The organism is Acrocarpospora macrocephala (assembly GCF_009687865.1).
Lineage (GTDB): Bacteria > Actinomycetota > Actinomycetes > Streptosporangiales > Streptosporangiaceae > Acrocarpospora > Acrocarpospora macrocephala.
In genome coordinates, this window is record NZ_BLAE01000009.1 from 72,002 (window position 1) to 115,594 (window position 43,593).

General features: G+C 66.8%; 46 protein-coding genes (1 of these 46 running past the window's edge). 12 read left to right on the forward strand and 34 right to left on the reverse strand.

Annotated features, from left to right (window positions below):
- Positions 1-39, reverse strand: the start of a protein-coding gene (locus Amac_RS08545; RefSeq protein ID WP_218040944.1) for a right-handed parallel beta-helix repeat-containing protein. It extends 1,077 nt beyond the left edge of the window; only the first 39 of its 1,116 coding nucleotides appear in the window; its start codon is at positions 37-39; the stop codon falls past the left edge of the window.
- Positions 40-661: 622 nt separating this feature from the next.
- Here Amac_RS08545 and Amac_RS08550 point away from each other — a divergent pair.
- A complete protein-coding gene (locus tag Amac_RS08550; RefSeq protein WP_155353782.1) occupies positions 662-1,426 on the forward strand; it encodes a hypothetical protein in 765 nt (254 codons plus the stop codon).
- Between the two features lie 30 nt (positions 1,427-1,456).
- Here Amac_RS08550 and Amac_RS08555 read toward each other — a convergent pair whose 3' ends face one another.
- The 4 genes from Amac_RS08555 to Amac_RS08570 form a co-directional block, all read right to left on the reverse strand.
- On the reverse strand, positions 1,457-2,248 hold the full coding sequence (locus Amac_RS08555; RefSeq protein WP_155353783.1) for a maleylpyruvate isomerase family mycothiol-dependent enzyme: 792 nt from the start codon (positions 2,246-2,248) through the stop codon (positions 1,457-1,459).
- Between the two features lie 276 nt (positions 2,249-2,524).
- The gene (locus tag Amac_RS08560; RefSeq protein ID WP_155353784.1) at positions 2,525-3,061 is read right to left on the reverse strand and encodes a PIN domain-containing protein; all 537 of its coding nucleotides are present in this window, start codon (positions 3,059-3,061) and stop codon (positions 2,525-2,527) included.
- Positions 3,058-4,167: a helix-turn-helix domain-containing protein gene (locus Amac_RS08565; RefSeq protein WP_170322386.1), complete on the reverse strand. Its 1,110-nt coding sequence runs from the start codon at positions 4,165-4,167 to the stop codon at positions 3,058-3,060. The genes Amac_RS08560 and Amac_RS08565 overlap by 4 nt, the downstream gene beginning before the upstream one ends.
- 62 nt (positions 4,168-4,229) lie before the next feature.
- Positions 4,230-5,333, reverse strand: coding sequence for an epoxide hydrolase family protein (locus tag Amac_RS08570; protein ID WP_155353786.1), 1,104 nt, complete (start codon positions 5,331-5,333; stop codon positions 4,230-4,232).
- An 86-nt stretch (positions 5,334-5,419) separates the two neighbouring features.
- Here Amac_RS08570 and Amac_RS08575 point away from each other — a divergent pair, with 86 nt between their 5' ends.
- Positions 5,420-6,364: a helix-turn-helix transcriptional regulator gene (locus Amac_RS08575; protein WP_155353787.1), complete on the forward strand. Its 945-nt coding sequence runs from the start codon at positions 5,420-5,422 to the stop codon at positions 6,362-6,364.
- Between the two features lie 2 nt (positions 6,365-6,366).
- On the opposite strand, the gene Amac_RS08580 is transcribed toward Amac_RS08575, so the two are convergent.
- The gene (locus Amac_RS08580; RefSeq protein ID WP_155353788.1) at positions 6,367-7,323 is read right to left on the reverse strand and encodes a DUF1152 domain-containing protein; all 957 of its coding nucleotides are present in this window, start codon (positions 7,321-7,323) and stop codon (positions 6,367-6,369) included.
- A gap of 43 nt (positions 7,324-7,366) precedes the next feature.
- On the opposite strand from Amac_RS08580, the gene Amac_RS08585 reads away from it, so the two are divergent.
- The 3 genes from Amac_RS08585 (at position 7,367) to Amac_RS08595 (ending at position 10,184) form a co-directional block, all read left to right on the forward strand.
- The gene (locus tag Amac_RS08585; protein ID WP_218040946.1) at positions 7,367-7,945 is read left to right on the forward strand and encodes a TetR/AcrR family transcriptional regulator; all 579 of its coding nucleotides are present in this window, start codon (positions 7,367-7,369) and stop codon (positions 7,943-7,945) included.
- 73 nt (positions 7,946-8,018) lie between these two features.
- Positions 8,019-8,897 carry an SDR family NAD(P)-dependent oxidoreductase gene (locus tag Amac_RS08590; protein ID WP_155353789.1) on the forward strand — a complete coding sequence of 293 codons (879 nt, stop codon included), beginning with the start codon at positions 8,019-8,021 and terminating at the stop codon, positions 8,895-8,897.
- A 204-nt stretch (positions 8,898-9,101) separates the two neighbouring features.
- Positions 9,102-10,184: a hypothetical protein gene (locus Amac_RS08595; RefSeq protein WP_155353790.1), complete on the forward strand. Its 1,083-nt coding sequence runs from the start codon at positions 9,102-9,104 to the stop codon at positions 10,182-10,184.
- A gap of 187 nt (positions 10,185-10,371) precedes the next feature.
- On the opposite strand, the gene Amac_RS08600 is transcribed toward Amac_RS08595, so the two are convergent.
- Positions 10,372-10,671, reverse strand: coding sequence for a helix-turn-helix domain-containing protein (locus Amac_RS08600; protein WP_155353791.1), 300 nt, complete (start codon positions 10,669-10,671; stop codon positions 10,372-10,374).
- 199 nt (positions 10,672-10,870) lie between these two features.
- Positions 10,871-11,536 carry a peptide-methionine (S)-S-oxide reductase MsrA gene (gene msrA / locus Amac_RS08605; RefSeq protein ID WP_155353792.1) on the reverse strand — a complete coding sequence of 222 codons (666 nt, stop codon included), beginning with the start codon at positions 11,534-11,536 and terminating at the stop codon, positions 10,871-10,873.
- Between the two features lie 131 nt (positions 11,537-11,667).
- Between msrA and rarD the strand changes: the two genes are divergently transcribed.
- Positions 11,668-12,603: an EamA family transporter RarD gene (gene rarD, locus Amac_RS08610; protein WP_155353793.1), complete on the forward strand. Its 936-nt coding sequence runs from the start codon at positions 11,668-11,670 to the stop codon at positions 12,601-12,603.
- Positions 12,604-12,611: 8 nt separating this feature from the next.
- On the opposite strand, the gene Amac_RS08615 is transcribed toward rarD, so the two are convergent.
- From Amac_RS08615 to Amac_RS08710, 20 genes are all read right to left on the reverse strand, one after another.
- A complete protein-coding gene (locus Amac_RS08615; RefSeq protein WP_155353794.1) occupies positions 12,612-13,607 on the reverse strand; it encodes a polyprenyl synthetase family protein in 996 nt (331 codons plus the stop codon).
- 12 nt (positions 13,608-13,619) lie between these two features.
- On the reverse strand, positions 13,620-15,161 hold the full coding sequence (nuoN, locus tag Amac_RS08620) for an NADH-quinone oxidoreductase subunit NuoN (protein WP_155353795.1): 1,542 nt from the start codon (positions 15,159-15,161) through the stop codon (positions 13,620-13,622).
- Positions 15,158-16,657, reverse strand: coding sequence for an NADH-quinone oxidoreductase subunit M (locus tag Amac_RS08625; protein ID WP_155353796.1), 1,500 nt, complete (start codon positions 16,655-16,657; stop codon positions 15,158-15,160). Before Amac_RS08625 ends, nuoN begins: the two co-directional genes overlap by 4 nt.
- A complete protein-coding gene (gene nuoL, locus Amac_RS08630; RefSeq protein ID WP_174900150.1) occupies positions 16,657-18,501 on the reverse strand; it encodes an NADH-quinone oxidoreductase subunit L in 1,845 nt (614 codons plus the stop codon). Before nuoL ends, Amac_RS08625 begins: the two co-directional genes overlap by 1 nt.
- A gap of 66 nt (positions 18,502-18,567) precedes the next feature.
- Positions 18,568-18,864, reverse strand: coding sequence for an NADH-quinone oxidoreductase subunit NuoK (gene nuoK, locus Amac_RS08635; protein ID WP_155350660.1), 297 nt, complete (start codon positions 18,862-18,864; stop codon positions 18,568-18,570).
- Positions 18,861-19,607: an NADH-quinone oxidoreductase subunit J gene (locus tag Amac_RS08640; RefSeq protein ID WP_155353797.1), complete on the reverse strand. Its 747-nt coding sequence runs from the start codon at positions 19,605-19,607 to the stop codon at positions 18,861-18,863. Before Amac_RS08640 ends, nuoK begins: the two co-directional genes overlap by 4 nt.
- The gene (gene nuoI / locus Amac_RS08645; RefSeq protein WP_155353798.1) at positions 19,600-20,118 is read right to left on the reverse strand and encodes an NADH-quinone oxidoreductase subunit NuoI; all 519 of its coding nucleotides are present in this window, start codon (positions 20,116-20,118) and stop codon (positions 19,600-19,602) included. Before nuoI ends, Amac_RS08640 begins: the two co-directional genes overlap by 8 nt.
- Positions 20,111-21,457: an NADH-quinone oxidoreductase subunit NuoH gene (gene nuoH, locus Amac_RS08650; RefSeq protein ID WP_155353799.1), complete on the reverse strand. Its 1,347-nt coding sequence runs from the start codon at positions 21,455-21,457 to the stop codon at positions 20,111-20,113. The genes nuoI and nuoH overlap by 8 nt, the downstream gene beginning before the upstream one ends.
- Positions 21,454-23,805 (reverse strand): NADH-quinone oxidoreductase subunit G, encoded by a 2,352-nt coding sequence (locus Amac_RS08655; RefSeq protein WP_246268194.1) that lies wholly within the window; start codon positions 23,803-23,805, stop codon positions 21,454-21,456. The genes nuoH and Amac_RS08655 overlap by 4 nt, the downstream gene beginning before the upstream one ends.
- A gap of 38 nt (positions 23,806-23,843) precedes the next feature.
- Positions 23,844-25,130: an NADH-quinone oxidoreductase subunit NuoF gene (gene nuoF / locus Amac_RS08660; protein ID WP_155353801.1), complete on the reverse strand. Its 1,287-nt coding sequence runs from the start codon at positions 25,128-25,130 to the stop codon at positions 23,844-23,846.
- Complete coding sequence (gene nuoE / locus Amac_RS08665; RefSeq protein WP_155353802.1) at positions 25,127-25,780, reverse strand: NADH-quinone oxidoreductase subunit NuoE; 654 nt, start codon at positions 25,778-25,780, stop codon at positions 25,127-25,129. Before nuoE ends, nuoF begins: the two co-directional genes overlap by 4 nt.
- Positions 25,777-27,102: an NADH-quinone oxidoreductase subunit D gene (locus tag Amac_RS08670; protein ID WP_155353803.1), complete on the reverse strand. Its 1,326-nt coding sequence runs from the start codon at positions 27,100-27,102 to the stop codon at positions 25,777-25,779. The genes nuoE and Amac_RS08670 overlap by 4 nt, the downstream gene beginning before the upstream one ends.
- On the reverse strand, positions 27,099-27,752 hold the full coding sequence (locus tag Amac_RS08675; protein ID WP_155353804.1) for an NADH-quinone oxidoreductase subunit C: 654 nt from the start codon (positions 27,750-27,752) through the stop codon (positions 27,099-27,101). The genes Amac_RS08670 and Amac_RS08675 overlap by 4 nt, the downstream gene beginning before the upstream one ends.
- Position 27,753: 1 nt before the next feature.
- Entirely contained in the window at positions 27,754-28,299 is a 546-nt protein-coding gene (locus Amac_RS08680) for a NuoB/complex I 20 kDa subunit family protein (protein ID WP_155353805.1), read from the reverse strand.
- Positions 28,300-28,305: 6 nt separating this feature from the next.
- Positions 28,306-28,665 carry an NADH-quinone oxidoreductase subunit A gene (locus tag Amac_RS08685; RefSeq protein ID WP_155350670.1) on the reverse strand — a complete coding sequence of 120 codons (360 nt, stop codon included), beginning with the start codon at positions 28,663-28,665 and terminating at the stop codon, positions 28,306-28,308.
- A gap of 52 nt (positions 28,666-28,717) precedes the next feature.
- Complete coding sequence (locus Amac_RS08690; protein WP_155350671.1) at positions 28,718-29,986, reverse strand: geranylgeranyl reductase family protein; 1,269 nt, start codon at positions 29,984-29,986, stop codon at positions 28,718-28,720.
- Between the two features lie 132 nt (positions 29,987-30,118).
- Positions 30,119-30,307 (reverse strand): DUF397 domain-containing protein, encoded by a 189-nt coding sequence (locus tag Amac_RS08695; protein WP_155353806.1) that lies wholly within the window; start codon positions 30,305-30,307, stop codon positions 30,119-30,121.
- Between the two features lie 101 nt (positions 30,308-30,408).
- Positions 30,409-30,648: a DUF397 domain-containing protein gene (locus Amac_RS08700; RefSeq protein WP_155353807.1), complete on the reverse strand. Its 240-nt coding sequence runs from the start codon at positions 30,646-30,648 to the stop codon at positions 30,409-30,411.
- A 109-nt stretch (positions 30,649-30,757) separates the two neighbouring features.
- A complete protein-coding gene (locus Amac_RS08705; protein ID WP_170322387.1) occupies positions 30,758-31,621 on the reverse strand; it encodes a helix-turn-helix domain-containing protein in 864 nt (287 codons plus the stop codon).
- A gap of 314 nt (positions 31,622-31,935) precedes the next feature.
- Positions 31,936-32,652 carry a demethylmenaquinone methyltransferase gene (locus Amac_RS08710; RefSeq protein ID WP_155353809.1) on the reverse strand — a complete coding sequence of 239 codons (717 nt, stop codon included), beginning with the start codon at positions 32,650-32,652 and terminating at the stop codon, positions 31,936-31,938.
- Positions 32,653-32,727: 75 nt separating this feature from the next.
- Here Amac_RS08710 and Amac_RS08715 point away from each other — a divergent pair, with 75 nt between their 5' ends.
- Positions 32,728-33,948, forward strand: coding sequence for a delta-60 repeat domain-containing protein (locus Amac_RS08715; protein ID WP_155353810.1), 1,221 nt, complete (start codon positions 32,728-32,730; stop codon positions 33,946-33,948).
- Here the strand turns inward: Amac_RS08715 and Amac_RS08720 are convergent.
- Entirely contained in the window at positions 33,945-34,151 is a 207-nt protein-coding gene (locus Amac_RS08720) for a DUF4229 domain-containing protein (RefSeq protein ID WP_155353811.1), read from the reverse strand. The genes Amac_RS08715 and Amac_RS08720 overlap by 4 nt on opposite strands.
- A gap of 240 nt (positions 34,152-34,391) precedes the next feature.
- Between Amac_RS08720 and Amac_RS08725 the strand changes: the two genes are divergently transcribed.
- A complete protein-coding gene (locus Amac_RS08725) occupies positions 34,392-34,631 on the forward strand; it encodes a BldC family transcriptional regulator (RefSeq protein WP_155338405.1) in 240 nt (79 codons plus the stop codon).
- A gap of 503 nt (positions 34,632-35,134) precedes the next feature.
- Here Amac_RS08725 and Amac_RS08730 read toward each other — a convergent pair.
- Positions 35,135-35,620 carry a hypothetical protein gene (locus Amac_RS08730; protein WP_155353812.1) on the reverse strand — a complete coding sequence of 162 codons (486 nt, stop codon included), beginning with the start codon at positions 35,618-35,620 and terminating at the stop codon, positions 35,135-35,137.
- A gap of 153 nt (positions 35,621-35,773) precedes the next feature.
- Between Amac_RS08730 and Amac_RS08735 the strand changes: the two genes are divergently transcribed.
- Together Amac_RS08735 and Amac_RS57880 are read left to right on the forward strand one after the other, a co-directional pair.
- On the forward strand, positions 35,774-36,094 hold the full coding sequence (locus Amac_RS08735) for a hypothetical protein (protein ID WP_155353813.1): 321 nt from the start codon (positions 35,774-35,776) through the stop codon (positions 36,092-36,094).
- A 54-nt stretch (positions 36,095-36,148) separates the two neighbouring features.
- Entirely contained in the window at positions 36,149-36,559 is a 411-nt protein-coding gene (locus Amac_RS57880) for an HAD family hydrolase (protein ID WP_155353814.1), read from the forward strand.
- On the opposite strand, the gene Amac_RS08745 is transcribed toward Amac_RS57880, so the two are convergent.
- The gene (locus Amac_RS08745; RefSeq protein ID WP_170322388.1) at positions 36,532-38,904 is read right to left on the reverse strand and encodes a M48 family metalloprotease; all 2,373 of its coding nucleotides are present in this window, start codon (positions 38,902-38,904) and stop codon (positions 36,532-36,534) included. The genes Amac_RS57880 and Amac_RS08745 overlap by 28 nt on opposite strands.
- A gap of 50 nt (positions 38,905-38,954) precedes the next feature.
- Positions 38,955-39,419: a hypothetical protein gene (locus tag Amac_RS53555; RefSeq protein WP_170322389.1), complete on the reverse strand. Its 465-nt coding sequence runs from the start codon at positions 39,417-39,419 to the stop codon at positions 38,955-38,957.
- Between the two features lie 213 nt (positions 39,420-39,632).
- On the opposite strand from Amac_RS53555, the gene Amac_RS57210 reads away from it, so the two are divergent.
- A complete protein-coding gene (locus Amac_RS57210) occupies positions 39,633-42,173 on the forward strand; it encodes an AAA family ATPase (RefSeq protein WP_155353816.1) in 2,541 nt (846 codons plus the stop codon).
- 9 nt (positions 42,174-42,182) lie between these two features.
- On the opposite strand, the gene Amac_RS08755 is transcribed toward Amac_RS57210, so the two are convergent.
- Together Amac_RS08755 and Amac_RS08760 are read right to left on the reverse strand one after the other, a co-directional pair.
- Positions 42,183-42,419, reverse strand: coding sequence for a hypothetical protein (locus Amac_RS08755; RefSeq protein ID WP_155353817.1), 237 nt, complete (start codon positions 42,417-42,419; stop codon positions 42,183-42,185).
- A gap of 11 nt (positions 42,420-42,430) precedes the next feature.
- Positions 42,431-43,141 carry a hypothetical protein gene (locus Amac_RS08760; protein WP_246268168.1) on the reverse strand — a complete coding sequence of 237 codons (711 nt, stop codon included), beginning with the start codon at positions 43,139-43,141 and terminating at the stop codon, positions 42,431-42,433.
- Positions 43,142-43,429: 288 nt separating this feature from the next.
- On the opposite strand from Amac_RS08760, the gene Amac_RS58470 reads away from it, so the two are divergent.
- On the forward strand, positions 43,430-43,593 hold a 164-nt coding region (locus Amac_RS58470; protein ID WP_507762642.1), incomplete at its 3' end, for a PLDc N-terminal domain-containing protein.

Here is a 43,593-nt window from a genome sequence, read left to right on the forward strand (position 1 = left end):
CTTAGTCGTTGGTCTCCCTGTCGGGTGTTCGAGGCGCAAGAGAACTCCTGAATAACATTTGAAGTCATGACAACGGGCGTTTCAGACGATCACCCTAGCAACGGGAGCAACGCCTTCCTTCACCAGGCTCAATCCTCACAGCCGCTCGTTGTCCGATTCAGGGCCGTTGCGACTCTGTTGTGAAAATGCCGCAAAACACCAAGCGGCACAAGATCACCTAGTGGCAGCCCTGTCGGGTGAGAACGCACATCAGGATTTGTCCGTAGTGACACCCACCGGGCACGACGCACCGTCACACCAGCGTTCCACATCGGGCGACGCCTGCGGGAAGTCTCGATCAAGGCCAGACGTGATCACCCAAGCCGGATCGAACCGGGATCCGAGCATCGCTGACACATTGACACTTTTTCACCGGCTCTTTTCCGGTACGGGAATTTCACATCGGCGTTGCGTTGTGAGGTGGCTCGCGGCAACTGTAAGCATCATACCGGTCTCGTCGGCTTGCTCACTGGACAAGTAGGTCGCATTCGGGCCTACGCGTCAGCCGCGACCAAGAATCACATTCCGAAAGGAACGGTATATGCCAACGCCTATTCCCCGGACAAAAGCCCCAGCCGCTACCGCCCGGCCGAAGGCACGTCACGCGGCGAGGAGAACGGCGATGGCGACCATGCGCGGCTTCCTTTCGATAACTCTGGTCATCACCTCGGCCCCGGCGACCGCCAGCGCCGAGAACGACCAACACGAGCACTGCAAGTCAGCCGGCTTCTGTCTCAATGGCAAGCGCAAACAGTGCGGACCGCGCCACTTCTACAAGTTCGGCCGGCTCACACCGAGAAACTTCTTCATACCCCGCACCCGCTACGTCGACGGCCCTGGCGGCTCGATGAAGGTGTCGGTCCTACGGGAACACGAAGTGATGAGTTACCTCGAGTTCGAGGATGAAGGCCAAGAGTCCATCACCGCCAAAGACGTGATCCGCCACCTTCGGAGGTTGGAACGCCCCCGCGTCGAAGTCCGACACAGGATCCTCACCGGCCACGAATACACGCGAAAGATCAGCAAAGGCATGTACGGCAACACCTGGTACCGCGTCTTCGGCTACCGCATCGGCTGGTCAGCCTGGTCGGTACTCGGCACATGCCGCCACGTCAAAATCGCCAGCGGAATAGCCAACGTCCCCGCCAGAATGGAAGGCTGGCGCTACTGGGAGACCAAGCACCCGTTCTACAAGAAACCCGAGCCCACCAACAAGGAAACAGAACAGCCCAACGCTGACCCCTCAGGGGAGGCCCAAGCCACAGAACCTCCCCAGAAGGCGGTCACGAAGACCAGTCACCCTCCTGTGGCAGCGATTCCCACAGGACAGCCGAGCCCGGTGCCCACAGCACAAAGGCCCCCCGCATCACAGGTGCCTTTCGAGTGACGGGGAGTGGGCATTATCGTTCCCATAGGCTCAGTACCCGGGGAAGACCCGGCGCAAGTCGTCCAGGGTTACCGCGCCAGTGACCTCCACCGCGGCCGGAGTGTGCTCCGGAGCGTGACGCCCAACGACCAGACGCAGCCACCACTCCGCCGGGGCGGTGAGAACCGCGTCCGGCGCATCCGGAACATCGACGAGGGCCACCGCCTCACGAATATCGAGACCGAAAGACCGTTCTGGCGAGGTGATGTGCACCGCTACGGTCGCCTGGCCGCCGCCCAGCCCCGCAGGCTTGCCGGCAAAGCCGAGGACGGACCCAACACGATCCACCAGCAGCTCGACGGTCTCCGGATTCAGCGTCGCCCCCGAGTCCAACGCGACCTTGACATCCCAGGTGTGGTGAGCGACCTCACTAAGCCGCATGGCGCCAAAAGAAGCCACGTCCACCGGCTCAGTCGGAAACCAGAGATGAACGCGAACGTCCCCCCTCGTCTGCGGATCCAGCTCCTCGAAGCGCCGCACCAGCGCCTCATTCGCCGTGACGAAACCCTCGGCCCGCTGCACGCGCGACATCGCGTCCCACCGCCCCCACACCCCCTGAATGAACTCCATGCCGGGAGCACCGGCCCCCTGCACCGCCCCCTCAAGCGCCGCGAGATTGATCTCCGCACCACTCCCCAGGTGACTCAGCACCTGCGACACATCCCACTCCGCCGCCCCCGACTGCCGAGCGAGATCCTCCTCGCCAAACCCACGCACCAACGCCGCGAGCTCATCGAACTCCGAACGCAGCGCCTTAATCGTCCGATCCGTCAGGTCGGTCATCCTGCTCTCCTGTCCAGCGATTTGAACTCATCAACGCCGAACACCAACAACGCCGTGGATCATCCCAAATGCACCGGGCCGATGAGGGCAAGATCCGCGATCCCGAGCATTCGGCGATGGACCAGCAGGTCACGCTTCACCGCTGGCCACGATGTCCCTCTGATCGTGACGGCTCAGCGTCCCGACAGTATCCGAGAAGACCCTTGCTCAGATAGATCACCTGGGACCGGCACCCAACCCACCAGGCAGCTGGACAGCACGAGGGGGGCTACCCCATCAGTCAAGGAGCCCTTCCGCTTGGGCCCAGGCGAAGAAGGTAGTCCCATCGCACGGCAAGAAGGCTTCGTGATCACTCAAAAGATCGACTACGGTCGCCGCTTCCGCCACGTCGATTATTCCGCCCCGAATTCCTTCGCACAGGATTTCAAGACTCTCCGTAATCTTAACGCCACGCTCCAGGCCGTGGCGGCGACCGGCACGGTCATCCACGACCGCGGTAATGCCGTGGAATTCGGCATATGCCAGGGTAGTGGCCTCACCGATATTCTTTGAACCTCTGCCAAGCCGCTCATGATACGCAGAGAACAAGACGAGATAGTCCAGCGCCGACTCTTCCACGACCGCGATCCAGGGCTGAATGGAAACTTGATACAGCTGCGCGTACTTGGTTCCGCCCTTGAGGATCTCCTGCTCAACAGCTCCCGTAATAGAGCACGCACGATCGCCCAGCAACTTGCCCAGGACCGGCAATTGATTGGAGCGTGCGAAATAGTTTAGCGGTGAGCTGTCGATAACATATCGCTCACCATTCAACGCAATTCACCCCGCATGGCCTCCAGCGGGATCTCGTCACGCAGCGGCAATTCATCGATTTCGATCTGGCCCCGCAGCAGCTCAGTCACCCTCTCTGCCGAGAGTCGATGGCTCCGATATGCGCGTATCGCAGCGGCAGAGAACCCAGTAGCGATATAGGGTGACTGCAGCTCCTCCGTGATGCGAAGGTTGCATTCGAGATAGTCAGCCCGGGTGGGGGATCTCGAATCAAGTAGTTTGTAGTCGTCCTTCGAGAGCAACCCGAAGCTCTTCAGTTGCTTCAAGGCGGCAGTCCAGCTGATCCTATACTCAGCGCTGACAATAATCGCGGCTTGACGCAGACTGTGGTCCTGCCGTAGCTCCGACCACCGTTTAACTACCCCAACCCGAGGGAACAGCAAACTAATGGCAAAGCTATCGATTGCCCTCTCAGTTTCACTGGTGTTCGCTCCCCAATCCAGCGAGTAGGCGTCGCCGAACAGATGGTGCCCAAGTTCATGAGCGAGCGTTGAACGCCTTCTACCTGGGTCGAGATCCCCGTTTATAAGTGCGACCCCCGCGCTCTCTACCTCGACATAAGCGCCGTCCGCATCCGCTTCGCCCAAGCTCAATGAGAAGGAGAATAGACCGACCTTCTCCGCATGTTCAGCCAAGTCATGAATCGGTTCACCGGCATCGAGGCACATGGCCTCGCGAGCCTGAGCCGCAGCCGTCTCGGAAGCCCAGCCCTGGTCACCTGGCTTGATCGCGCCCACATGGCCGCCAGGAACAAGCGCACGTATATCGACCAGAAGCCTTACGTCGCGCGCGAGATCCTCAATGGCCTGGTCACTCTTCTGATCGCCAAGCGGATCAGCTATAGCAGCGCGCCGACTCACGATGGCACTAGGCGGAGCCGACACAAACCACTGCAAAGGCCGATCGAGGATCTCCGCAAGACGCACAAGCTCCAGAGATTTGATCTGCCTCCGGCCCGCTTCGATCTTGGTGATCGCAGTCCGATCCAACCCCATGGCGTCAGCAAGATGGTCTTGACTCAGGCCACGGGCCCTACGAGCCTCAGACACGCGCCTACCGACTTCAAGCAATCCTTGATCTTTCGCCATAGTGCCATTATCGCACATACCCTGGCCACCAGCACTTGACGGAGCGCCAGGATCGGTCGCCGTTACCTCAGCTCGCCGAAGAAGGTGCGCAGGTCCGCGGCCAGGACCTCCGGTGCTTCCATGGCTGGGAAGTGCTTTCCCCGCTCGTACTCCGCCCAGTACGCGCCTGCGGGCGGGTCGACCAGCTTGCGGACCGTGGCGTCGGCGCCGAACACCGCGAACCCCTGCGGTACGGCCGGTGGCGCGCCCCAGTCGAAGGAGTGGGCCTGCTCGTACAGGAAGCGGGCGGCGGAGATGCCGGAACCGGTGAACCAGTAGAGGCTCACGATGGTGAGCAGTTGGTCGCGGTCGTAGGGCAGGTCGGTCCACTCCTCGAACTTTTCCGCGATCCAGCCGAGTTGCCCGGCCGGTGAGTCGTTGAGCAGATATCCGATGGTCTGAGGGCGGCTGTTCTGGATCGCCAGGTAGCCGCTGCCTTGGCGTTGGAACTCTGCCATCCGGTCCAGGGCCAGTTTGTCCACCGGGTCCGCCGGGTCCAGCCTGTCGGCCATGCCAGGCAGGAAGGTAGCCGTGGCCGCTGCCGTGAGCGGGTCGGTCACCACGTGGACTCCCACGACATGCTCGCCGTCCATGCCCGCCACGGCGCCCGAGACACCGGCGCCGACGTCGCCGCCGTGCACGCCGTACCGGTGATAGCCAAGGCGGCGCATCAGCTCGACCCAGGCCCGGGCGGTACGGCTCATCGCCCAGCCGCTCTCGCGTACCGGAGTGGAGAAGCCGAAGCCGGGCAGCGACGGCGCCACCACGTGGAAGTCCTGCCGCAAGTGCCCGATCAGCGTGGTGAATTCGGCGAACGAGCTGGGATATCCGTGCGTGATCAGCAGCGGGAGCGCGTCGGGATTGTCGGAGCGGACGTGCAGGAAGTGAATCCGCTGCCCGTCTATTTCGGTGGTGAACTGCGGAAACTCGTTCAGCTGCGCTTCCGCGGCGCGCCAGTCGTAGTGCACCGCCCAGTGGGTGGCCAGCTTTTTCAAGGATTCCAGCGGCACGCCGCGGCTCCACCCGGCGCCGGGCAGTTCATCGGGCCAGCGGGTCCTTACCAGCCGGTCGGCCAGATCGTCGACGTCGGCCTGCGGGATGGCGATGGTGAACGGGCGAATGTCCATCAGGACGCTCCTTCTCCTTGGGATGCCACCACGTTACGAGGGAATGCGGAAAGGTTCTTTCCGCGATTGGATGGCAGACTCGGAGCATGTTGGATACCTCGGCCAGATTGCTGAAGCTGCTGTCGCTCCTGCAGGCAAGGCAGAACTGGACCGGCCCCGAGCTGGCCGACCGCCTGGAGGTCACCACGCGCACCATCCGCAACGACGTGGAACGGCTGCGCGAACTCGGCTACCCCGTGCAGGCCACGCCTGGTGTGACCGGCGGCTACCGGCTCGGCGCGGGCGCCAACCTGCCGCCGCTCCTGCTCGACGACGAGGAAGCCGTCGCCGTCGTGGTCAGCTTGCGTACGGCCGTCGGCGGCACCGTCGCGGGGATCGAGGAGATCTCCGCCCGGGCCTTGGTCAAGCTGCAGCAGGTGTTGCCGTCACGGCTGCGCCGGCGGGTCGACGCGCTCCAGGCGTACACGGTGTCGACGCCCTGGGCAGGGCCGACTGTCGACGCGGGCGTGCTGACGACGATTGCGACCGCGTGCCGGGACCATGAACGGCTCCGCTTCGACTACCGCAGCCACGACGGCGATCACGCGGTGCGTACCACCGAGCCTTATCGTCTGGTCCACACCAGGCGCCGCTGGTATCTGTTCGCTTGGGACGTGGAGCGTGACGACTGGCGTACCTTCCGCGTGGACCGCATCCAGCCCCGAACGCCAACGGGGCCGCGGTTCACCCCGCGGCCGTTGCCTGGCGATGTCGCGTCGCGCGTCTCCCGCGGCGTCGCCACGGCGCCCTGGCGCTACCGGGCGCGGGTAATCGTCCACGCGCCAGCCGAGCGGGTGGCCCAGAAACTGCCCGTACCGGCCGAGATCCAGCCGCTGGGTGAGGATCGGTGCGTGTTCGAGCCAGGGTCGGACAATCCCCTGATGCTCGCCGGCTACCTGGCAATGCTCGGCGAGGATTTCACGGTCGAGGGTTCGCCCGAACTGGTCGCGGCGCTGCGTACCCTCGCGGAAAGGCTCTTGCGAGCGATCTGAGTTCAGTGGGGAAATGCCCTGGGTGAACGTGGGGTGATCTCCGCGCGGAAGCTCTGGATGATCGATCTGATCTGGCGCATCAGGGTGGTGCCTTCGAGGCGGTCCAGGTAGAGCGAGCGGCGAGCCAGCCCGTCAGCGTCTACGGCGAAATAGATGGTCATAAGAGGATTGATGAACAGCTCGCTGCCGGTGGTACGAGCAGTGAAATGCGCATCGCCGATCTGGCCGTCTAAAGCAGCCGCGATCGACCCGTTGACGATGCTCGGACGAGCCGGTGTCTCGGCCTGGGCGTACGCGACGGCGTCAAGATAGAGCTCGGATGCCCGGCTCGCGCGCGGGATGGAAAACGCACCCAGATACGCTCCATCGCGGTCTAAAGCCGCCAGATTCTCCAGCACCTGGACATGATTAACTCCATGGTAGGCATCCACGCCGAACCCAATGCAGGCGACGATCTTCTCGCTCACCTCAAGGCCCTGTACGGCGGCCAGGCTGGCCATATCCTCCTCCGGAGTGCCCAACCCCGCCTCGTCGCCGCGCAGCAAGATGTCGGTTCCACCATCGACCAGAACGACGGCGTCGATGTCCAGCCGCTCCACTAACACCTCGTAGGCGGCGCGAAGCGGACTTACGCCAACCTTGGGGAATGCGTACACGGTGGAAGGCAGGTCGTGGGCTTCGAGCCAGCGAGCAAGCGATCGTTCTGGGAAATACCAGTCCCGGGTGGCCGTTTCCGGACCGATCGCGGCCACATCCTGATCCACCCAGACCTCGAGATCCAGCCCGTGCAGCCGGCTGAACGACAAATTCGCCAGATGCACGTCCTTGCCAAGCTCCCAAAGCGCCACAGCGAGCGGAAGCCCGGCATACACATCGAAGCCTCCCCCAGCTCCGGCCACCAGGACGCGCTGAGCCTGCTTGAGCCGAGTGAACAGCGGAGGCTCGTGCAACGAGAACATCCCGGGAACCTACCAGGGACATGGGCGTCGTTAGGCTGAGCCTGTGACACCGAAAGCCGGACGGGTGACTGCGCTGCGCGCCGATGCCGCGCGTAATCGCGCCCGGGTGTTGCAGGTCGCTCGCGAGCAGCTGGCCGCAGGCGACGACTCGCTCCAGCTGAACACCATCGCCCGGCTCGCGGGAGTGGGCGTCGGGACGGTCTACCGGCATTTCCCTAACCGGCACGCGCTGCTGGAAGCGCTGTCGGCGGAGCGCTTCCAGCAACTCGTCAGCGAGGCACAGGTCGCGGCGGCCGACGAGAACGCCCTCACAGGCCTGCACCGCTTGCTGCGTTTCGCCCTCGCACGCGCGCTGGACGATGCCGGTTTCGCCGCAGTGCTGGAATCCGCCAGCGACGCCGACGCGCGCACCTCGGCGATGAAGGCCGAACTTGACCGCGCCGTCGCTGACCTGCTTGATCGCGCCCGCCACGCTGGCGCCATCCGCCATGGCATCGAAGCCGACGACGTCCGCCGCCTGCTCTGCGGCGTCGAGCACGCGGTCCGCTCCGGCGACGGAAACCCCAAATACGCCGAGCTCTACCTCGACGTCCTCCTCGAGGGCCTGCGCCCCCCACGCTAATCGGATAACTATCCGATTGTGGTACGGTACGAGCAGAGAACCGGATAGTTATCCACTTAAGGAGGGCGAAGCCATGAGCCAACGGGCGGTGGTCACGGGAGGAACCGGGGGAATCGGCCTGGAAACCGCGATAGGCCTGGCAGCGGCCGGTTACGCCGTTACCGTGGTCGGCCGGAACGCCGAGCGCGGCGCCCATGCGGTCGAGCGGATCGGCGCTACGGGAGCGGAGGCGAGATTCGTGACGGCCGACCTCGCATCGCTCGATGCCGTACGAGCCGTGGCGGCCCAACTGGCGGCGGACGGACCACTGAACGTTCTCATCAACAACGTCGGAGCAATGTTCGCGGACCGGCAACAGACACCCGACCGGATCGAAGCGACATTCGCCGTCAACCACCTCTCCCCATACCTACTCACCGAACTACTGCTGGAACCGCTCCGCGCCGGAAGCCCCAGCCGGATCGTGAACGTCACCTCCGGCTCGATCCGCGTCGCCAAGCGCACCTTCGACGCCGTCGAACCACCGGGCGGCTACTACGGCTTCCACTGGTACGGCCGGGCAAAGCTCGCCAACCTCGCCTACACCCTGGACCTGGCCGAACGACTACGCGGCACCGGCATCTCGGTCTTCGCAGCCGACCCCGGCGGCGCCGCCACCACCATGACCAACGGCACCATGCTCTCCCCCAAGATCGTCTCCCCCGCCCTACGCCTACTCTGGCCCCTAGTCCGCCGAACCTTCGAACGCGCCACCTCCGGCCCCGCCTCAGTAGCCGCCCGCCCCTCACTCCTCGCCGCAACCGACCCCTCACTCAACAACCAAACCGGCCTAGTCATCGGCCCCAACGCCCAACCCACCACACCCTTCCGCCCCAGCCTCAACCCACAAACAGTCCAGGCCGTCCTCAAACTCAGCCGACAGTTGGCACCACTGACCCAAGCGCTGCGCTGAAGCCCCGGCAGGTCTACGCCTCGCCGGCCAGGCCGAGACACCGCAGCCCTCGGACAGCCCACCTCAATGTTCAGGAAATAGCCGCTCTCCGCTCACGACGGAGGTCCGGTTTTCCCGAACACGAAGGCAGGCGCCGTCGCTACGTCTCTCTGTGAACGAAGCCTCTCCGCCAGGCGTCGTAGGAGTGAACGGAGGGAGCGAATCATGCGTAGCGTATTCGTCTCAGGGATGACTGTGCTCGGGCTGGCGTGCGCACCGGCCATGGCGGCGGCCGGTGTGGCTCACCAGGTCGAGGGGGCCGCGCCGGTGTGGAAGTTGACCAGGGTAAACACGCTGCCCGGGGATGACGTCCTCAATGATGTGACGGTCTTGGGCAACGGGTCGGTGTGGGCGGCTGGTCACCGGGTTGTGAACGGGAAGCAGCGGGGTCTGGTTCAGTGGTTCGACGGCGGGGCGTGGAAAGCGATCCCGAACAGCCCCCCGTATGAGCTGAACGCCGTGACAGCCACCTCCAACAGGAACGTGTGGGTCTTCGGTAACGGCAAGGCCGCGCGCTGGAACGGCCGGGCGTGGACCAGCACCTCACTCGGCGGCGGCTTCTCGGCAAGCGACGCCGACGGAACGAGCGCGAAGGACATCTGGGCGGTCGCCGGGTCCGCAGCCTCGGCGAGGCACTGGAACGGATCCTCGTGGAAGAGCTTCCAGCTGCCGGGCCGCGCCAGCGCCGTCGAAACGTACAAGGCCGGTGACGTTTGGGCGGCCGGAACCAAAGGCAACCGTCCCGCGGTCATGCGCTGGAACGGCAAGTCCTGGGCACTGGTGCCCACCCCCTCGCTCAAACTCCCCGCTCCTGACGCCATCGCGGCCATCATCGACATCGCGGTGCTGGGCCCGCGCAACGTGTGGGCCGTCGGCGGCGTCACCTGGGAAGGAGCCAACGACGAGGGCGACGATGTGACCTTCAGCCGCACCCTGCTGATGCGCTGGAACGGCAGTTCCTGGGTCATCACGATCGGCACCGCCAACGCACAGCCGTACACAGAGGTGGAGCCCGACGGCAAGGGCGGCGTATGGGTCGTACAGAGCCACTGGAACTCCACCCTGTGGCACGTCACAGGTTCAGCTTGGACGGACACCCCGCTCCCACGGAAGGCCCGCACCGACGCCGTACTGTTCTCGATCGCGCGCAGACCGGGGACGGCGACGGTGTGGGGAGCAGGCTTCACGGTGCCGCAGGGCGACCCCGACGACCCCTCGGCCAACGGCTCGTTCTGGCGCACCCTCTGACCAACTGAGCGAGGGCCCAAGATCGGGCAATCAAGGGCCAGGATCGAGCTAGCTCCGCAGGTCTACGCCTCGCCGGACGGCAGACCCACCGGGCAAGCCACGCCCGTACCTACAGGTACGGGACTCAGGATCGTCGTATGGGGTGCGGCTTCCAAGTAACCGATCCAAGTTCTGCGGAACGGGAGGTTCAAGCGGCCGGAACCCGGGGTGTCAGGCGGACCTCGACGTGCGCATCTAGGGCATGTGCCAGGCGCTCAAGGACCGGAAGCGTCGGAATAGTCCCACCTGCCTCGAAGCGGGCCACTGCCGACTGGGTCATATCAGCCCTGCCGGCGAGGTCGCTCTGGCTCCAGCCTCGCGCCTCGCGCATCACCCGGACCGTCTTGCCGAGCTCGTAAGCCAAGCGTGCGGCTTCATAAGCCTCAGCGGCGCCCGGTTCGGTCATTCGACGATCTCTGAGTTCCCGCCAGTCGGATCGCTCACTCATGCCGGCTCCTCCTCGTCGAGACTGTGCGCCTGTTCGATGCAGCGACGCAGGGCTCGGCGGGCGCGCTCGACTTCGCGATTGTCGCGCATCCGACTCTTGTGAAACACCGTTAAGAGCGCAATCCGTCGCTCGACTGGGGACGACCGCTTCCTCCGAGCCATGAGACCCCCGGGAGCCCGGAGGTCTCGAGTAATCCCAGTTATTCCTCCGCAGACCCCGTCAGCCCGGTAGGGCAGCTGATCCCGGTTCCGCCGATGCCGCAGTAGCCGTTGGGGTTTTTTTCCAGGTACTGCTGGTGGTAGTTCTCGGCGTAGTAGAAGTCGGGGGCGGGGGCTATTTCGGTGGTGATGGTGTTGTAGCCCGCCTTGGTGAGGACGGATTGGTAGGCGTCCTTGGAGGCTTGGGCGGACTTTTCCTGGGCGGGGGTGTGGGTGTAGATGGCGGAGCGGTACTGGGTGCCGACGTCGTTGCCCTGGCGCATGCCCTGGGTGGGGTCGTGGGATTCCCAGAAGACTTTGAGGAGTTCCTCGTAGGAGACGCGGGTGGGGTCGTAGACGACGCGGACGGCTTCGGTGTGGCCTGTGTGGCCGGAGCAGACCTCTTCGTAGGTGGGATTGGGTGTGTAGCCGCCCTGGTAGCCGACGGCGGTGGTGATGACGCCGGGGGTCTGCCAGAACTTGCGTTCGGCGCCCCAGAAGCAGCCGAGGCCGAAGTCGGCTATTTCGGAGCCTGGGGGATACGGGGGTGCCAGGGGGGCGTCCAGGACCAGGTGGCGGGGTGCTACCGGCATGCTGGTGGAGCGGCCGGGGAGTGCGTCCTGGGGGGTGATCATGGTGATCTTGTTGGTGCCGAAGATCCAGCCCATTGGGGTCCTCCTTAGGTCCTACCGGGGAAACCGTGGCACCCGGCGGTTTGTTCCATGGGTTAGCGGTGCTTAAGAGTCACAGGAGGTTTGCTTATTTGTGGTAAAGGTCGTAAGCAGTCAAACTGGGGCACATGCCTGAAACACGTCGGGGTCTTTGGTATGGGTTTGCGGCCTATGCCATGTGGGGGCTCTTTCCGCTCTACTGGCCGCTGCTGAAGCCGTCCTCGGCGGTGGAGATCCTGGCGCATCGTATGGTGTGGTCGCTCGTGGCGGTGGTCGCGATCCTTCTCGTACGGCGGCACTGGACGTGGATCCGGCAACTGACGAAACGCCAGCTGGGCCTGCTCACCCTGGCGGCCGTGCTGATCTCCGGCAACTGGGGAACATACATCTTCGCCGTCAACACCGGACATGTGGTGGAAAGCGCGCTCGGATACTTCATCGGCCCGCTGGTCAACATCCTGTTCGGCGTGGTCGTGTTCCGGGAACGGCTGCGCCGCTGGCAGTGGGTGGCCGTCGGTCTTGGCAGCCTCGCGGTGATCATCCTGACCGTGGCGTACGGCCGCCTGCCCTGGATCGCGCTGACCCTGGCCTTCACCTTCGGCCTGTACGGCCTGCTGAAGAAGACCGCCAACGTGGGCGCGGCGGAGAGCCTGACGGTGGAAACCGTGGTCCTGCTGGTGCCCGCGCTCGCCTACCTGGCGCTGCTGGGCGAGGAGAACACCTTCGGCACGCAAGGCACCGGGCACGCCCTGCTCCTCGTGGGTGGAGGCATCGTCACGGCGGTGCCGTTGCTGGCGTTCACGGCGGCGGCGATCCGGATCCCGATGAGCATCATCGGCATCCTGCAGTACATCGCGCCCGTGCTCCAGTTCCTCATCGGCGTGCTGATCGCCCACGAATCGATGCCCGCCAGCCGCTGGGCGGGATTCCTGATCGTCTGGCTGGCGCTGTGCGTCTTCACCTGGGACAGCCTGCGCAACGGGCTGACTTCCCCGCGTGCCGCAACCGAGGCCGCCGACGAAGAGGACCTCCCGGAAACGGCCTTGGCAGCACGCGGCGGCTAAGCCATAGGTCAGCCGGAGCGTTCGACCACGTAGTCGCACAGGTTCATCAGGGCGGTTCTGGCCGGGATGTCGGGCAAGCCCTCCAGCTCCGACTTGCCGCGATCCGCCCAGCGCAGCAGCTCCGCCCGTGCCTGCTTGAGAGCTTCGCTGTCGCGCAGCAGTACCAGCGCCTCATCGACGTCGGACTCGGCCACGGGAGCGGAGATCAACGCCCGCAGCCGGGCTTCCGCGGGCGAGGTCGAGCCCAGGGCGTACAACACCGGCAGGGTGCGAATCCCCTCCCGCAAATCGGTCCCCGGCGTCTTGCCGGAGCCAAGCGTGTCGGAGGCCACGTCGATCAGGTCGTCGCCGAGCTGCCAGGCCACCCCGATGGCCTCGCAGGCGGCGGTCACCCGGGTGATGACATCAGCGGAGGCGCCCGAAAGCAGCGCCCCGAAACGGCCCGACGTGGCGATAAGGGAACCGGTCTTGTCAGCGAGAACGCTCAGGTAATGGGCGATGGGATCGACGCCAGCGGCCGGGCCGATGGTCTCCCTGATCTGACCGCGGACCAACCGGGAGAAGGTCCTGGCCTGGATGCGCACGGCCTCAGGACCCAGATCGGCGAGGAGGTCGGCCGCCTGCGCGAACAGATAGTCCCCAGTGAGGATGGCGACGGTGTTGTTCCACCGCGCGTTGGCCGAAGCCGAACCCCGGCGCACGGCGGCCTCATCCATCACATCGTCGTGGTAAAGCGTCGCCAGATGGGTGAGCTCCATCACCACCGCCCCAGGCACGACCCCCTCGGACGCGGGTTCGCCGAACTGCGCGGCGAGCAGCACCAGCATGGCCCGGAACCGTTTGCCCCCGGCCTCGATGAGATGCTTGGACGCCTCCGTGACGAAGGCGTCCTCGCTCTCCACGCAGGTCCGCAGTAAGCGCTCCACCGCGGCCAGACCGGTGGCCAGATCCTCGGCCAGCCGCTCGTCCACAACAGGCAGATCAACAACGGGCGGCGCGGCCATGGATAAAGCTCCTTAATGAACGAACAACGAGCCCGCGGCCGACTGAGCGAGGTCAAGGACAGGCTGCGGGAAGACCCCCAGCACTACGGTAGCCAACGCGGCGAAGCCGACGACGCTCGCAGTGCCCCAGGACGGCAGGACCACCGAGGGGCCGTCGGGGGCGGGGTCGCTGAAGAACATCAGGACGATGACCCGGACGTAGAAGAACGCGGCGATGGCCGAGGAGACCACGCCGACCACCACGAGCGGCAGCGCGCCGCCGGAGACAGCCGCCTGGAACACCGCGTACTTGCCGAAGAAGCCGCTGGTGAGCGGGATCCCGGCGAAGGCCAGCAGGAAGAAGGCGAACAGCCCGGCCAGCTTGGGCGAACGCTTGCCCAGGCCCGCCCACCGGGACAGGTGCCAGGCCTCGCCGCCCGCGTCGCGGACCATGGTCACGATGGCGAACGCGCCGATCGTGGTGATGCCGTAGACGGCCAGGTAGAACAGGATCGCGCTGAGCGCGAGCGCGTTCTGCTTGGGGTCGGCGGTGATGGCGACCACACCCACCAGCAGGAAGCCGGCGTGCGCGATCGAGGAGTAGGCCAGCATGCGCTTGATGTCGGTCTGCGTGATGGCCAGGATCGCGCCGGCGACCATCGTCAGGATGGCCACCCCCCACATGATCCCGCTCCAGTCCCAGTCCAGGTTGCCCAGGGCGATCCAGAACACCCGCAGCAGCGCGCCGAAGGCGGCGACCAGGGTGCCGGAGGCCATCAGGGCGGTGACCGGGGTGGGAGCGCCCTGGTAGACGTCGGGCTTCCAGGACTGGAAGGGAGCTGCGCCGATCTTGAAGAGCAGGCCGACGCCGAGCAGGGCGGCGCCGGTGTAGAGCAGGGCGTCCTGGCCGCCGACCGTGCCGAGCGCGGTGCCGATCTTCGCCAGGTCGACCGAGCCGGCGAAGCCGTACAGCAGGGCGGTGCCGTACAGGAAGAAGGCCGAGGAGAAGGCGCCGAGCAGGAAGTATTTCATCGCCGACTCCTGGGACAGGAGGCGGCGACGGCGGGCCAGGCCGCAGAGCAGGTAGAGCGGGAGGGACATGACCTCCAGGGCGACGAACATGATGAGCAGGTCGTTCGAGGCCGGGAACAGGAGCATGCCGCCGATGGCGAACAGGGCCAGCGGGTAGACCTCGGTGTGCACGTTGCCCTCGATGAGGGCGCGCTCCTCCTCGGCGGAGCCGGGCACGGCCGCGGCGGCGGGGACGAAGTGGTCCTCGTCGTTGAGGAGCAGCAGGCTGACGAAGGCCAGCACCAGGATGGTGCCCCAGATGAACAGGGTGGGGCCGTCCACGGCGACCGCGCCCATGGCCGACGGCTTGGTCGGCACGCCCTTGACCGTCTGCACGATGACGAGCGCGAACGCGCCCGCCAGGGAGAGCAGGGTGATCGGGATGTGCATCGCCCGGCGCAGGTAGCGCGGGGCGAACGCCTCCACGAGCACGCCCAGAATGGCCGCGCCGAAGACGGTCAGCAGCGGCGCGAGCTGGAGGTACTCGATAGTGGGAGCGTTCACTGGCCCTCCTTGGCGACGGCCGAGGCCGGGGCGGTCACCGAGACGTTGTGGATCGTCTCCTTGACCGACGGGTTGATGACGTCGAGCAGCGGCTTGGGGAAGAAGCCGAGCACGATGATGAGGGCGATCAGCGGGCCGACCACCCAGCGTTCCCTGCTGTTCAGATCCGCCATGCCCTGGACGGACTCCGCGGTCGGGCCGTTCATGGTCCGCTGGTACATCCACAGGATGTAGATGGCGGCCAGCACCACGCCGGTGGCGCCGATGATGGCCGGCACGGCGTAGACCTCGTAGGTGCCCAGCAGCACCATGAACTCGCTGACGAACGGGCTGAGCCCGGGCAGCGAGAGGCCGGAGAGCCCGGCCACCAGGAAGGTGCCCGCCAGGATGGGCGCGACCTTCTGCACGCCGCCGTAGTCGGAGATGAACGCCGAACCCCGCCGGTAGATCAGGAACCCGGCGATGAGGAACAGCGCGCCAGTGGCGAAGCCGTGGTTGACCATGTAGAGGGCAGACCCGGCGGCGCCGTTCTGGGTCATCGCGAAGACGCCCATCGCGATGAAGCCGAAGTGCGAGATCGAGGTGTACGCGATGAGCCGCTTGATATCGGTCTGCCCGATGGCCACGATGGCCCCGTACACGATGCCGATCACGGCCAGCGCGATCACGACCGGAGTCGCCCACTTCGAGGCCTCGGGGAAGAGCTCGAGGCAGAAGCGCAGCATGCCGTAGGTGCCGACCTTGTCCAGCACGCCGACCAGCAGGACCGCGGCGCCCGCCGGGGCCTGCGCGGCCGCGTCGGGGAGCCAGGTGTGGAACGGCCACAGCGGCGCCTTGATCGCGAAGGCGATGAAGAAGCCGAGGAACAGCCACTTCTGCGTGGTCGGGTCCGTGATCGCGCCGATCAGCTCGGGGAACAGGAAGGTGCCCTTGCCGGCGATCACGTAGAGCGCGATCACCGCCACCAGCATCAGCAGGCCGCCGAACAGCGAGTAGAGCAGGAACTTGACCGCCGCGTACGACCGCTGCGCCCCGCCATACGACCCGATCATGAAGTACATCGGGATCAGCATGGCTTCGAAGAACACGTAGAAGAGGAAGACGTCGGTCGCCGCGAAGACGCCGATCATCATCGCTTCCAGCACCAGCAGCAGCGAGAAGTACGTCCGGACCGACCGCTTGCCCGCCTCGGCGTCATGCCAGGAGGCCAGCACCACGATCGGCACCAGGATGGCCGACAGCAGGATCAGCACCAGCGCGACCCCGTCCACGGCGACCGCGTAGTGCACGCCGAAGGCGGGGATCCAGTCGTAGGTCTCGGCGAACTGGAAGCGGTCGCCGTTCGGGCTGAACTGCACGGTCATGACGATGGTGAGCACCATCACGACCAGCGACACCGCGAGGGTGGCCTGCTTGGCGAGCTTGTCGTTCTTGACGAACGCCACGCCCAGCGCGCCCAGCGCGGACACGCCCATCAATATGGAGAGCCAGGGCATCACAAGGTCCCTACGACGAACCAGGCACCGGCCAGGATGGCGGCGCCGACGAAAATGGACAGCGCGTACGAGCGGACGTAACCGGTCTGGATCCGCCGCAACCGCCCTGACGAGCCGCCGATGGTCGCCGCCAGGCCGTTCACCAGGCCGTCCACGCCGCGGTTGTCGAACCAGACGGCGAGCCGGGTCAGCCACTGGCCGGGCCGCATGAACAGCGCCTCGTTGAGGGCGTCGCCGTACAGGTCGCGGCGGGCGAAGGTGGTGAGGAACGAGCCGCGCGGGGCGAGGACGGGAACCTGCTGGCGGCCGTACTTGAGCCAGGCGTAGCCGGCGCCGACCGCGACCAGCGCGAGGGTGGCCAGGCCGACCGGGGCGAACGCGTGGAACGCGGGCAGCTCGTCAGGCCGGCCCACCGCCGGGCCAAGGAAGATCATGAAACGGTTGCCCATGATCAGGAAGGCGCCCAGCCCGGCCGAGCCGATGGCGAGCAGGATCAGCGGCCAGGTCATCACGGCCGGGGACTCGTGCGGCTTCACGCCCTCGTCCCAGCGGCGCTCCCCGAAGAAGGTCATGAAGACCACCCGGGACATGTAGAAGCCGGTGATGCCGGCGCCGACGACGGCCAGCCAGCCGAGGATCGCGTTGTGCTCCATCGCGGTCTCGATGATGCCGTCCTTGGTGAAGTAACCGGACAGCAGCGGGAAGCCGATGATCGCCAGGTAGCCGATCACGAAGGTGTAGAAGGTGATCGGCATGAAGGTGCGGAGGCCGCCGTACTTGCGCATGTCGACCTGGTCGTTCATGCCGTGCATGACCGAGCCGGCGCCGAGGAACAGGTTGGCCTTGAAGAAGCCGTGCGTGATCAGGTGCGCGATGGCGAAGGCGTAGCCGACCGGGCCCAGGCCGGCGGCGAGCATCATGTAGCCGATCTGCGACATCGTGGACCCGGCGAGGGCCTTCTTGATGTCGTCCTTGGCGGTACCGATGATCGCACCGGCGAGCAGCGTGGCCACGCCGACGATGGTCACGACCAGGGAGGCCGTGCCGTCGCCCGGGAAGAAGGCCGCGCCGGAGCGGACCACCAGGTAGACGCCCGCGGTGACCATGGTGGCGGCGTGGATGAGGGCGGAGACCGGGGTCGGGCCCTCCATCGCGTCCAGCAACCAGGACTGCAGGGGCAGCTGGGCCGACTTGCCGCACGCGCCGAGCAGGAGCAGCAGCCCGATCGCGGTGAGCGTGCCCTCCGAGGCCCCACCGGCCTTGGCGAAGACCTCGCCGAAGGCGACGGAACCGAACGAGGTGAAGATGATGAAGATCGCGATGAGCAGGCCGAAGTCGCCGACCCGGTTCACCACGAAGGCCTTCTTGGCCGCCGTCGCCGCGGTCGGCTTGAACTGCCAGAACCCGATCAGCAGGTACGACGCCAGGCCGACGCCCTCCCACCCGACGAACAGCGCGACATAGTTGTCGGCCAGCACCAGCAGCAGCATGGCCGCCACGAACAGGTTCAGGTAACCGAAGAACCTGCGCCGGTCCAGATCGTGCGACATGTAGCCGATCGAGTAAATGTGGATCAGCGCGCCGACCCCGGTGATCAGCAACGCGAACGAGATCGACAGCGGGTCGATCAGCAGCCCCATGTCGGCCACGCCGGGAATGAACTCATACAGCGACACGCCACGGCGGCGCTCCCCGGGCGCGAACCCCAGGATCTGCACGAACGCCAGCACCGCCACCACGAACGACGCCAGCACCATCAGCACGCCGAAGTAGTGGCCGAACTTGTTGGTACGGCGACCGCCCAGCAGCAGGACCGCGGCCCCGAGCAACGGCAGCGCGATCATGAGCCAGCCGACCCCGATCACACCGCCCGGGTTCGAGAGGATCTCAGCGGGTTCCACGGTCACCTCTTAGTGCTTCAGCAGGCTGGCGTCGTCGACGGACGCTGACCTGCGGGTTCGGAAGATCGTCACGATGATGGCCAGCCCCACGACGACCTCGGCGGCCGCCACGATCATCACGAAAAAGGCGATGACCTGGCCCTCGATGTTCCCGTGCTGGCGGGCGAAGGTGACGAACGCCAGGTTGCAGGCGTTGAGCATGAGCTCCACGCACATGAAGACCACGATGGCGTTGCGCCGGGTGAGCACGCCGATGCCGCCGATCGCGAACAGCAGCGCGGACAGGACCAGGTAATGGGTGGTCACTTGGAGTTCTCCCCTTCCGTGATCTCCGCGACGGGGGCCTCAGGCTCCTCCGTGTGCCGCGTGAGGTGCCGGTTGACCGACAGTTTGGAGATCGTGCCGTCGGGGAGCAGCGCGGGCATGTCGATGGCGTTGTGCCGGGCGTACGTGCCGGGGCCCGGCAGCGGGGCCGGGTTGGCGCCGGTCTCGCCGAACGCCGCGAACCGGGCGCGGGACAGGTCCTTCTGGGTCGCCTTCGGCTCGGCGCGCTCGCGGTGCGCGAGGACCATCGCCCCCAGCGCCGCCGTGATCAGCAGCGCCGAAGTGACCTCGAACGCGAAGACGTACCGCGTGAAGATGGCCTCGGCGATGGAGGGCACGTTGCCGACCGCGTCGACCGCGGTCAGGCCCTTCGGCGCGGCGAAGAGCACGTTGCCGAAGCCGAGCGCGAGCAGCGCCGCGAAGCCGAGGCCGGCGATGAAGGCCCAGAAGCGCTGGCCGCGCAGGGTCTCCACCAGCGAGTCCGAGGAGTCCACGCCGACCAGCATGAGCACGAACAGGAACAGCATCATGACCGCGCCGGTGTAGACGATGATCTGCACCGCCGCCAGGAACGGCGCGTCCTGCACCGCGTAGAGCACCGCCAGCGAGAGCATCACCACGCCGAGCATCAGCGCGGAGTAGACCGCCTTGCGGCTGAAGACGAGCCCGAGCGCGGCGGCGACGGAGACCACCGCCAGCACCCAGAACGTGACCGTCTCACCCATTGTCGCGTCCCAACCGGTAGTAGTCCTCTTCGGTCTCCCCGAGGCGCATCGGATGCGGCGGCTGCTCCATGCCGGCCATCAGCGGAGCGAGCAGCATCTCCTTGGTGTAGATGAGCGACTCGCGGGTGGTGTCGGCCAGCTCGTACTCGTTGGTCATCGTGAGCGCCCGGGTCGGGCACGCCTCGATGCACAAGCCGCACAGGATGCACCGCAGGTAGTTGATCTGGTAGGTCCGGCCATACCGCTCGCCCGGCGAGTAGCGTTCCTCGTCGGTGTTGTCGCCGCCCTCCACGAAGATGGCGTCGGCCGGGCAGGCCCAGGCGCACAGCTCGCAGCCGATGCACTTCTCCAGGCCGTCCGGCCAGCGGTTGAGCTGGTGCCGCCCGTGGAAGCGGGGCGCCGTGGGGCGCTTCTCCTCCGGGTAGTTGACCGTGATCGGCTTCTTGAAGGCGTGATGGAAGGTGACGCCGAACCCTTTGACCGGATTCAGGAAGTCGAAGAACTTAGACACTGGGGACCTCCTTGCGATTAGCCCCGTGGTAATGCGGCAGATCCAGGGCCGGCACCGGGAAGCCGCCGGCTTCCGGCCGGTCGCGGAGGCGCTCGAACTCCTCTTCCACCTGCGCGGCCCGCTCCTCGCGCCGCCGCTGCAGCACGGTGTCGAACCGGAAGTAGACGATCATCGCGCCCACCACCACGACCGCCATCACCGTGATCACCAGCGGGCTGTTGTCCACCCGCAGCGCGCGGAAGCTGGCGACCGCGAGGATCCAGGCCAGGTTCAGCGGGATCAGGACCTTCCAGCCGAAGTGCATCAGCTGGTCGTAGCGGACCCGGGGCAGCGAGGCGCGGACCCAGATGAAGCAGCAGAAGATCAGCACCATCTTGATGAAGAACCAGAGCATCGGCCACCAGCCGACGTTGGCGCCGTCCCACAGCGAGATCGGCCAGGGAGCCCGCCAGCCGCCGAGGAACAGCGTGGTCGCGACGCCGGAGACGACGAACACGTTCACGTACTCGGCCAGCATGAACATGGCGAACTTCAGCGACGAGGAGTACTCGGTGTGGAAGCCGCCGACCAGCTCGCCCTCGCCTTCCGGCAGGTCGAACGGGACCCGGTTGGTCTCGCCGAGCATGGTCAGCGCGTAGATCAGGAAGGACGGGAGCAGCAGGATCGCGTACCAGGACGGCAGCGGGATGCTGACGCCGCCGAGGTCGAACGTGCTACCGTCGGCCTGCTTGGCGACGATCTCCGAGGTGGAGAGCGTGCCCGCGTAGAGGAAGACGGCCACGAAGGACAGGCCCATCGCGATCTCGTACGAGACCACCTGCGCGCTGGACCGCAACCCGCCCAGGATCGCGTACGGCGAGCGCGACGCCCACCCGGCGAGCACGATCCCGTACACCCCGATCGAGGCCATGGCCAGGATGAGCAGCACCGCCACCGGCAGGTCGGTCAGCTGCAGCGGCGTCTTCTCCCCGAACATGGACACGACCGGCCCGAACGGGATCACGGAGAACGCCAGGAAGGCCGGCACCGCGATGATCACCGGGGCCAGGAAGTAGAGCAGCTTGTCGACCTTGCGCGGCATGATGTCTTCCTTCAGCCCCATCTTCAGGCCGTCGGCGACGGACTGCAGCAGGCCGAACTTGCCCGCCCGGTTGGGGCCGTAGCGGTGCTGCATGCGCGAGATGAGCTTGCGCTCGGTCCACACGCCGAACAGCACGCCGAGCATGAGGAAGACGAAGATGAACACGGCCTTGATGATGCTGATCCACAGGGGATCGTGGCCGAAGTCCGCCAGCGTGGGCCCGGGGCTGGTCGGCGCCGGGCTGACTAGGAAGGTCATGGCCGCTCCTGTTGGCCGATGATGGTGACGAGGTCCCCGGCCGCGGCCCGCAGGTCGCGGGTGGCCGAGACACCGCCCGAGTTCGCGGGCACCCAGATCACACGGTCCGGCAGGTCGGCGACGCGCACCGGCAGCGTCACGCCGTTGACCGTGACCTTGTCCTGGGCGCCGATCTCGGCGGCGGTGGCCTCCGACAGCAGCGCGACCGCCTCGCGGGCGGTGCCCGCCAGGTACGGCTCGCCGTCCTGGAGTTTCCCGTCGTCGAGCAGCAGCCGCCAGGTGGCCAGCACCGCCTGCCCGGCCTGCGGCACCGCGCCGGATCCGCCGGTCACGATGGGCGCGGCCTGGCGGGAGCCCTTCCAGGCGCCGAGCCCGCCGAGCTCGCGGCGGACCGCGGCGACGTCGGGCAGGGCCAGGTGCACGTCCATGTGGTCGGCCAGCGCGACGATGGCCCGCAGGTCGCTCATCCCGCCGGGCTGGGGGACGGCGGCCTCGAAGGAGCGCCCGCGCCCCTCCCAGTCCACGAACGTGCCGCCCTTCTCGGCGACCGCGGCCACCGGGAGCACCACGTCGGCGCGGTCGGTGACCGCACTGGCCCGGATCTCCAGGCTGACGATGAACGGGGTGTTCTCCAGGGCCTGCAACGCGTGCTGGGGGTCGGGCAGGTCGTAGGGGTCGACCCCGGCCACGACCAAAGCGTCCAGCTGCTCGTCGAGGGCGGCCTGCAGGATGCCGGAAGTGTCGCGACCGGGGGTTTCCGGAAGCGACGTGACGTTCCAGGCCCTGGCCACCTCGGCGCGGGCGTTGGCGTCGCCGACCGGACGCCCTATCGGCAGCAGGTTGGGCAGCGCGCCCGCTTCGAGCGCGCCGCGCTCGCCCGCGCGCCGGGGCACCCAGGCGATCCTGGCGCTGGTCGAGCGGGCCAGCCGGAGCAGCGCCGACAGCGCGCCCCGGGTTCCGGCGAGCCGCTCGCCGGCCAGGATGATCGCGCCTTCGGGGATCGTGCCGCCGCTGTTGGTCAGCTCGCCGATCACCTCGGCCTCTTCGCCGGGGACGGTCCTGATCAGGGTGCCGCCCATCTTGGTCAGGCCGGGCGTGGCGAAGGGGGCCAGCGCATAGACGCGCAGCCCCTTCTTCTCGTGCGCCTTCCTGAGCCGCAGGAAGACGATCGGCGACTCCTCCTCCGGCTCGAACCCGGCCAGCAGCACGGCGGGCGCGCTCTCCAGGTCGGCGTAGGAGATCTCGATGCCCTTCCCGGCCACCGCGTGGGCCAGGAATTCGGCCTCCTCGGCGGAGTGCGCCCTGGCCCGGAAGTCGATGTCGTTGGTGCCGAGGGCGACCCGGGCGAACTTGCTGTAGGCGTACGCGTCCTCGACCGTGACCCGGCCGCCGACCAGCACGCCCGCGCGGCGACCGGCCAGCCCGGCGGCGGCGACCGACAGGGCCTCCGGCCAGGAGGCCGGGACGAGCACGCCGTCGGCGTTGCGGACCAGCGGGGTGCGCAGCCGGTCGGGCTCGGTGGCGTAGGTGAACGCCCACCGGCCCTTGTCGCAGTTCCACTCCTCGTTGACCTGCGGGTCGTCCCCGGCCAGGCGGCGGGTGACCTTGCCGCGGCGGTGGTCGGTGCGCAGCGAGCAGCCGGAGGCGCAGTGCTCGCACGCGCTGGGCGTGGAGACCAGGTCGAACGGCCGCGACTGGAACCGGTAGGCGGCGCCGGTGAGCGCGCCCACCGGGCAGATCTGGATGGTGTTGCCGGAGAAGTAGGACTGGAACGGCTCGCCCTCGGCGACCGCCACCTGCTCCTTGGCGCCGCGCTCGAAGAACTCGATGAACGGGTCACCGGCGATCTGGTCGGAGAAGCGCAGGCAGCGGGCGCACTGCACGCAGCGTTCCCGGTCCAGCAGCACCTCGGTGGAGAGCGGGATCGGCTTGGGGAAGGTGCGCTTCTGCTCCTGGAACCGGGATTCGCCCTGCCCGTTGGACATGGCCTGGTTCTGCAGTGGGCATTCGCCGCCCTTGTCGCAGACCGGGCAGTCCAGCGGGTGGTTGAGCAGCAGCATCTCCATCACGCCGCGCTGCGCCTTCTCGGCGACCGGCGAGGTGAGCTGGCTCTGCACGACCATGCCCTCGGCCACCTCGATGGCGCAGGACGGCTGCGGCTTGGGGAAGCCCCGGCCGTTGCCCGCGTCGGTGATGTCCACCAGGCACTGGCGGCAGTTGGCCGCCGGGTCGAGCAGCGGATGGTCGCAGAACCGGGGGATCTGGATCCCCAGCAGCTCGGCCGCCCGGATGATCATCGTGCCCTTGGGCACGCTGACCTGGAAGCCGTCGATGGTGAGGGTCACCATGTCCACGGCCGCCAGCTCGGGCTGTGTTGCTTGGATGGTCACTTGGGCCCCCACACAGTGGACAGTGCGGGATCGAACGGACAGCCGCCGATCTCGAAGTGCTTCAGGTATTCATCGCGGAAGTACTTGACCGACGAGTAAATCGGACTCGTCGCGCCATCACCCAGCGCGCAAAATGAACGCCCAAGGATGTTGTCCGCGATGTCGGTGATCGTAGCCAGGTCCTCTTCGCCGCCCTGGCCCGCTTCCAGCCGCTTGAGCACCTGCTTCAGCCAGTAGGTGCCCTCCCGGCAGGGGGTGCACTTACCGCAGGACTCGTGCGCGTAGAACTCGGTCCAGCGCAGCGTCGCCCGCAGCACGCAGGTGGTCTCGTCGAAGATCTGGAGCGCCCGGGTGCCGAGCATGGAGCCCTTCGCGCCGACCGACTCGAAGTCGAGCGGCACGTCCAGGTGCTCGTCGGTGAAGATCGGCGTGGACGAACCGCCGGGAGTCCAGAACTTGAGCCGGTGTCCTTCGCGAATTCCGCCCGCCATGTCGAGCAGTTCCCGCAGCGTGATGCCGAGCGGGGCTTCGTACTGCCCCGGCCTGGTCACGTGGCCGCTCAGCGAGAAGATGCCGAAGCCCTTGGACTTCTCGGTGCCCATCCCCGCGAACCAGTCCGCGCCGTTGGCGATGATGGACGGCACCGAGGCGATGGACTCGACGTTGTTGATGACCGTCGGGGCCGCGTAGAGACCCGCCACCGCCGGGAACGGCGGCTTGAGCCTGGGCTGGCCGCGGAACCCTTCCAGCGAGTCCAGCAGCGCGGTCTCTTCCCCGCAGATGTACGCCCCTGCCCCGGAATGCACCACGAGCTCCAGGTCGAACCCGGACCCCATGATCCCCGTCCCCAGGAACCCCTTCTCGTACGCCTCCCGCACCGCCGCGTGCAACCGCCGGATCACGTGCAGAACCTCACCACGCACGTAGATGAACGCATGGTTGGCCCGGATCGCGTACGCCGTGATGATGATGCCCTCGACCAGCGCATGCGGGTTGGCCATCATGAGCGGGATGTCCTTGCAGGTCCCCGGCTCAGATTCGTCGGCATTCACCACCAGGTAATGCGGCTTGCCGTCATTTTGTGGGATAAATCCCCACTTCATGCCGGTGGGGAAGCCCGCGCCGCCACGACCCCGCAGGCCGGAGTCCTTGACCGCCTGGATGATCGTGTCCGGGTCCATGCCCAGCGCCTTCTTGGCCGCCGAGTAGTCGCCGTACCCCTCCAGGGTGAAGGAGTTCGGCAGGTCCCAGTTCTTGGTCAGGATCGGGGTGAGCGTCGTCACTTGGGAGCCTCCCAGCCGTTGGCCTTGGCGATCCGCAGGCCCTCCAGCGACGGACCGGCGGCCGCGGGGCCGTCACCGGCGAGACCGTCGGGGATCCCGGCGAGGATGCGCGAGGCGTCCTTGAACGAGCAGAGCTTCTTCGGGCCGCGGGTCGGCGTGATGTCCTTGCCGTCCCGCAGGTCGTCCACCAGCTGCTTGGCCGACGCCGGGGTCTGGTTGTCGAAGAACTCCCAGTTGACCATCATCACCGGCGCGAAGTCGCAGGCCGCGTTGCACTCGATCCGCTCCAGCGAGACCTTGCCGTCAGCCGTGGTCTCGTCGGCGCCGATGCCCATGTGCTCGGTGAGCTCCGACCAGATCTGGTCACCGCCCATCACCGCGCAAAGCGTGTTGATGCACACCCCGACGTGGAACTCCCCGGCCGGCTTGCGCTTGTACATCGTGTAAAACGTCGAGACGCCGACCACTTCGGCCTTGGACAGGCCGAGCATCTCCGCGCAGAACTCGTGACCGTCGTCGGAGACGTAACCGTCCTCGGCCTGCACCAGGTGCAGCAGCGGCAGCAGCGCCGACCGCGCCTTCGGGTAGCGGCCGATGATCTCCTTGGCGTCGGTCTCCAGACGCTCGCGGACCTCGGGCGAGTAGGTCACCGGTCCACACCTCCCATAACGGGGTCGATCGAAGCGACCGCCGAGATCACGTCGGCGATCATGCCGCCCTCGCACATGGCCGGGACGGCCTGCAGGTGGGTGAAGGACGGGTCCCGGAAGTGCACGCGGTAGGGGCGGGTGCCGCCGTCGCTGACCACGTGCGCGCCGAGCTCGCCGCGCGGCGACTCGACGGCGGAGTAGACCTGCCCGGCCGGCACCCGGAAGCCCTCGGTCACCAGCTTGAAGTGGTGGATCAGCGCTTCCATCGAGCTGCTCATGATGTGCGCGATGTGGTTCGGCGAGTTGCCCAGGCCGTCGGGGCCGAGCGCCAGCTGCGCGGGCCAGCCGATCTTCTTGTCCTCGATCATCACCGGACCGGCCTTGAGCGGCCCGGCCAGGCGCTCCAGGCACTGCTCGATGATCTTGAGCGACTCTTCCATCTCGGCGACCCGGACCAGGTAGCGGCCGTACACGTCGCAGGACTGCTCGATCGGCACGTCGAAGTCATAGGTCTCGTACCCGCAGTACGGCTGCGACTTGCGCAGGTCCCACGGCAGCCCGGCGGCCCGCAGGATCGGCCCGGTGATGCCCAGCGCCATGCAGCCGGTCAGGTCCAGGTAGGCCACGTCCTTGGTGCGGCGCAGGTAGACCGGGTTGGCGTCCAGCAGCTTGCGCATGTCCTTGAGCCGCTGCGGCATCACCTTGAGCAGCTCGCCGACCTTGTCCAGCGCGCCCGCGGGCAGGTCCACGCTGACCCCGCCGGGCCGGACGTAGGCCATGTTCATCCGCAGGCCGGTGATGTACTCCATCACGTCCAGCACCATCTCGCGCTCGCGCACGCCGAACAGGAACGGCGTGGTCGCGCCGAGCTCCATGCCGAAGGTGCCGATCGCGACCATGTGCGAGGAGATCCGGGTGAGCTCCATCATCATGACCCGGATGGCCTCGGCCCTGGCCGGGATGCGCTCGGTGATGCCGAGCAGCTTCTCCACCGCCAGGCAGTACGCGGTCTCGTTGAAGATCGGGGACAGGTAGTCCATCCGGGTGACGAACGTCACGCCCTGGGTCCAGGTCCGGAACTCGATGTTCTTCTCGATGCCGGTGTGCAGGTAGCCGATGACCGTGCGGGCCTCGGTGACCGTCTCCCCGTCCAGCGTCAGGACCAGGCGGAGCACGCCGTGCGTGGACGGGTGCTGCGGGCCCATGTTGATGACCAGCCGCTCCTCGTCGGACTCCAGCACGGTGTCGACGAGCTGGTCCCAGTCCTGGCCGGCGACGTCGTAGACCTTGCCCTCGGCCGCTTCGGTTGCATGGGTTGTCACGCGTACGACCTCCTCTGGTCGGGCGCCGGGATCTCCGCGCCGCGATACTCGACCGGGATGCCGCCGAGCGGGTAGTCCTTGCGCTGGGGGTGGCCCTCCCAGTCGTCGGGCATCTCGATGCGGGTGAGCGCCGGGTGCCCGTCGAAGATGATGCCAAAGAAGTCGTAGGTCTCGCGCTCGTGCCAGTCGTGGGTCGGGTAGACCGAGACTGTGGACGGGATGTGCCGGTCGGTGTCGGGCGCGGAGACCTCGACCCTGACCCGGCGGTTGTGGGTGATCGAGGCCAGGTGGTAGACCGCGCGCAGTTCCGCGCCGCTCTCCTCCGGGTAGTGCACGCCGGAGACGCCGAGCGAGAGCTCGAACCGCAGCGCCGCGTCGTCGCGCAGCTTCTTCATGGTCTCGACCAGGCGTTCCCTGGCGATGTGCAGGGTCAGCTCGCCGCGATCCACGACCACTCGCTCGACCGTGCCCTCCGGGAGGGCGTCCACGAGTTCGTCGAAGTAGCCGCCGTACGGGCGGGGGGTGGACAGCTGCGGCGCGCGGCGGACCACCAGGCCCCCGTAGCCGGAGGTGTCGCCGGTGCCGGAGACGCCGAACATGCCGGTGCGCGCGACCGGTTCCTGGGGAACTTCAGGCAGGTTGTCGCTCATCTCACACCCCCTGGTCGATCAGCGGCAGGCTCCGCAGCGCCTGGAGTTCGAGCTCCTGCACCTGCTTCTCGCGGTGCGCGCCGAACTTGGTGTTCTGGATCTTGTCGTGCAGCTTGACGATGGCGTCGATCAGCATCTCCGGGCGCGGCGGGCAGCCGGGCAGGTAGATGTCGACGGGCACGACGTGATCCACGCCCTGCACGATGGCGTAGTTGTTGAACATTCCGCCAGTGGACGCGCAGACCCCCATCGCGATGACCCACTTGGGCTCGGCCATCTGGTCGTAGATCTGGCGCAGCACGGGGGCCATCTTCTGGGACAGCCGCCCGGCCACGATCATCAGGTCGGCCTGGCGGGGCGAGGCCGAGGCGCGTTCCATGCCGAACCTGGCCAGGTCGTGGGTCGGGCCGCCGGTGGACATCAGCTCGATGGCGCAGCAGGCCAGGCCGAAGGTGGCCGGCCAGACCGAGTTCTTGCGCGCCCACCCGGCCACCTGCTCGACCGTGGTCAGCGCGAAACCGCTGGGGAGTTTCTCTTCAAGACCCATGGCTATCTAGTCCCAATCCAGGCCGCGGCGGCGCCACACGTAGGCGTACGCCACGAGCACGGTGACGATGAACAGCACCATCTCCACCAGCCCGAAGACGCCGAGCTGGTCGAAGGCCACCGCCCACGGATAGAGGAAGATGATCTCGATGTCGAAGACGATGAAGAGCATCGCGGTGATCATGTATTTCAGCGGGAAACGACCGCCGCCGACCGGCTGCGGAGTGGGCTCGATGCCGCACTCGTAGGCGTCCAGCTTGGCGCGGTTCCACCGCTTGGGCCCGGTGAAGGGGGCGATGCTCACGGAGAAGACGGCGAATCCCGCCGCGAGGACCGCGAGCACCAGGATGGGCGCGTAGAGCTCCATCGCTAAGGCGTCCTCTCGGTGATAGAGATCATCAGGTTCAGTTTCACGATAGTCATGCCGGCGGAGTGACTTTGGACAGGGCGTTGATGATCCGGTCGGATGCGTCGCCGCTCCTGGGGTCGGTGAGGTTCGCGAGTAACTTCATGGCGAACCGCATCAGGCCCGGGTGCGGCAGCGTATGCCGGGTGATGAAGCCCATCACCCCCGGTTTGCCGATCGCCTCCACGAACAGGCGACCGAGGGTGAAGTATCCGCCGTACGCGTCTTTGAGTATCCCCGGGTAGGCGCGCAGGGTGCGCTCGCGCTGGGCGGGGGTGGGCCGGGCCAGCGCCGTCGCGATGGTGTCGGCCGCGATCCGGCCGGTCTCCATGGCGTACGCGATGCCCTCGCCGTTGAAGGGGTTGATCATGCCGCCGGAGTCGCCGACCAGGACCAGGCCACGGGTGTAGTGCGGCTGCCGGTTGAAGGCCATCGGCAGCGCCGCGCCGCGGATCGGCGTGGTCCGATTCTCCTCGGTGAAACCCCAGTCCGGGGGCATGTGGCGGACCCAGCGGCGGACCAGGTCGCGGTAGTCGATGTTCTTGAAAGATTCACTGGTGTTGAGCAGGCCGAGCCCGACGTTGGCGGTGCCGTCGCCCACTCCGAAGATCCAGCCGTAGCCGGGCAGCAGGCGGTCGCCGTCCCAGAGCTCGAGCCAGATCTCCAGGTAGTCGTCGTCGTGCCGGGGGCTGGTGTAGTACGTCCTGACGGCCACGCCCATCGGGCGGTCCGCGCGCTTGTGCAGGCCCATGGCGAGGGAGAGCCGGGTGGAGTTGCCGTCGGCGGCCACCACCACCCGGGACCGGTACACCTCGCCGTTCTGGGCGCGCACGCCGACCACGTGGCCGCTGCGCTCGTCCAGCACGGGACCGGCGACGTTGACGCCCTCCAGCAGGGTCACGCCGCCCTTGACCGCGTTGTCGGCCAGGATCTGGTCGAAGTCCTGCCGGGTCCTGACCAGGCCGAAGTCGGGGAAGCTCTGCAGCTCGGGCCAGTCCAGCTCGAAGCTGCGGCCACCGCCGACGACCCGCAGGCCCTTGTTCCTGACCCAGCCAGGGGCGCCGAGGTCGACGCCCATGGCCAGCAACTCTTTCACCGCGCGCGGGGTGAGACCGTCCCCGCACACCTTCTCGCGCGGGAACCTGGTCTTCTCCAGCAACAGGACCGACAGGCCGGACTGCGCCAGATAGTACGCAGTCGTCGACCCGGCAGGGCCGGCGCCAACGACGATAACGTCGGCGTCCGCCGCCACCCGCTGTGTCGCGGGGCCTGACTCGCTCACGGGGGACCTGTCCTGTCCTAGGGACGAAGGCCGGGACGGTTGGGGCCTTCGTTCCTTTGTGAACCTCTTCACAAACTTGTCGGCCGCAGTCTAGTCCGTCCCCGTGCCGCTTTGTCAGGGGGTAGGTTGCTACTAGCCGGTAACAGAGTCCTGCTTGATCGCTCCGATGAAGTCTTCCCAGACCTCGCGGGGGAAGTCGAGGACGGCACCGGACGGATTTTTAGAATCGCGCATGCCGACGCGGTCGCCCATGCGCACCTCCACACATTCACCGCTGACACTGCTGAAGCTGCTCTTGACCCAGTCATGCGGCGACGGCATGAACGTTCTCCAATTATGAAGGCGCCCGTGACCCGAGGGACAGGGCGTGCGGTTGGTACGACGGGGTACCCATGATCCCCTATTTCAGGGGGTTCTGTCAGTCACTCCTGGTAATCCTGTTCGGAGCGTTCCCAATTCGCCAGGTCAAATTCACCGGCGCGTACCCCGCCGAGGAATGCCACCCACTCGCCGGGCGTGAAGAGCAGGGGCGCGCAGGATGGGTGCTTGGAATCGCGGACCGCGACGGTGTCGTCGACCACCGCGACCTCCACGCATTCCCCGTTCACACCACTGAAGGTGCTCCTACGCCAATCGATCCGCTTGCCACTGGCAGCCGCCATTGCCGCATCCTTTGCCCGGAAACCTGGGTGGGTATACCCGGGTTCTTGGGCCCAGAAATACGGCAGAGGTTTACAAAGCACCCTTACAGCGCACTACTGGCACAAGCGCCTACATCTCAGCCCGGGCGGCGATGAGGGTCATCGACTCCTCCTCGCTCAGGGAGGCGTCCCGGAGATGGTCGAGAAGCAGGCGGAACCGATAGGTGGTGGCCTCGTCCTCTTGAAACGTGCCACCGGCGACGCTCTCCAGGTAGACCACGTCGTCATACAGCGGCCCGAACCCATTTACTTCTGGAAATTTCAGGATCACAAAGCTGTCGGAGTCGATCGGGTGGGGGCCGTCCAGGGCCAGGATGCGGACCGAGACGTTGGGGAGTTCGGCCAGCGCGTACAGGTGCTGGAGCTGGTCGCGCATGACGTCCTCGGAGCCGAAGCGGCGCAGCAGGGCGGACTCGTCCACGACCGCGCTGACCCGCAGCACCTGCTCGGTGACCAGGGCCTGGCGGCGCACCCGGACCTGGGTGCGGCGTTCGACCTCGCCGGGCGAGAGGCGGGTGAAGGTCTCCGTGCTGTTGAGGGCGCGGGCGTACTCGACGGTCTGGAGCAGGCCGGGGATGCCGCGGGACTGCCAGGTCAGCATCTCCTCGGCGGCGGTCTCCAGGCCGACATAGGTCACATAAGACTCGGGCAGTGTGTCCGCGTAGGCGTCCCACCAGCCCTTGCTCTCGGCGCGAGCGGCCAGTTCCAGCAGGAACTGGCTCATGGTGGAGCCGATCCGGTAGTGCGTGAGCAGCGTGCGGACGTCGCGCTCGCGCGGCAGGATCTGGCCGTTCTCCAACCGGCTGATCTTGGAGGTGGACCACTTGAGCTGGTCCGCGACCTGCACGCCGCTGAGCCCCACCGCCTCACGTAACCGGCGCAGTTCCACGGCCAGCCGACGCCGACAGACAGTCGGGCTGAGTTCCGGCGTCACCGACCATCTCCTTCCAGCAAACCCACCCATAATACGGGTAAATATCCCAGCTTAACGTGGCTTTCAAGGCCGAAACCGGTATCCTGCCGCATCCCGAATGTGTTCCCATCGGGAATTGCACCGCGTATCCCGCCAGCGCATTCTGAGGGTAGTCCCGAAAGGGGAACTGGGGGCGGGGTAGATGGAACAGGTTCGACGCCTGTTGGCGACGCTCGAATATCGGCTATGGGTGGAGCCGGATGAATTCGCGATGTACCGGGGATGGGGTGTCGACCACTCGCGCGCCTTTCGGCGACGCTACCGCGATCCGGGCTTCAGGCGGCTTTGACCGCCCGGTGCAGGGCCACGATGCCCAGGCTCAGATTTCGCCAGGCCACCCTGCGCCAGCCTGAGGTCTGGATGACCTGCGACAACTCCGCCTGGTCGTACCAGTCGCGGATGGATTCCGCGAGGTATTCGTAGGAGTCGGGGTTGGAGCTGACCGCGCGGGCGACATGCGGGAGCAGGCGCATCAGGTACTGCGTGTAGACCACGTCGAAGGCTTTGACCGGCGGGCGGGAGAACTCGCAGATCACCAGGCGGCCGCCCGGGCGGGTCACCCGGAGCAGTTCGGCCAGCGCCTGGTGGGTGTCGGACACGTTGCGCAGGCCGAAGGAGATCGTCACCGCGTCGAAGGCGCCGTCCGCGAACGGCAGTCGCAGCGCGTCACCTCCGACGAAACTGACGCCGCCGCCGGAGAGACCGGAACCGCCGTGCTTGCGGACACCGGTGCGGAGCATGCCGAGGGAGAAGTCGCAGGCGACGGCGCGCGCGCCGAGCCTGGTGAACGCGTCGGTGGAGGTGCCGGTGCCGGCCGCCAGATCCAGCACGACCTCGCCGGGCCCCGCGTCCACCGCGCGGGCGGTGGCCTTGCGCCAGAGCCTGTCCTGGCCGAGCGAGAGCACGTCGTTGACCAGGTCATAGCGCCGCGCGGTGCGATCGAACATCGCGGCGACCTCATGCGGCTGCTTGTCCAGGGATGCGCGGGTCATGAGATAACCCTAGCGTTGCCTTTACCGCACGGAACGTCACCACGCCACTACGGAGAGTCTGCTAAGACTTGGGGAATGCGTGCCAGAAATTTGATCGCGATATTCATGTCCGCGGCGATGGTGATCCCGATCGGTCCAGCCCAGGCCGGGATCAAGCAGCCCCAGGTCGTCTCGCCGAATCCGGTGGGGCGCACGCCGCACGTGCTCGACGGCATCGTCAACGCGTTCGCCCAGGTCGGCGACACGGTGATCGTGGGCGGGCAGTTCAGCACGGTCAGGAACGCCGGCAGCCGGGCCGAGCTGACGCGCCAGAACCTGTTCGCCTTCAGCCTGAGCACGGGCAGGATCGACCCGCGCTTCGTGCCCCGGATGGACGGGCCGGTGTTCACGCTGGCCCCCGGCGCCGATGGAACGGTCTACGCGGGCGGCTCGTTCACCCGCGGCCTGGTCCGGCTGCGCCTGGCCGACGGCTCGGCCGTGCGCTCCTTCACCGCCACCGCCTACGGCGCCGAGATCTCCAGTCTGGTACGGCGCGGCGAGCACCTCTACGTGGGCGGGAACTTCACCCAGATCGCCCGGACGGCCAGGACCGCTCTGGCCCGGCTGGACGCGAACACCGGCGCGGTGGACCGGTCCTTCACGGTCACTCCTGGCGGCGGTGAGACGAAAATCACTGCCATGGCGGTCAGCCATGATCGGCTCGTCCTGGACGGGTCGTTCACCACGCTCGACGGCCTCCCCCGGCCGCAACTGGGCGTAATCGACCTGACCACCGGACGAGTGGCGGACTGGCACACCGACGCGTACGCGCCCGAGTGCTCGGCGGCCTTCCCGTCATACGTCCGAGGATTGGATCTTTCGCCCGACGGGTCATATTTCGTGGTTGTCACCACGGGAGGGCCCGCTCCGCGTACCCGAAAACTCTGCGACACCGCGGCCCGATTTGAGACGTATGCGAAAGGGGACAAGATCCGACCTACCTGGGTGAATCACACGGGTGGCGACTCGTTGTACTCGGTGGCCGTGACCGGGGCCGCGGTCTATGTCGGAGGGCATCAGCGCTGGTTGGACAACCCGTTCGGATCTGACACCGCGGGTAAGGGCGCGGTGTCCCGGGAGGGTATCGGCGCCATCCATCCGACGACTGGGAAGGCACTCAGCTGGAATCCGACTCGGGCTCGGGGAATCGGGGTGAAAGCGTTTCTCCCGGTAAAGAAGGGGCTTTTGGTCGGAAGCGACACGACACAGCTCGGACGTGAGTACCATGCCCGCATCGGAATGTTCCCGATGCCCTAGCCCTCGGGTGGGCGGCGCCTCGCACTGATCAGTGTGCTGACCTCGTCACGTTGCTTTGACAGCAGAACGTAACTGGCCAGCCCGCTGACCAAGAACGCCACGGCCAGCAGCGCGTAAGTGCGCAGGCCGAGGAGATAGAGCACGCCCAAGGCAACGGCGAACAAGCCCAGGCGGGAGAGGGTGTAAACGAGAACCGCGCGCACAGCGTCGAGGTTACGTCACTCTCACGTATCGCGGACTCTCTTCGCATCAGTCGCGAGCACTGCTAGGGTTCTCATCACGGCGCTTTCGTAAAGAAACACCCATGAGCGCCCCAAAGAGGCTCTATCATATAACAATCGGGCACTGAGCCGGTAACAACCCGTGATCTTCTCCGAAAACCACGGATAAATCAGGCTTCGCTCGGCACACTGGTTACCTGTCCGCCCGCTGCAGGACGCGGGATGCGAGGGGGAGAGATTGTGGAGAGTAGCAGCGAGCGACTGCTGACCCCTGGAGAGGTTGCCGCCCTCTTCCGGGTCGACCCGAAGACCGTGACACGCTGGGCCGCGGCGGGGCGAATCAGCAGCATCCGTACCCCCGGAGGGCATCGGCGATTCCGCGAGTCGGAAGTACACGCCCTCCTTCGCGGAGAGGAAGTCCTGACGGCCGACCGGCCGAACGGCGACTCCCCGCGAGTCTGAGCACCACTGCACCATGAGCAGCACCCTGCATCACATGACCAGCTGTTGGTGATCCTGCGCCTCCCGGAGCCGCAGGGTCACCGGGTTACCTCCCACCCGCATCACCCCAGCGAACCACCCACCTCCTGGGACACCCCGGCCCCATACCGCCACCCCCCGGCCAAGGCCAGTGAATCCCACCCGCCCAGCCCTCTGCTTCCCCTCGGCCCCCCACCGCCACCGTGATCGCCCAAACGAGACATGCGCCGTGGGTCTCTCCACCCACGAGTTCGTCCCGGGCTTTCTCGTGTCTGTCTGAGAATGCTGTCAACGGACACACCGTCGCGGGATGGCTTGGTGATCCCCTTGGTCTCGATCTCGCGTACGCGAACCCCGTTCGGCTACCAGACGAGTCCGAAACGATCACGCCGTCCGGGGTGGGGTCTCGATCGGCGTGCTGCCGCGACAACATCGATCACGGCACTGGCAGCTGGCCGCTCTTTGCACACCCCCAGGGGGAACGATCAGGTTTGCACGAGATCTTGCGTGACGACTACGTCGGCGGCGGCCAAGCCTGCGCGTAGTTCTGTACCAGGATCACCGTTGGGGTTATGAGCCTTGACGACGTCCTGAATGAACTTGACCGCACCGTGCAGTAGATCTCCCTCAAGCTCAACCGGTGACCACTCGCTAAGAGAGAGATCGTAAGCAAGAGCCAGCACAACGTTTCGCCGCGAAAACTTGCCTGTCACAAAATCCCGAAGCTCGTCATCAGTGTCAAATTCGAGATCTTGAAGGCCCTCTGCCTCGTTCTCGCTCAGACTGACGTATGCCCAGATTGATAGGGGTTCGCTAGCGTCACCAACGACAGTGAAGAGCACTGTCTGCCCATCCCAGACGAAGGTGCCAGCCAACGGCACCTCGTACTGGTGCCATACGTCAAGATCAAGGGCTTGCGCCGACGGAGACCAAGGCAGACGGCCTCGCTTCACAAGCGCGTCCAAGTTCATCTGCCCACCTCTCTACGGCTACTTCTCTTCATTGAAGCATGCATCGAACCTCACTGACACTTCTGAGGGCCAAGGAATGATCTGTTGGTTCAGTGGATCGGTGCTTGGCCACACCACGGTGACGTGGGGATTCTTCCTGATACGACCGGTTGTGTGGACGACCATGTCGTGCGAGAGGCCGAGCCGGAAGACCATGATCTCGTCGAGGAGGGCCGCCGCCTCGGTGCAGCCCTGCTCGGCGGCGTGGCGGCACAGGCGTGCGGCGAGTTCGCTGTCCTCGGCGTTCCACGCCTGCCGCGCGGCCCGGACGAACAACTCCGGGCTGGCGTTCTCGCCCGCTCCATCCGCAGGGTGGCGATCCGCAGCAGATCGTCGTTGCGGTTCGCGCCGTACGCCTCGATCGCGCCAGAGATCTCCCGGCATCATTCCCTTCTGGTGATCAGGGGGGTGCTGTGGCGTACATATTCGGCATAAAGGGGGTGAGCGAAGTCCACGCGGGTGCGCCGACGGTCGATCTCGGTCCAGCAGATGCCCGCGCGTTCCAGGGACGCGACGGTGCGGGGGGTGCTGAGCCGGGTGAGCGCGGAGGCGCTCATCGGGTCGCCGAGCGTCGGAGCCTGGCCGGCCACGCTGCCGGGGCGACTGATCACCGCACTCCCCGTGCGGGCGGTGCTCTTCGACGTCGACGGCACCCTCGTCGACCCCACCCCGGCGATCGAGCGGGCCACCCGCACGTGGGCGGCCCGCTACGGCCTCGACCCCGAAAGCTCCGCCGGAGCCACCGTGATCGCCGTAACCGTCAGCCACCCCGCCGCCGCCCTCCTGGACGCCGACCGCCTCCGGCGAACGTTCGGTGGCGGTGGGCGGCAACGTCCAGGGAACCATCGTCACCGGCGACGCCCCGATTCCCGTCAAAGGCGAGTGAAGCGTTCGACGTAGCCGCCGCCGGAGAAGATGAGGCCGTCGGCGGCGCACTCGTACGCGACCCAGGAGATCTCTCCCGGTTTGGCCGGTCGGGAGTCCGTCGTCACGCCGTCGACGGCCACCGACGATTCCGCGACCGCGGACAGCCGCTGAAGGAAAAGGCCGTGGCCGGCCGACCAGTGGTAACGCGCATCGCTGTCCCGCGTCAGGAGAACGTTCTTCGTTCCGAACGCGCCGCGCAGGGAATAGCCAGTTCTCACGTCCGTACCGGTGCCGTCGCTGTGGAATGTGGCGGTGTAGCCGCCCACGTTCGTGAGCGAAACCGGGCCGAGCCCGTTCGCGGAGAAGTCGAGCGTCACCGCCGCCTCCGCCAAGCGCCAGTTGCCGACAAGGCATTGATCATGCGAGATCCGCCGGGAATCCGATACATGTGCCGGCGCGGGATCCAGCACGATACAGAGAGCTCCGATGGCGGTCATCGCCTTGAACGCGCCCATCGTGTCGCCCTTCTGCGTGGCCTGTACGACGGCGTCGCCGATCTGCGCGATCCGGGGATCGGGCGAGCGCGCGAGCACCGGGCCAACCCATGCCTCGTCACCGGTGACCCCGAGCGCCGCACCGTAGTCGGAAGGCAGCCATTCGCACACGTGCCGCAGGTCAAGCGCCTGTGGCACACCGAAGTCGATGGCGAGAACCGGAGGTTCGTCGACTGTCGTCGTCCCGCCGAACCGGAAATTCGCCAGCGACAGCGCCAGCACCGCGATCGTGACCGTGGCGAGGGCTCGGCGTTCGCCGGAGTTCCGCAGCGCCTCCCGCCGGAAGCGCCCACTCAGTGCGGCGAACACCGCGGCCGAGATCAGAACCGTCGGGACCAGCCATGGGGTGTTGATGAGCAGGCTCGTCTGAGCCCAACCGAAAAGCCGGGGCACGCTGAGTTCGGTGTTGTGCAGGGAACGCCAGAAGGTGAACAGGACGCAGAACGCACCTGCGGCGACCAGGGTCACCAATATCGCGCCTGAACGAACCGCGGTCGGTCTCCCGGTTACCCAGAGCAGGGCCAACGCGCTCACGATCCTGGTGAAGAAGCACAAACCGATCAGCAGCACGACCACCAGGGTCAACCCATGCGAGGGCGACACCCGGATGATCCCATCCCAGGACACGTTCAACGTGGGCAGATCCCAGGCCAGTGACTGACCCGCGAGAAGGCCGGCGGTCGCGGCCACGGCCAGTCTGAACCCCCATGGCGAGGAAGATGTCCGCAGCGCCCACGCGGCGAAGACCGCGCTGAACAGGAACCCGAGCACGAGGGCGGCCAGCGCCACCGACTGGAAGCCGTCGTTGGTGAGGCGGCGGAAGGTGACCTCCACCCCGGAGAACGCCAGCCCTGCCGCGAGCGCCGCGACGAACGTGTCCGAGGTATCCGATTTGGACAGCAGCGAGGGGTTGTTCACCACCGCCACCCGGTTCAGAGCGCTCGGATGCAGTTCACGCCACTCCTTGATCGCGGCCCAGAGGCGGCGAAACGCGGACTCATCCGGCCTCTTCTTGTGGAAGGTCAGCGCGGCGATGATCGACGCACGGTCGAGTTCCGCCGCATGGAGGTCGGCCTGGAACTCGCGAGCTCGGATGACCGCCCGCAGCGCGAGATAGACGACCAGGAGCAGCACCGCCGCCGACCACAGTTGCCCAACGGCGAACCACGACCGAGCCTGATCGCGCCGGATCGCCTGGAGGACGGCCTGACCCGCCAACGGCAGGAACACCATGGCCACGAAAGCCCACCAGGCGGCCAGCGCCAGCCTCGTCAGATCGACATCGTGACGACGCAGATGGGCTAGCTCATGAAGGATGGTCCCGCGAACCACCTGCGGGTGATGCCCGTGCAGCCTGGCCAGGCCGAAATTGAGGACAATCGAGTAGCTGCCACGCCAGCCAAGCGAGCGCGCCTCGCTTTGCGGCTTCTTCCGCACCCAGAACGTGGGCTGCGGCACACCGGCCCGCCGGGCGAGGCCGGGTATTTCCGCACCCAGGCCGCTCAGGTTGAAGGACCGACCCCCGTTGAATTCGATCGAATCCCTGAGGGGCACGGATCGGGTTCGCTGGAGATACCACTGGGGGTGGAACAGATATCCCACGACTGCGGCGATCACCAGAATGCCGGCGACCAGCGATTCAATGGCCGCGTTGTATCTGTTGACCTGGGCAGGGCACTCCGTGACCTGGGGTACGGGGATCAGCTGACAATCCCGGATATCGGGCAGGAAGTTCAGCGTGTACTCGGCGAACCACTGGTAGTAGGGAATCGTCGAGACGAGCAACGTGCCGAAGAAGAGCGTAAAGCGGGCAGTTGTCCCCACCGAGGAGAATCGCGGTGCGCCCACAGGGACCGATGTCGACGATTCCATGATCACATTCCGGTGAGCAGCTTCCGGAGCATATCCGCCGCCCCTCGGGCATAGTCCTCGCTCTGCCCGCGCGCCACGAGCCTGCGGGACAGCTCCTCCACCGTCGCGTCCACCTCGGCCGCGGTAAAGATCGGAACAGGCGTCGACGGGTCGATCGGTGGCGTGCGACGACGCGACAGACGAGTGCGTATTCTGCGCCATGCGCCCGCGCCCCCCGCCTTCGCGGCGTCGGCCAGACCATCGGTGAACAAGGTCATGAGAACGGCCAGCACGATCGGGGTGAGTTCGGCGATGGCGTCGCCCAGACCGAATCCGACCGGCTCCTTCCTGCCCTTCACATGGATATTGAGACTGTCCGGGTCATCGGCGAACAGCGCAATGAACTCAGGGAAATAAACCAGCTCTTCGGGAGCGAATGCCTCGACAACCGTCCTGGCGATCGACTCCACTGTACGAGTTTCGGTCAAGCCGTCTCCCTGACGGGCCGAATGGATTGGACGGCTTCCATCATGAAGCGCTGACCGGAGCGCCAGGAGCCGGCACGATACCTATCTTTCCGGGAGCGTTACTCCTTGTTTCCCGGGCGTGGCCGGAGAATCGGGGTTCTGTTGCTCATCTCGGTTCGCGCGAATACCTGCCCGGACTTGAGCCGATTCCCCGGCGGCCACATAGTGGGACACATGCCGCGACAGTGGCCCTTCGCCGGGCGGGAAGAAGACCTGAGCCGCGTGGCCGAACTGCTCCAGGCCGGCCCCGGAGTGTTGATCACCGGACCGGCCGGGATCGGCAAGACCCGGCTGGCGGCCGAGGCTGCAGCGAACTACGGCGAGGTGATCAGAACGGTCGCCACCGAGGCTTCCCGGGAGATCCCGCTGGCGGCCTTCGCGCACCTCCTGCCCGCCTCGGGCGCGGCGGGAAACCCGATCCGCTGGGGCGCCGACCTGATCGCCCGCCCCGGCCTGGTGATCCTGGCCGACGACGCCCACCACCTGGACCCGGTCTCGGCCACAATGCTGGAACATCTGGTACGGCACCGCGGCGCCAAAACAATCGCCACCGCCCGCACCGGCCACCACGTGCTGGACAGCCTGCGCAAAGACGACCTCCTCGCCAGAATCCACCTGGACCCCCTCAGCGAGGACGGCACCGCGCGGCTGCTGCACGGCGCCCTGGGCTCGCCCGCCACCGACCGCACGATCCGCCACCTGCACCGGCTGTCCGGCGGAAACGCCCTGTTCCTCCGGGAACTGGTGACCGCCGCCCAGGACGCGGGTATCCTGGCCGATCGCGGCTCCGGCTGGGACCTGTCAGGCCCCGTCCACCTGTCGCCGCGACTGACCGAGCTGATAGCGGCCAAGCTCAGCCGGCTGGACGAAACCGAACGCCAGGTCCTCGACTACGTCTCTCTCGCCGAACCGATCGGCCTCGACCTGCTACGCCAGCTGGTCCCCGCCGTGGCGCTCGAATCGGCGGAGGCCCGGCGGCTGATCGTCTGCGAGCCGGACGGCCACCGCCGGCAGATCCGGCTCGCCCACCCCCTGTACGGCGAGGTGATCAGAAACACCTGCCCGACCCTGCGCAGGTCCCGCCGGCAGCGCGAGCTGGCCCTGGCCCTGGCGTCCACCGGGGCCCGCCGCAGTGACGACACCCTGCGTGTGGCGGTGTGGTGGCTGGACAGCGGCTTCCCCGGCGACCCGTCGATGTTCCTGCGGGCCAGCCGCTACGCTCTGGCCACCTTGGACACCCCCCTGGCGACCCGGCTGGGCTGGGCGGCCTTCCGCGCCGACGGCGGCGTGGAGACCGGCGCGTGGCTGACTCAGCTGCTCAACCTGGCGGGCGAGCACGAACAGGCGGCGACCGTCCTGCGCGGCATCCCTGCGCCCGCCGACGAAGCCTCCCTGACGACCCTGACCGAGGCCCGGCTCCAGGCGTACGGGCTCGGCCTGAGACAACTCGACCAGGTCAAGCGGATCTACGCCGAGGCGATCGGCCGGCTGCGCACGCCCACCCACCGGGCCAGGATCGAGGCCGTGTACGCCTACCAGCTGGCCGTGCTCCTCGACTGCCGGCCCGCCGCCCACCTGCCAGAACCGGTGAACGACCCCGTCCTGGCGGCTTACACGGCGCACGCCAAGACCACGGGGCTGGTGCACCTGGGCCGCTACCGCCAGGCGGCCGACCTCGCCGGACGGGTGCTCGGCATGGCCGACGGATGGCGGAACGCCCGGCCGATGGCACTGCTCGGGCTCGAACTGGACCGGCACACGGCGACCCTCCTGGGCGGTGATCCGGCCACCGCGGAACACACCGTCGTCGTGGACCACGAACAGGCGTTGACCGAGCGGCTCTGGCCGGCGTGGATCGGTCTGCGACTCATGTGCCGCGCCCGGTCGGCCCGTTACGCGGGGCGCGTCCGCGAGGCGTCGCGGCAGGCCAGGGAGGCGTTCGAGCTCACGCCCTTCGCCCACCGCGGCATCGTGCTCGGCGAGGTGGCCCTGGCCGCGGCCTACGGCGGCGACGCGGACACGGCGGCCGAGGCCGTTCAGGCGGTGGCCGACGCGAAACACCCCACCGGCTACCGCATCCTGACCTTCTGGGCCGAACTGGCCCGGCCGTGGATCGCGGCGCTGACGTCGGATTCACCCACCGTCGTGAAGACCGGAATCGCCGTCGCCGACCTGGCCCGCGCGCACGACCTGCCCGCCTTCGAGCTCATCGCCCTGCACGACCTGGTACGACTCGGCGCCGCAGAAACAGTGCACGACCGCCTGATCCGCGCGGCGTCCGCCCACGAGGGCGACCTCGCCCCCCTCCTGGCCGACCACGCCCGAGCGGCCGGTGACGGGCCCGCGCTCCTGGCGGCGGCCAGGCGCTACGAGCGACTCGGCATGATCCTTTACGCCGCCGAGACCGCCGCCCAGGCGAGCGCCGTCTTCCACAGGCCTGGCCCCCGTCCCGAGGCGATCTTCGCGGGGGCGTGGGCCTTCGCGCTCGCCGCCAGATGCCCGGGCGCGAACACCCCGGCACTGGCCGATCTCCGCGATCCTGGGCTGACCTCCCGCGAGACGGAGATCGCGATGCTCGCCGTCACCAATATGACGAGCAAGGAGATCGCCGAACATCTGGTGATCTCCGTCCGGACCGTGAACAACCACCTGCAGTCCGTCTACGGCAAACTCGGCATCAATGGCAGGGACGCCCTGGGCGCGCTACTCCCGTGATTCGCGTTCTTATTCCAGTTCGGATTTGTACGCGAGGAACTCCTGTTCCAAAGCGTCGTTCTCCTCCTGCCAGCGGCGGCGGCGGAGGGCTTCCTCTTCCTCGGTGATGGATTCGGGGAGCCATTGGTCGTAGTCCGGCTCGCCTGGCGCGATCTCGACGTACGCGTTGCCGATCAGGCGCCCGTCATCGCTGGTCAACGACTGCGGCACGCGCAGTGTCCCGTCAGCGAGCCGGATCACGAACATTGCTAGACCACCTAGATTCCGTAGCGCCTGTTGAAGAAGAGCATGACGTTCAATGCGGTCCGGGTGTTTCCGCCGAGCATGTCCACCAGGGCGGGACGCTGCCGCGACGCGATGGCCGCGAACGCGTCGGCGAAGAACTCCTTGCGACCGAGCGTGCCTGGTTGTTTGTGGAAGGCCGAGGCGAGTAACGGTCGGCATTCCTCGTAGAGTGCGGCGAACTCTGGTGAGTCCGAAACCCACTCTCCCGGACGGGCGTCCACATCGTCCAGCGCATGCCCAACTTCGTGCATCATCACATCGGGTGTCGGAGATGGCCGATCCCCCACAACGATCTTGCGATCGCCGTACGCGCCGGCGCAGATGTCCCACGTCGCCCGCCCCGACGGCAACGGCGCACCCCGCAGGTACCCCATGTCGTCAAGATCCGGCACCCCGCCCCGGCCGATGTAGATCCCGTCCAGACCGTCGGCCAGCAGATCCTTGAGCCGGTCGGGTAACCGCGCCAGGCTGTCCACCGCCCGTACGGCGTCCGGCGACGGTGGCCCGTCCTGGCCGTCCCACTGGCGGTAAATGACACGTTCCAGCGCCCCGCAGTGCCGCCTCCCATCCCTCGTGTCCGGCCGGTCGGGCCGATGCGGCGTGGCCCTGGCCGGCTGGTCGTCCAACTCGAAGTCGCGCCAGGTGTACTGTGGCCGATCCACCACGGGGGCGGTCACCGCCATCCTGCGCTCAACATGCATCTCTGGGTGCATCTCAGGCCGCTGTTCAGCGGTCTCCACCCCACGGTAAGGCGACGCATAGGTGGCCCCCACCTGGCCCCGCTGCCACCACCGAGTCCCTCGCCGGTGACGGCCTCTATCGCCCTGCTGCGCCATCGCACCTCTCTCTTTGTCGGGAAGGTGCTTGTACCGCACTACCGTACGATGCCGTTTCGCGAGAGTCATCCCTAATGATGTACGGCTATCGCGATGGAAACACGATCACCAGCTCACATCGTTTACCGTGTGGACATGGCGAACGTGATAGTCGGTCTGGCGTTGCTGGCCTTCTGGCTCTACTGCCTCTTCGACGTGATCACGACCCCGGCCGAATACATTCGGGGCCTGCCGAAAGGCGTGTGGGTGCTCATTACGGCCGTGCCCGCCATTGGCGGTTTGCTCTGGCTGCTGGCGGG

Excerpts from the sequence above, each read along its gene's own strand:
- Amac_RS08550 (WP_155353782.1), top strand. The coding sequence starts at position 662 with ATGGCGACCATGCGCGGCTTCCTTTCGATAACTCTGGTCATCACCTCG.
- Amac_RS08555 (WP_155353783.1), bottom strand. The coding sequence starts at position 2,248 with ATGACCGACCTGACGGATCGGACGATTAAGGCGCTGCGTTCGGAGTTC.
- Amac_RS08565 (WP_170322386.1), bottom strand. The coding sequence starts at position 4,167 with ATGGCGAAAGATCAAGGATTGCTTGAAGTCGGTAGGCGCGTGTCTGAG.
- Amac_RS08570 (WP_155353786.1), bottom strand. The coding sequence starts at position 5,333 with ATGGACATTCGCCCGTTCACCATCGCCATCCCGCAGGCCGACGTCGAC.
- Amac_RS08575 (WP_155353787.1), top strand. The coding sequence starts at position 5,420 with ATGTTGGATACCTCGGCCAGATTGCTGAAGCTGCTGTCGCTCCTGCAG.
- Amac_RS08580 (WP_155353788.1), bottom strand. The coding sequence starts at position 7,323 with ATGTTCTCGTTGCACGAGCCTCCGCTGTTCACTCGGCTCAAGCAGGCT.
- Amac_RS08590 (WP_155353789.1), top strand. The coding sequence starts at position 8,019 with ATGAGCCAACGGGCGGTGGTCACGGGAGGAACCGGGGGAATCGGCCTG.
- Amac_RS08595 (WP_155353790.1), top strand. The coding sequence starts at position 9,102 with ATGCGTAGCGTATTCGTCTCAGGGATGACTGTGCTCGGGCTGGCGTGC.
- Amac_RS08600 (WP_155353791.1), bottom strand. The coding sequence starts at position 10,671 with ATGAGTGAGCGATCCGACTGGCGGGAACTCAGAGATCGTCGAATGACC.
- msrA (WP_155353792.1), bottom strand. The coding sequence starts at position 11,536 with ATGGGCTGGATCTTCGGCACCAACAAGATCACCATGATCACCCCCCAG.
- rarD (WP_155353793.1), top strand. The coding sequence starts at position 11,668 with ATGCCTGAAACACGTCGGGGTCTTTGGTATGGGTTTGCGGCCTATGCC.
- Amac_RS08615 (WP_155353794.1), bottom strand. The coding sequence starts at position 13,607 with ATGGCCGCGCCGCCCGTTGTTGATCTGCCTGTTGTGGACGAGCGGCTG.
- Amac_RS08625 (WP_155353796.1), bottom strand. The coding sequence starts at position 16,657 with ATGCCCTGGCTCTCCATATTGATGGGCGTGTCCGCGCTGGGCGCGCTG.
- nuoL (WP_174900150.1), bottom strand. The coding sequence starts at position 18,501 with ATGATCGCGCTGCCGTTGCTCGGGGCCGCGGTCCTGCTGCTGGGCGGT.
- Amac_RS08640 (WP_155353797.1), bottom strand. The coding sequence starts at position 19,607 with ATGGGTGAGACGGTCACGTTCTGGGTGCTGGCGGTGGTCTCCGTCGCC.
- nuoH (WP_155353799.1), bottom strand. The coding sequence starts at position 21,457 with ATGACCTTCCTAGTCAGCCCGGCGCCGACCAGCCCCGGGCCCACGCTG.
- Amac_RS08655 (WP_246268194.1), bottom strand. The coding sequence starts at position 23,805 with ATGGTGACCCTCACCATCGACGGCTTCCAGGTCAGCGTGCCCAAGGGC.
- Amac_RS08675 (WP_155353804.1), bottom strand. The coding sequence starts at position 27,752 with ATGAGCGACAACCTGCCTGAAGTTCCCCAGGAACCGGTCGCGCGCACC.
- Amac_RS08680 (WP_155353805.1), bottom strand. The coding sequence starts at position 28,299 with ATGGGTCTTGAAGAGAAACTCCCCAGCGGTTTCGCGCTGACCACGGTC.
- Amac_RS08685 (WP_155350670.1), bottom strand. The coding sequence starts at position 28,665 with ATGGAGCTCTACGCGCCCATCCTGGTGCTCGCGGTCCTCGCGGCGGGA.
- Amac_RS08695 (WP_155353806.1), bottom strand. The coding sequence starts at position 30,307 with ATGCCGTCGCCGCATGACTGGGTCAAGAGCAGCTTCAGCAGTGTCAGC.
- Amac_RS08700 (WP_155353807.1), bottom strand. The coding sequence starts at position 30,648 with ATGGCGGCTGCCAGTGGCAAGCGGATCGATTGGCGTAGGAGCACCTTC.
- Amac_RS08710 (WP_155353809.1), bottom strand. The coding sequence starts at position 32,652 with ATGACCCGCGCATCCCTGGACAAGCAGCCGCATGAGGTCGCCGCGATG.
- Amac_RS08715 (WP_155353810.1), top strand. The coding sequence starts at position 32,728 with ATGCGTGCCAGAAATTTGATCGCGATATTCATGTCCGCGGCGATGGTG.
- Amac_RS08725 (WP_155338405.1), top strand. The coding sequence starts at position 34,392 with ATGCGAGGGGGAGAGATTGTGGAGAGTAGCAGCGAGCGACTGCTGACC.
- Amac_RS08730 (WP_155353812.1), bottom strand. The coding sequence starts at position 35,620 with ATGAACTTGGACGCGCTTGTGAAGCGAGGCCGTCTGCCTTGGTCTCCG.
- Amac_RS57880 (WP_155353814.1), top strand. The coding sequence starts at position 36,149 with ATGCCCGCGCGTTCCAGGGACGCGACGGTGCGGGGGGTGCTGAGCCGG.
- Amac_RS57210 (WP_155353816.1), top strand. The coding sequence starts at position 39,633 with ATGCCGCGACAGTGGCCCTTCGCCGGGCGGGAAGAAGACCTGAGCCGC.
- Amac_RS08755 (WP_155353817.1), bottom strand. The coding sequence starts at position 42,419 with ATGTTCGTGATCCGGCTCGCTGACGGGACACTGCGCGTGCCGCAGTCG.
- Amac_RS08760 (WP_246268168.1), bottom strand. The coding sequence starts at position 43,141 with ATGGCGGTGACCGCCCCCGTGGTGGATCGGCCACAGTACACCTGGCGC.